The organism is Gluconobacter japonicus, assembly GCF_002723975.1.
Taxonomy (GTDB): domain Bacteria; phylum Pseudomonadota; class Alphaproteobacteria; order Acetobacterales; family Acetobacteraceae; genus Gluconobacter; species Gluconobacter japonicus.
On record NZ_BEWO01000008.1, the window covers coordinates 1 to 57,671 of the forward strand.

48 protein-coding genes and 3 tRNA genes (1 of these 51 running past the window's edge) are annotated in these 57,671 nt (G+C 57.1%); 18 read left to right on the plus strand and 33 right to left on the minus strand.

Features of this window, described 5'->3' with window-relative positions:
* Window positions 1-27 precede the first annotated feature (27 nt).
* From GJA01_RS07065 to GJA01_RS07095, 7 genes are all read right to left on the minus strand, one after another.
* A complete protein-coding gene (locus GJA01_RS07065) occupies window positions 28-6,027 on the minus strand; it encodes a DUF4011 domain-containing protein (protein WP_062502500.1) in 6,000 nt (1,999 codons plus the stop codon).
* Window positions 6,028-6,151: 124 nt separating this feature from the next.
* Window positions 6,152-6,568 (minus strand): ATP synthase F1 subunit epsilon, encoded by a 417-nt coding sequence (gene atpC, locus GJA01_RS07070; RefSeq protein WP_010503577.1) that lies wholly within the window; start codon window positions 6,566-6,568, stop codon window positions 6,152-6,154.
* Between the two features lie 5 nt (window positions 6,569-6,573).
* Entirely contained in the window at window positions 6,574-8,037 is a 1,464-nt protein-coding gene (gene atpD / locus GJA01_RS07075) for a F0F1 ATP synthase subunit beta (protein WP_062502501.1), read from the minus strand.
* 21 nt (window positions 8,038-8,058) lie between these two features.
* The gene (locus tag GJA01_RS07080; protein ID WP_061930430.1) at window positions 8,059-8,949 is read right to left on the minus strand and encodes a F0F1 ATP synthase subunit gamma; all 891 of its coding nucleotides are present in this window, start codon (window positions 8,947-8,949) and stop codon (window positions 8,059-8,061) included.
* Window positions 8,950-8,958: 9 nt separating this feature from the next.
* The gene (gene atpA, locus GJA01_RS07085) at window positions 8,959-10,494 is read right to left on the minus strand and encodes a F0F1 ATP synthase subunit alpha (RefSeq protein WP_010503583.1); all 1,536 of its coding nucleotides are present in this window, start codon (window positions 10,492-10,494) and stop codon (window positions 8,959-8,961) included.
* Window positions 10,494-11,066 carry an ATP synthase F1 subunit delta gene (gene atpH, locus GJA01_RS07090; protein WP_034880916.1) on the minus strand — a complete coding sequence of 191 codons (573 nt, stop codon included), beginning with the start codon at window positions 11,064-11,066 and terminating at the stop codon, window positions 10,494-10,496. The genes atpA and atpH overlap by 1 nt, the downstream gene beginning before the upstream one ends.
* A gap of 684 nt (window positions 11,067-11,750) precedes the next feature.
* A tRNA-Gly gene (locus GJA01_RS07095) sits at window positions 11,751-11,824 on the minus strand.
* Window positions 11,825-11,994: 170 nt separating this feature from the next.
* On the opposite strand from GJA01_RS07095, the gene GJA01_RS07100 reads away from it, so the two are divergent.
* From GJA01_RS07100 to nusG, 3 genes are all read left to right on the plus strand, one after another.
* Window positions 11,995-12,071 (plus strand) — tRNA-Trp (locus tag GJA01_RS07100).
* A gap of 62 nt (window positions 12,072-12,133) precedes the next feature.
* Window positions 12,134-12,388: a preprotein translocase subunit SecE gene (gene secE / locus GJA01_RS07105; RefSeq protein WP_253783306.1), complete on the plus strand. Its 255-nt coding sequence runs from the start codon at window positions 12,134-12,136 to the stop codon at window positions 12,386-12,388.
* Between the two features lie 9 nt (window positions 12,389-12,397).
* Entirely contained in the window at window positions 12,398-12,928 is a 531-nt protein-coding gene (gene nusG / locus GJA01_RS07110) for a transcription termination/antitermination protein NusG (protein WP_010503588.1), read from the plus strand.
* Between the two features lie 80 nt (window positions 12,929-13,008).
* On the opposite strand, the gene GJA01_RS07115 is transcribed toward nusG, so the two are convergent.
* From GJA01_RS07115 to GJA01_RS07130, 4 genes are all read right to left on the minus strand, one after another.
* Complete coding sequence (locus GJA01_RS07115) at window positions 13,009-13,623, minus strand: PqiC family protein (RefSeq protein ID WP_062504126.1); 615 nt, start codon at window positions 13,621-13,623, stop codon at window positions 13,009-13,011.
* A gap of 3 nt (window positions 13,624-13,626) precedes the next feature.
* Window positions 13,627-15,297, minus strand: coding sequence for a PqiB family protein (locus tag GJA01_RS07120; protein ID WP_062504124.1), 1,671 nt, complete (start codon window positions 15,295-15,297; stop codon window positions 13,627-13,629).
* The gene (locus GJA01_RS07125; protein ID WP_062017747.1) at window positions 15,294-16,772 is read right to left on the minus strand and encodes a paraquat-inducible protein A; all 1,479 of its coding nucleotides are present in this window, start codon (window positions 16,770-16,772) and stop codon (window positions 15,294-15,296) included. The genes GJA01_RS07120 and GJA01_RS07125 overlap by 4 nt, the downstream gene beginning before the upstream one ends.
* Window positions 16,773-16,981: 209 nt before the next feature.
* A tRNA-Thr gene (locus GJA01_RS07130) sits at window positions 16,982-17,057 on the minus strand.
* Window positions 17,058-17,232: 175 nt separating this feature from the next.
* Between GJA01_RS07130 and GJA01_RS07135 the strand changes: the two genes are divergently transcribed.
* Window positions 17,233-17,421 carry a hypothetical protein gene (locus GJA01_RS07135; RefSeq protein WP_010503592.1) on the plus strand — a complete coding sequence of 63 codons (189 nt, stop codon included), beginning with the start codon at window positions 17,233-17,235 and terminating at the stop codon, window positions 17,419-17,421.
* 6 nt (window positions 17,422-17,427) lie between these two features.
* Here GJA01_RS07135 and GJA01_RS07140 read toward each other — a convergent pair whose 3' ends face one another.
* Both GJA01_RS07140 and GJA01_RS07145 read right to left on the minus strand, forming a co-directional pair.
* Entirely contained in the window at window positions 17,428-18,654 is a 1,227-nt protein-coding gene (locus GJA01_RS07140) for a pyridoxal-phosphate-dependent aminotransferase family protein (protein WP_062504122.1), read from the minus strand.
* Window positions 18,651-19,886 (minus strand): allantoate amidohydrolase, encoded by a 1,236-nt coding sequence (locus GJA01_RS07145; RefSeq protein WP_062504121.1) that lies wholly within the window; start codon window positions 19,884-19,886, stop codon window positions 18,651-18,653. Before GJA01_RS07145 ends, GJA01_RS07140 begins: the two co-directional genes overlap by 4 nt.
* Before the next feature lie 101 nt (window positions 19,887-19,987).
* On the opposite strand from GJA01_RS07145, the gene GJA01_RS07150 reads away from it, so the two are divergent.
* Window positions 19,988-20,869, plus strand: a complete 882-nt coding sequence (locus GJA01_RS07150; RefSeq protein WP_062504149.1) for a LysR family transcriptional regulator — start codon at window positions 19,988-19,990, stop codon at window positions 20,867-20,869.
* A gap of 38 nt (window positions 20,870-20,907) precedes the next feature.
* Window positions 20,908-22,473, plus strand: a complete 1,566-nt coding sequence (locus GJA01_RS07155; RefSeq protein WP_062504148.1) for a gamma-glutamyltransferase family protein — start codon at window positions 20,908-20,910, stop codon at window positions 22,471-22,473.
* Between the two features lie 44 nt (window positions 22,474-22,517).
* Here GJA01_RS07155 and GJA01_RS07160 read toward each other — a convergent pair whose 3' ends face one another.
* The 4 genes from GJA01_RS07160 to GJA01_RS07175 are packed head-to-tail and all read right to left on the minus strand — an operon-like array spanning window position 22,518 to window position 25,223.
* The gene (locus GJA01_RS07160; protein ID WP_062504119.1) at window positions 22,518-23,852 is read right to left on the minus strand and encodes an AtzE family amidohydrolase; all 1,335 of its coding nucleotides are present in this window, start codon (window positions 23,850-23,852) and stop codon (window positions 22,518-22,520) included.
* Complete coding sequence (locus tag GJA01_RS07165; protein ID WP_061930451.1) at window positions 23,849-24,028, minus strand: AtzG-like protein; 180 nt, start codon at window positions 24,026-24,028, stop codon at window positions 23,849-23,851. Before GJA01_RS07165 ends, GJA01_RS07160 begins: the two co-directional genes overlap by 4 nt.
* 30 nt (window positions 24,029-24,058) lie before the next feature.
* Window positions 24,059-24,442 carry an oxalurate catabolism protein HpxZ gene (gene hpxZ, locus GJA01_RS07170; protein WP_062504117.1) on the minus strand — a complete coding sequence of 128 codons (384 nt, stop codon included), beginning with the start codon at window positions 24,440-24,442 and terminating at the stop codon, window positions 24,059-24,061.
* On the minus strand, window positions 24,429-25,223 hold the full coding sequence (locus GJA01_RS07175) for a DeoR/GlpR family DNA-binding transcription regulator (protein WP_023944576.1): 795 nt from the start codon (window positions 25,221-25,223) through the stop codon (window positions 24,429-24,431). The genes hpxZ and GJA01_RS07175 overlap by 14 nt, the downstream gene beginning before the upstream one ends.
* 153 nt (window positions 25,224-25,376) lie before the next feature.
* On the opposite strand from GJA01_RS07175, the gene GJA01_RS07180 reads away from it, so the two are divergent.
* From GJA01_RS07180 to GJA01_RS07205, 6 genes are all read left to right on the plus strand, one after another.
* A complete protein-coding gene (locus tag GJA01_RS07180; RefSeq protein ID WP_062504115.1) occupies window positions 25,377-26,357 on the plus strand; it encodes an N-acetylglucosamine kinase in 981 nt (326 codons plus the stop codon).
* A gap of 11 nt (window positions 26,358-26,368) precedes the next feature.
* Complete coding sequence (locus GJA01_RS07185) at window positions 26,369-27,322, plus strand: SIS domain-containing protein (RefSeq protein ID WP_062504114.1); 954 nt, start codon at window positions 26,369-26,371, stop codon at window positions 27,320-27,322.
* 2 nt (window positions 27,323-27,324) lie between these two features.
* Complete coding sequence (locus tag GJA01_RS07190) at window positions 27,325-28,611, plus strand: D-tagatose-bisphosphate aldolase, class II, non-catalytic subunit (protein WP_062504112.1); 1,287 nt, start codon at window positions 27,325-27,327, stop codon at window positions 28,609-28,611.
* Window positions 28,608-29,888, plus strand: a complete 1,281-nt coding sequence (gene gluP, locus GJA01_RS07195) for a glucose/galactose MFS transporter (RefSeq protein ID WP_062504110.1) — start codon at window positions 28,608-28,610, stop codon at window positions 29,886-29,888. The genes GJA01_RS07190 and gluP overlap by 4 nt, the downstream gene beginning before the upstream one ends.
* Window positions 29,885-30,994: an N-acetylglucosamine-6-phosphate deacetylase gene (gene nagA, locus GJA01_RS07200; RefSeq protein ID WP_062504108.1), complete on the plus strand. Its 1,110-nt coding sequence runs from the start codon at window positions 29,885-29,887 to the stop codon at window positions 30,992-30,994. The genes gluP and nagA overlap by 4 nt, the downstream gene beginning before the upstream one ends.
* Before the next feature lie 173 nt (window positions 30,995-31,167).
* Window positions 31,168-33,588: a TonB-dependent receptor gene (locus GJA01_RS07205; protein WP_062504106.1), complete on the plus strand. Its 2,421-nt coding sequence runs from the start codon at window positions 31,168-31,170 to the stop codon at window positions 33,586-33,588.
* 70 nt (window positions 33,589-33,658) lie between these two features.
* On the opposite strand, the gene GJA01_RS07210 is transcribed toward GJA01_RS07205, so the two are convergent.
* A complete protein-coding gene (locus tag GJA01_RS07210) occupies window positions 33,659-35,404 on the minus strand; it encodes a glycoside hydrolase family 13 protein (RefSeq protein WP_062504104.1) in 1,746 nt (581 codons plus the stop codon).
* Between the two features lie 203 nt (window positions 35,405-35,607).
* Between GJA01_RS07210 and GJA01_RS07215 the strand changes: the two genes are divergently transcribed.
* Entirely contained in the window at window positions 35,608-36,243 is a 636-nt protein-coding gene (locus GJA01_RS07215) for a D-sedoheptulose 7-phosphate isomerase (RefSeq protein WP_062504102.1), read from the plus strand.
* Window positions 36,240-37,274, plus strand: a complete 1,035-nt coding sequence (locus GJA01_RS07220) for an HAD family hydrolase (protein WP_062504100.1) — start codon at window positions 36,240-36,242, stop codon at window positions 37,272-37,274. Before GJA01_RS07215 ends, GJA01_RS07220 begins: the two co-directional genes overlap by 4 nt.
* Window positions 37,275-37,278: 4 nt before the next feature.
* Here the strand turns inward: GJA01_RS07220 and GJA01_RS07225 are convergent, their stop codons facing one another.
* Window positions 37,279-38,184 (minus strand): NAD-dependent epimerase/dehydratase family protein, encoded by a 906-nt coding sequence (locus GJA01_RS07225; protein WP_062504098.1) that lies wholly within the window; start codon window positions 38,182-38,184, stop codon window positions 37,279-37,281.
* A 204-nt stretch (window positions 38,185-38,388) separates the two neighbouring features.
* On the minus strand, window positions 38,389-38,556 hold the full coding sequence (locus tag GJA01_RS15240) for a hypothetical protein (protein ID WP_010503616.1): 168 nt from the start codon (window positions 38,554-38,556) through the stop codon (window positions 38,389-38,391).
* 288 nt (window positions 38,557-38,844) lie between these two features.
* Between GJA01_RS15240 and flgH the strand changes: the two genes are divergently transcribed.
* A complete protein-coding gene (gene flgH / locus GJA01_RS07230) occupies window positions 38,845-39,591 on the plus strand; it encodes a flagellar basal body L-ring protein FlgH (protein WP_023944565.1) in 747 nt (248 codons plus the stop codon).
* 59 nt (window positions 39,592-39,650) lie between these two features.
* Here the strand turns inward: flgH and GJA01_RS07235 are convergent, their stop codons facing one another.
* The 9 genes from GJA01_RS07235 to hrcA form a co-directional block, all read right to left on the minus strand.
* On the minus strand, window positions 39,651-40,898 hold the full coding sequence (locus tag GJA01_RS07235; protein WP_062504097.1) for a hypothetical protein: 1,248 nt from the start codon (window positions 40,896-40,898) through the stop codon (window positions 39,651-39,653).
* A gap of 3 nt (window positions 40,899-40,901) precedes the next feature.
* The gene (locus GJA01_RS07240; protein WP_010503620.1) at window positions 40,902-41,336 is read right to left on the minus strand and encodes an ExbD/TolR family protein; all 435 of its coding nucleotides are present in this window, start codon (window positions 41,334-41,336) and stop codon (window positions 40,902-40,904) included.
* Window positions 41,337-41,405: 69 nt separating this feature from the next.
* Complete coding sequence (locus GJA01_RS07245) at window positions 41,406-41,831, minus strand: ExbD/TolR family protein (RefSeq protein WP_010503621.1); 426 nt, start codon at window positions 41,829-41,831, stop codon at window positions 41,406-41,408.
* A 4-nt stretch (window positions 41,832-41,835) separates the two neighbouring features.
* On the minus strand, window positions 41,836-42,921 hold the full coding sequence (locus GJA01_RS07250; protein ID WP_010503622.1) for a MotA/TolQ/ExbB proton channel family protein: 1,086 nt from the start codon (window positions 42,919-42,921) through the stop codon (window positions 41,836-41,838).
* A gap of 140 nt (window positions 42,922-43,061) precedes the next feature.
* Window positions 43,062-43,730, minus strand: a complete 669-nt coding sequence (locus GJA01_RS07255) for an energy transducer TonB (protein ID WP_023944560.1) — start codon at window positions 43,728-43,730, stop codon at window positions 43,062-43,064.
* 397 nt (window positions 43,731-44,127) lie between these two features.
* Window positions 44,128-45,259, minus strand: a protein-coding gene (gene prfB / locus GJA01_RS07260; RefSeq protein WP_099282324.1) for a peptide chain release factor 2 whose coding sequence is annotated in 2 segments (ribosomal slippage) — window positions 44,128-45,189 and window positions 45,191-45,259 — 1,131 coding nt in all. Because the reading frame shifts where the segments join, the coding sequence is not laid out codon by codon here.
* Between the two features lie 38 nt (window positions 45,260-45,297).
* Window positions 45,298-47,928, minus strand: coding sequence for a penicillin-binding protein 1A (locus GJA01_RS07265; protein WP_062504094.1), 2,631 nt, complete (start codon window positions 47,926-47,928; stop codon window positions 45,298-45,300).
* Between the two features lie 91 nt (window positions 47,929-48,019).
* The gene (locus GJA01_RS07270; protein ID WP_062504092.1) at window positions 48,020-48,904 is read right to left on the minus strand and encodes an aldo/keto reductase; all 885 of its coding nucleotides are present in this window, start codon (window positions 48,902-48,904) and stop codon (window positions 48,020-48,022) included.
* A gap of 63 nt (window positions 48,905-48,967) precedes the next feature.
* A complete protein-coding gene (gene hrcA, locus GJA01_RS07275; RefSeq protein WP_059431473.1) occupies window positions 48,968-50,038 on the minus strand; it encodes a heat-inducible transcriptional repressor HrcA in 1,071 nt (356 codons plus the stop codon).
* An 83-nt stretch (window positions 50,039-50,121) separates the two neighbouring features.
* On the opposite strand from hrcA, the gene rph reads away from it, so the two are divergent.
* Together rph and rdgB are read left to right on the plus strand one after the other, a co-directional pair.
* Window positions 50,122-50,832 carry a ribonuclease PH gene (gene rph, locus GJA01_RS07280; protein WP_010503633.1) on the plus strand — a complete coding sequence of 237 codons (711 nt, stop codon included), beginning with the start codon at window positions 50,122-50,124 and terminating at the stop codon, window positions 50,830-50,832.
* Window positions 50,832-51,431: an RdgB/HAM1 family non-canonical purine NTP pyrophosphatase gene (rdgB, locus tag GJA01_RS07285; protein ID WP_062504090.1), complete on the plus strand. Its 600-nt coding sequence runs from the start codon at window positions 50,832-50,834 to the stop codon at window positions 51,429-51,431. The genes rph and rdgB overlap by 1 nt, the downstream gene beginning before the upstream one ends.
* An 8-nt stretch (window positions 51,432-51,439) precedes the next feature.
* Here rdgB and GJA01_RS07290 read toward each other — a convergent pair whose 3' ends face one another.
* From GJA01_RS07290 to GJA01_RS07300, 3 genes are all read right to left on the minus strand, one after another.
* Window positions 51,440-51,898: a hypothetical protein gene (locus GJA01_RS07290; RefSeq protein ID WP_253783302.1), complete on the minus strand. Its 459-nt coding sequence runs from the start codon at window positions 51,896-51,898 to the stop codon at window positions 51,440-51,442.
* Between the two features lie 308 nt (window positions 51,899-52,206).
* Window positions 52,207-53,577, minus strand: coding sequence for an amidohydrolase family protein (locus GJA01_RS07295; RefSeq protein ID WP_062504088.1), 1,371 nt, complete (start codon window positions 53,575-53,577; stop codon window positions 52,207-52,209).
* A gap of 104 nt (window positions 53,578-53,681) precedes the next feature.
* On the minus strand, window positions 53,682-55,520 hold the full coding sequence (locus tag GJA01_RS07300; protein ID WP_062504145.1) for an ABC transporter ATP-binding protein: 1,839 nt from the start codon (window positions 55,518-55,520) through the stop codon (window positions 53,682-53,684).
* Window positions 55,521-55,641: 121 nt separating this feature from the next.
* Between GJA01_RS07300 and nth the strand changes: the two genes are divergently transcribed.
* Entirely contained in the window at window positions 55,642-56,322 is a 681-nt protein-coding gene (gene nth / locus GJA01_RS07305) for an endonuclease III (RefSeq protein WP_172794475.1), read from the plus strand.
* 7 nt (window positions 56,323-56,329) lie between these two features.
* Here the strand turns inward: nth and GJA01_RS07310 are convergent, their stop codons facing one another.
* Window positions 56,330-57,671, minus strand: the 3' portion of a protein-coding gene (locus tag GJA01_RS07310; protein WP_062504141.1) for a ComEC/Rec2 family competence protein. 740 nt of this gene lie beyond the right edge of the window; the window shows 1,342 of its 2,082 coding nt (coding positions 741-2,082); the start codon falls outside the window, past its right edge — the gene reads right to left on this strand; its stop codon occupies window positions 56,330-56,332.

Here is a 57,671-nt window from a genome sequence, read left to right on the forward strand (position 1 = left end):
AAAATGCATTCTGACGTCTCTTTTTTCTCAAAGTTCCTTGTTCGCCCCAGAAAGCTGCCACGCTTCCTGAAAGCGCAGTTTCGTTGCAGGGCCCATACGCCCCAGACCGCAGGCTTTTCTCATTTCCCCTAGGGCGTTCTCTTCATCCAATCCCTTGGCACGGAACTCATCAGCCAGTGCCTTCAACATTTGAAGCGGCAGTTGAGCTGGATCGATGTTTTCTCCCGCAGCCGGACGACGGAATATAGCAAGGCCATAAGGCGCTTCCTTCGTTTCCCAGAAGAACGTCCCAACTTCTTCTTCTGTACGCCCCAATGTGGCCGGAACGGCCGTAAGCACTCGCTCTCGAATCTGGCGACCGGCCCGAGCAAACCCATGAAGTCTGGCAATCTGCTGGATCAGAGCTATTTCATGAACAACGACTGACCGTTGGACCGTCTGACGAATCAGATTTTGGAGCGTTGGCAGATAATCCTCATCTCCAAAGCGGCTTCCATCAGCGCCCGCACGAATCTCCGCTTCCGTCTCACTCTCAGCCTTAACAACGTCGGCCGCCTGTGGAGCATCCACCGTAAAGCCCGCATAAAGGACCGGTTCTTCAGGCACGCCCTCTGCCAACTGCGGCTCCATAGCTTCGGGTAACTGACATTCTTCAATTATGGGCGCACGTTCTGCCCTGATGGCTTCAAGCCTCTGCTTCAAAGCCTGGTCCAGTCTTTCAACTTCCCTGGAGGCATTCAACCACCAGTCCGTGGACCAGACTCTCAGGATCATCCACCCCAAAGTTTCCAGAACGGTCTGTCGCAATCTGTCGCGATCTCTCGCAGTGGCGCTCCGATGGTAGGTCGCGCCATCGCATTCAACGCCGGCCAGGAAACATCCCGGCATGTCTGGGTCCACAACACCCAGATCAATCCGGAATCTGGAAACACCAATCTGCGGACGGACGTCCCACCCGCGCTGCCTCAACAAAGCTGCGACTTCCAGTTCGAAACGACTATCCGCCTCCCCTACTGATCCCTGATGAAGACCTGTCAAAGCGCCTGCACCATGCTCGGCAAATGTCAGGAACTTGCGGAGATGCAGCACGCCCTCGGCAGAACTTCTGGAGGGATCGATCTGCTCGGCCCTAAGCGACCCGAACACGACCAGCTTTTCCCGAGCTCTCGTGACAGCCACATTCAGACGTCGTTCACCTCCTGCTCGGTTCAGCGGCCCGAAAGACACATAAGACACGCCTTTCAATTCGGGAGCATATGTCAGGGAGAAGAACATGATGTCCCGTTCTTCTCCCTGCACGTTCTCCAGATTCCGGATCAGGACAGGTTCGGCACAATCGTCGCTGAAAAATGGAACAAGAGACGGATCTTCTCTCTGGGCCTTCTCAAGAAGATCCGTGATGAGGGTCTGCTGCTCTCCATTGAACGTCACAACACCAATGGATTTTGCACCGTCACTCTTCAGATGCGCCACGACAGCATTCGCCACCGCACGCGCTTCAGCCGGGTTAGTTCGGCTTCCACCACGCTGATAGTTGCCGTCCTCCACAAACCGGAACGAGACAGCCTGATCCTTCGTCACGATTGACGGAAAGGTAATCAGATCCCCGCCGTAATACTGACTGTTCGAGAATGCGATCAGGCTCTCATGTCGGCTGCGGTAATGCCATTTCAGGCTGATCTCCGGCACACCAGCCGCACGACATTCATCGAGAATCGACTCCATGTCGCAAAGCTCGCCATCTTCTTCCTCGTTCTCACTTCGAGCGAAAAAGCTGGTCGGTGGAAGTTGCTTTGGATCCCCGACGACAATGACCTGTCGCCCACGACCGATGGCACCGATGGCATCCCATGTCGGGATCTGGGAAGCCTCATCGAAGATGACGAGATCAAAAGGTTCACTGTCTGGCGGCAGATACTGCGCCACAGAAAGAGGACTCATCATGAAACAGGGTGTCAGCGCGCGAACCGCCCGCGGCGCCACGGAAGCCAACTGACGAATGGGCATATGACGCGCTTTTTTCTGCGCTTCACGATGGATCATCACATATTGTGCATCCTGCCGCCGTGTCTCTTCGCCGGGAAGACTGCCACACAAACGCGCACGAATCAGACGTTTGGCCAGCCCCGCAGCATCTTTATCCCACGCCCGGAATTGCCCGATCTGCTCCTCGTGAGCAGCAGCGACAAAACCGCGCAGTCTCGGTTGCTCATCAACGGCCGCCGCCAGCCACCATCGGGCGTATGCTGCTTCCAGAACAGCCTGAAGACTTTTCGCAGCCACGCGCTCTGCAAGCAACGCATCCACCAGCGGAGCTAGGCCCAAATGCTCGGCTTCATGGCAGGCCTTACGCCAGGCACACCAGTCTCGTAGACCGCGCCCCTGTTCAATCCAGCCGGAAAGGCGCTGCCCCAGACGGCTCAACCAATCCGCACCATCAGGTTCAATGGCCAGAACATCACTGCCCGCCAACTCGTTCAGTGTTTGCATGTCCGCGCCAGCTTCCGAGAAAGCCTGCTGGAACGCCGATATTTTTTGCCCGACTGGGCCGCTCTCGGCCAGCAGGTCTCGCCCTTCTGTCAGAAGTTCGCGGAGATGACGCCGTACGGACAAAAGCCCTGAGACATCCGGAACACAACTGGCCAAGGCCACCCGCATTTCCGTCCCCCAGGCCAGCGTCGCTTCGATCCTGGCGAAATCTGTAGAAAGCCCCTGCCACAATGGACCCACATGTTCGCGATGCAATGCCGCTGTCAGCGACTGTTCCAACGCGGAAAGCTCAATCAGGCGGATTAGTTCATCACCCAGATCTTCCGGCAATGCCCCTTTTGCACAGCCCTCCAACTGGCGCCGAACCGCTTTCTGAGCACTACGGCGGGACAAAAGCCATTTTTCTTCGGAGTCTTTCCAAGCGCGCTGGAGTTCAGCCAGTGGGAGCGTTTTGGCTTGTTCCCAATGGACGGAAAGCTCCTGCACCAGACTGCGATGTCGAGCGACACGGCTCTGTTCGGCAAGAACAACTTTTACATTTTCCGCTGCATCGTCCGAGAGTGCCCAAGCGCCCACGGTAGCTTCAGGGCGGCGGATCAGCTGACACAAACCTTCAAGCCGCTGCAGAAACGCCCATGGAAGAGCGTCCCCCGCGAGCCCCAGCGCCTGACAAACCTCGCCTGCGGCCTTGGAAAGACTTTCCGCCTGCAATTTCAGTTTCTGGGCCTGCTGAAGCAGTTGGTCCTGCCAACGGGACGTCCAGCCTTCCTGCTCGATCCCTGAAAGGCGTGGTGACAGCGCCTCTCTTCCAAACCGAAGATACAGACTCGAAAGAAGGCTCGTAACGCTCTTCAGGCGTTCCCAGTCTTCCTCAGCGTGAACCTCCGGACCCGCCCATTTGAGAGCCAGAAAATAGGTTCCATTTCTGTCCGCCTCCAGCACAACACCGATCGCACGATAAGGCGTCCAGCCATTTTTCCATCTGCGATGAAGATCATGCACATAAGCATTCAGATCGCGCCGCACTGCCATGAGGCGACTTTGAGCAGACGTCCATTCAGCCGTCGAAAACTCCTCCCGCACGGACTGCACCTGCTGGAATTGCTCCAGGACAGCTCCGCGGCCTGCTTGAGGCGAAAAAAGGTCCAGACAGAACTCCCCCAGTCCCACAGAGCGCAAACGATTGCGTACAACCTCAAGCGCGGTCCGTTTTTCCGCAACGAAGAGAACCGTTTTCCCGCGTCCCAGCGTGTCCGCGATAATGTTGGCAATCGTCTGGCTTTTGCCCGTTCCCGGCGGCCCGATCAGCACAAAATTCTCACCTGCAGCCGCCCGGACCACAGCCATCAGCTGAGAAGAATCAGCTTCTAGCGGGCACAACAGGGATGCCTCATCCAGCACATCGTCCAGCGGCGATGCATCATCAAACATCGCTTTCGGAAAAGCAGACCCAGTGTCATCTGTTTCCGACACGCCATCCAGAAGTCGGCTGGCCACCGGATTGATCCGCAATGCTTCCTGACGTTCCTGCAGATCCTTCCACATCAGGAATTTTGCGAACGACAGCGTCGTCAGGCAAACACGCTCCTCAACTTCCCACTGCGGAAGCTGGCGGATCTTGGCCCGGAAAATATCGAAGATCCGCCCCACATCCAGACCGGCTTCATCGTGAGGCAGATCGCCTTCAAGCTCTGGAAACCGCATGGCAAAATCCTGCCGCAGAACTTCCAGAAGGCTGCCGTTGACCCGACTTTCATCCGTATGCGCCCGCAAGCGGAAAGGCGCGTTTACGCTGCTGCGCTCCAGAATGACCGGTACAAGAATCAGTGGCGCCCGAGCCTTGCGGTCTTTCCCGCGTGGCTCCCACACCAATTCACCCAAGGTTAGGAAGAGCGTATTCGCGCCTCCCTCCTGCTCGGCAGCTTTCGCCTTGCGATAAATCTCGGTTAAGGCGAGTTGTAATCCAGCTTCCTCACGCGCCACCAGAAGTTCGCCATGCTCCAGCGCTTCTGCCGCTATCGTGCGGTGCTGATCATCATGATGACGTTGCTGATGGATGTTCGCGCTTCTGGGGTCTGCCCCATCCATCAGTTCTGGCCGTGCACGCAGCCTGAGAGCAGGCTTGCGCTCACCTCCCCGCATTTCTGCAAGGCGATCTTCGAGTTTCCCCGGGTCCGCACAGCAAATTTCGATAATCTGTTTCTCAGAGCGCGGAAGGTTCAGAAGCCGACTACGGCCTGAAATATCCAGAAGCCGCTTACACCAGCGTTCCAGCCGACTCTGGGGCGTATCTTCCTCGTCATGATCTCCCAGTTCTTCTCGAAGAGCCGGGGCTGCCTGCAACAGCGGGGCAACAGTCTCTTCGGCCTGGTCTGCTTCAGGTATCTCTGCTGCCGCCACAATCTGTGAAAGCGGACGAATACGACGCAAACGGGCGCGATGGATATCAATGACGTCTTCGAATTTTGAGGGCTCTTCCCCATCCTGAAGCTGGGCCAACCCATTCTCACAGGCTCTGGAAAACGTCGGACAAGAGGCAGCCGTTACCAGCGTCGTCTCGAAAACACAGACGTCATCGAGAGCCACACGATTCCGCAGGCCAGGTAAATCCTGCAGAACAGACGTGCCGGACTGCTCACGAGACAGCCAGAAGCCCGTAAAGGCATGCCCCTTGAGCATGACAAGCAATGGCCTCAGCCCGATAGCCTCCAGACAAGCCGCAAAAAGAAGCGCCGTATCCAGACAGGTGGCCAGACGCTCCTCGGCAATCTGGGTCGGAAGGCGAACCCGTTGCCCATTTTCTACAAAAGATGCCGGGGGGCTGACATAAGTGATCTTCAGCGCGGCAATTGCGCACCAGATGGCCTGTGCCTGTTCCCAGGCGCGTTTGCGACCGCCCTGATACCCCTCAAGTGACGGCGACTGACCTGCTTCCTGCAAAAGAGCAGAGGCCGAACGAAGAATTTTTGCCACGGCCGGATCATTAGGAAGAACAAAAGCCGCCAGAAGGTCCGGTAGCCCCTGCAAGCCACCCCATTCGCTCCGGCAACGCACCGTCAGGGGAAAAACACGGTCCAGAAGTTCTTCCCGAGATCCATCTGGCTGGATTTCAGAAACGCTCAACCTGACTTCTGCCCGTGCCGCCTCACTGAGAGACGCAAGAAACGCGCCATCAAGTTCAACATCCAGACGATCTATCGTCTGAAACTGTCCGGCCCCTAGAGACTGTACCCGCCAGCATGTGGGACGCAGCACACTCGGCTGACAATCCAAGGTAATTTCGAGATCCCTGAACTCACGATCTGAGAGATTACGAAGAGAAAGCTCCAGCAAAACCGGAACACTGTTTTCCCAAAGGGCACTACTGACGCTCTCTCGAAGAACCGCATTCAGTTCAAGACAGGGGTCGGCAGGCAGCTTCGGTGTTTCTTCTGTCTCTGGCGCAGAGGCCTCTTCCGTCACGCTTTCAATCGACTGCGGAGAGGCAGGAGCCAGATCTTCAGTCAGGATTGCAGTCTCAGGAGAGGAGTCCGTCATTACGCGCCACCATCACTCGGTAAAGTTGGGAGGAGCATACAGGAAGGTGCCAAACAAAGAAAAACCCGCCCAGTCAAACTGACCGGGCGGGTTTTTCTGTTATTCAAAGATGATGAGTTCGGCCTTAGACCGAAGCATCCCCTCCAGCTGCTTCCAGTTCTGCGCGAACGCTCTGGATTTCACGGCTGAGGCGGTCATGCGTATCAACATCGTTCGGCTCAATCTGGGCCCATGTGGTCTCCAGATCGCGCAGACGGTCACGCGCTTCATCAGCCGACAGTTCGCTCATGAGCTGAGCGGAATCAGCCAGAATGGTGCAGTGCTCTGCGCCCATATCTGCGAAACCGCCGCCCACGAAATAACGGTCGACGATCTTGTCGCCTTCGTACAGGGCCACAACGCCACCACGCAGCTGAAGCATCAGCGGTGCACGGTCCGGCATGGCTGCAATATCGCCCTCCATGCCCGGGACCACCGCCATGTCGACCTGACGGTCAACAAGGCGCTTTTCCGGGCTGACGATCTCGATGCGTAGGGGCATCAGGATCAGGCCTCCTGCTTCATCTTTTCGGCCTTGGCGATGGCCTCGTCGATGTCGCCAACCATGTAGAACGCGCCTTCTGGCAGGTGATCATACTCACCGTTCACAACAGCCTTGAAGGAACGGATCGTGTCTTCCAGTGCCACCAGCTTGCCAGGTGCACCCGTGAAGACTTCTGCCACATGGAACGGCTGGGACAGGAAGCGCTGGATGCGACGGGCACGGCCAACGATCTTCTTGTCTTCTTCAGACAGCTCATCCATGCCCAGGATCGCGATGATGTCCTGCAGACCCTTGTAGGTCTGGAGCGTCTGCTGAACCTTACGAGCGATGTCGTAGTGTTCCTGACCGACGATCTTCGGGTCGAGCGAGCGGGACGTGGAGTCCAGCGGGTCAACAGCCGGATAAATGCCCATTTCTGCGATCGAACGGTTCAGAACCGTCGTGGCATCAAGGTGAGCAAAGGTCGCAGCAGGTGCCGGATCGGTCAGATCGTCAGCAGGGACATACACGGCCTGAACGGACGTGATGGAGCCCTTCTTTGTGGACGTGATGCGCTCCTGAAGGGCACCCATTTCCGTTGCCAGCGTCGGCTGATAGCCCACGGCGGAAGGAATACGGCCCAGCAGGGCGGACACTTCAGAGCCAGCCTGCGTGAAGCGGAAGATGTTGTCCACGAAGAACAGAACGTCCTGACCTTCTTCGTCACGGAAGTATTCCGCAAGCGACAGACCCGTCAGGGCAACGCGGGCACGGGCTCCCGGCGGCTCGTTCATCTGGCCATAGACCAGCGCAACCTTGGAGCCTTCCGTGGAACCGTCTTCACCGATCTTGATAACGCCGGCATCCTGCATTTCGAAATACAGGTCGTTACCTTCACGGGTACGCTCACCCACACCTGCGAACACGGACACGCCACCGTGTGCCTTCGCGATGTTGTTGATGAGTTCCTGGATGATAACCGTCTTGCCAACGCCAGCGCCGCCGAACAGACCGATCTTACCACCCTTCAGGTACGGGCAGAGAAGGTCAACGACCTTGATGCCGGTAACAAGAATTTCGGAAGCAGCCGCCTGATCTTCGAAAGCTGGGGCCTTACGATGGATCGGGAAATGCTTGTCGCTGACAATCGGGCCACGCTCGTCAATGGCTTCACCAATGACGTTCAGGATACGGCCGAGGGTAGCCGGGCCAACCGGAACCATGATCTGCGTGCCCGTGTCACGGACTTCGGCGCCACGGCTCAGGCCGTCCGTCGTGTCCATGGCAATGCAGCGAACCTGGCGCTCACCGATTTCCTGCGCGACTTCCAGAACAAGCGTTTGATCGCCGTTCTGAACATGAAGAGCGTTCAGGATATGCGGGAGGGTGCCTTCGAACTGCACATCGACAACCGGGCCACGCACCTGCGTGACACGACCGACGACATTGTTTGCAGCCGAGGCAGAAGGGTTAAGAGTCTCAGACATCGGTTCGTCTCCTGCGTGATCTCAAACGGCTTCTGCGCCGGAGATGATCTCGATCAGTTCGTTGGTAATGTTGGCCTGGCGTGTACGGTTGTACTTCTGGGACAGACGGTCGATCGCCTTGCTGGCGTTCCGGCTCGCATTGTCCATGGCAGTCATCCGTGCACCCTGCTCACCTGCTGCGCTTTCCAGAAGGGCAGAGAAAATCTGCACCTGAAGATTGCGTGGCAGGAGGTTGGCCAGCAGCGTAGCCTCATCGGGCTCGAATTCGTATTGGGCTGCATCCGCAGACGTGTCCACGTTGTCATTTTCCGCAACAGACAGCGGCACCAGCGGAAGCTGAATGGCAATCTGCGACATCGCATTGACAAAGCGGTTGTAGATCAACGTGCAGCGATCGATTTCGCCAGCCTCAAGCATGGAGACAATTTTCTTGCCCACATACTCAGCCTTGTCGAAGCCGACATCACGCCCTTCCGTACCAGCCACACGCTCGACAACCAGATCCGGATATTCCTTCGCAAGAATATCCGCACCTTTGCGACCAACCGGCAGGAGACGAACAGTCCGACCTTCGTCCTGCAACGTGCGGATCAGCTGACGCGCACTCCGGACGATATTGGCGTTGAAGCCACCGGCCAGACCACGATCAGACGTCAGGATCACCACAAGATGAACCTGATCCTTACCGGTTCCGCCCAGAAGCTTAGGCAGGCTGGACACATCTGACCCACGACTTGCCGCTGCCAGTTCCGCCATCATGCGGCCCATGGCCTCAGCATAGGGACGAGCCGCCTCAGCCTGGGACTGGGCGCGTCGCAGCTTTGAAGCTGCGACCATTTTCATGGCGTTCGTGATCTTTCGCGTCGATTTGACGCCTGTGATCCGACCGCGCAGTTCCTTCAGCGAGGGCATGGACTATCCTCAGGCTGCAAAGCGCTTACCGAAAGCTTCCAGCAGCTCCTTGAGCTTGCCTTCCGTCTCCGGCTTGATCTGGCGATCGTTGCGGATAGCCGTCAGGATGGAGGCGCCAGCGCCACGCATTTCTGTCAGCAGGGCAGCTTCGTAAGCCACAACCTTATCCACAGCAACCGGATCGACATATCCGCGTGTTCCGGCGAACAGAACCACAACCTGCTCTTCAACTGGCAGCGGAGACGTCTCAGGCTGCTTCAGGAGCTCAACCAGACGTGCACCACGCTCAAGCTGCTTGCGGGTTGCTGCATCGAGATCGGAAGCAAACTGCGAGAACGCAGCCATTTCACGATACTGAGCCAGCTCCAGCTTGATCTTGCCAGCGACCTGCTTCATCGCCTTAATCTGGGCGGCAGAACCAACACGGGACACGGAACCACCGACGTTCACGGCCGGGCGGATACCCTTGTAGAACAGATCCGTCTCAAGGAAGATCTGACCGTCCGTGATGGAAATCACGTTCGTCGGAATGTAGGCAGCCGTATCGCCAGCCTGCGTCTCGATGACCGGCAGAGCTGTCAGAGAGCCACCGCCATTGGCGTCGGACATCTTGGCAGCACGCTCGAGCAGACGGGAGTGCAGATAGAACACGTCACCCGGGAACGCTTCACGTGCCGGCGGACGACGCAGAAGCAGGGACATCTGGCGATAGGCGACAGCCTGCTTGGACAGGTCATCGTAGCAGGCCAGAGCATGCATGCCGTTGTCGCGGAAGTACTCGCCCATGGTGCAGGCGGTGTACGGTGCCAGATACTGCATCGGGGCAGCGTCAGAGGCCGTAGCAGCCACAACGATGGAGTATTCCATTGCACCCTGTTCCGTCAGCGTACGAACCAGGTTTGCAACCGTGGAACGCTTCTGACCGACTGCAACATAGATGCAGTACAGGGACTTCTTCGGGTCACCTTCAGCATTGACCGGCTTCTGGGCGACAATCGTGTCCACCAGAATTGCGGTCTTGCCGGTCTGACGGTCACCAATGATCAGCTCACGCTGGCCACGCCCGATCGGAACCAGGGCGTCAATAGCCTTGATACCCGTCTGCATCGGCTCGCTGACCGACTGACGCGGCATGATGCCCGGAGCCTTGACCTCGGCGCGACGGTATTCCACGTCCACCAGGGGGCCACGACCATCGATCGGGTTACCGAGACCATCAACAACGCGACCAAGAAGGCCCTTGCCAACCGGAACTTCGACCACAGCCTTCGTACGAAGAACCGTGTCACCTTCACGGATTTCGTCGCCGTCACCGAAAATCACGACGCCAACATTGTCAGCTTCGAGGTTCAGAGCCATGCCCTTGAGGCCGGTTCCTTCGAACTCGACCATTTCGCCAGCCATGACATTTGTCAGGCCGTACACACGAGCAATGCCGTCACCGATCGACAGGACCGTGCCCGTCTCGGAAACGGTCTCGACCTTGTCGAAAGACGCGATCTGCTGCTTGAGGATGTCCGAAATCTCAGCGGGACGGATATCCATCACGCGGCTCCCTTCATGGCGTTCTGCAGGCGGGTCAGGCGCCCGGCGATCGAAGTATCAAACAGTGTAGAACCGACACGTACCGTCATGCCACCGATCAAGGAAGCATCCGTACGTTCGATCATGGACACGCGGCTGTAGCCAGCTTCGGCCAGACGGGCCTGAAGCTGGCTACGCTGCATGTCTGTAAGAGGTTGTGCGGAACGGATTTCTGCAACGGTCTCGCCACGAAGGCTGGCATCAAGAGCCAGCACGCCATCCAGGATGGCAGCGAGATCAGCAAGGCGACGGTTTGCGGCAATGACGCCTACAAAACGACGGACAGCATCCCCAAACCCGAGCTTCTCAGTCAGGGCGCCAGCGACTTCGCTGGAGCGGTGCGCATCAAGGCGGGAATCTGCAAGGAATGTCCGCAGATCAGCACTCTGGGAAATCGCATCGCGAAGCCCCTGAACCTGAGCCAGGACGTCAGAGAGTGCTCCCTGTTCCGAGGCATAGTCGTAAAGCGCCCGGGCATAGCGTTGAGCCAAGCCCCCTGTGGGTCCCATCTGCGGCACCTGTGTCACCGTCACACGCGTGTTCCGTCTCACTTTTCCGCCGCAGGATGCGGCCGGAACCGGCTTATCCGGTCCCTTGCTTCCAAATCCGTAATAGGATCAGGCACACACGACCCTGCACAGGATTCGTCTGAAACCCGGTCCTCCACTTGGCGCCGCCTCTAGCACGCGATCACGATCAAGCGCAACCGAGAGGAGCCCGCAAACCGATCCCTGAACTACACATGTTTGCATTTTTCGGGTTCTGCCTGCCGTTTTGGGTCGTACAAGCACCATTGGCCATATCAATTTTCCATATGACATTTACCACAGCCACGCATCGACCCCGCCAAGATCTCTAACCAATACTGATGGCGCGATGTATTTTATGCACTGCAATTTTCCCGCCTCCGTGAGGAGACCTCGCCCCTTCAGCGGACAAAATATTGCCCACACGGACACTTCGGTTCCACGAGTGTGACGACGCGGGTGAAACCGTCCAGGTCAAAGGCTGGCATCGCCACATCGAGCTTTACTTGACCCAAGAATTGTTCGGAAATGCGTGCAAGACACAACCTGGGCGTCACCGGCTTTCTCAAAGCCTCATGGCCACACAGCCGGAAATAAGAATTAGTCCTACTTGTCAGGCAACTTACACAGCCACGCACCGCCTTGGCTACGCGGCAGGAATCAAACAAATTGTCAGGAGATGGACCTTAATGGAGCGGGCGAAGGGAATCGAACCCTCCTCAGAAGCTTGGAAGGCTACTGCATTACCACTATGCTACGCCCGCCCTTAGGTCGCCGGTGTCATACTCCAGTTTTCGATGTGTCCGCAAGAGGGGAATGTCGGAAATGAAAATATGATACCATTTTCACTTCAGGCACTTGACTTTCATCTCCGAACATTATCTTTTCCGCCCACTGTCGTTGGCGTATCATGTAAATGATCACGCACGATGATAGGGGCGTAGCTCAATTGGCTAGAGCGTCGGTCTCCAAAACCGAAGGTTGTGGGTTCGAGACCCTCCGCCCCTGCCACCCCGTTTTCCCGGATGGCTTTTCCGGCACCGGGATGCGGATTTTCATTTGATTCGAGGACGATGGTGTCGGTCACTACCCCGAAAGACGAGTCGCGGAAGACGGCGCCTCACAAAAACGGATCCGGCTTCAATCTGGGCACGTACTTCAAAGACGTGCGCAATGAAGCAAAACGGGTTACCTGGCCTACACGTCGCAACACCCTCATCACGACGGGTGCGGTGCTGGCCATGGTCACTGTGACCTGCATCTTCTTCTTCATCGTGGATCAGGTTATTGGCCTGGGTGTCCGCGAACTTTTTGGCGTTGGAGGCTAGGTCCGCACCATGGCAAAGCGTTGGTACGTTGTGCATGTCTATTCCGGCTTCGAGAAAAAGATCGCGAGCCACATTCAGGAACAGGCTGCACAGAAAGGCCTGTCTGACCATTTCGAACAGATTCTTGTTCCTTCTGAAGACGTGACCGAGATGCGCCGTGGCCGTAAGGTCAATGCCGAGCGCAAGTTCTTTCCGGGCTACGTTCTCGTAAAGATGGAACTGACGGACGATGCCTGGCATCTCGTCAAGGACACTCCAAAGGTCACAGGCTTCCTCGGAACCCGCAACCGTCCGACGCCTATTACTTCTGCAGAAGCAGACCGGATCATGAAGCAGGCTCAGGAAGGTGTGGAGCGTCCGCGTTCTGCTCTGACCTTCGAGATCGGCGAACAGATCCGTGTGGCCGATGGCCCTTTCACGTCCTTCACCGGCATGATCGAAGAAGTCGACGAAGAGCGCCAGCGTCTCAAGGTCAGCGTTTCCATCTTCGGTCGTTCGACCCCGGTGGATCTGGACTACAATCAGGTCGAAAAGCTCTAGGCTTCCACCATTGTAGTTTGCACTGCACAAAAAAAGGCTCCCACCCGGGAGCCTTTTTTATTGGATTATATACGAAAGTCTCACTTCACAGGCGCTGGCAGCGCTCTTACTTGAGCCGCAATCTGGTCCGCCAACACGGACAGCCCCTGACTCAAAGCGGCAGTCAGTTTCCCCGTGTCTTTGTCCACCGCCGCAGAAGACTTCCAGACGAAGGGCTGCGTGAGAACCGGGCCAATCATCTTTCCAGCAGGATGCACTGACAGCATCCCCATGATCAGAGCATGCCCTGCCGCATCCGCTTCAAAATTACGAACCGTCACTTCGACATAAGCTGACGGCGTTGTTGTCACCGCATCGTCCTGAGCAAACACGGTCGTCCCCGGCAGACGCTGAGCCAGATCGGTCGTCAAAGTGTGAGCGATCATATTCGGCAGAGCTTCGCTCCAGCTATCTCCCGATGCCAGCTTGGTCTGATAATTCTGGTTTGCCCGCACAATCGTGTCTCGATCCAGACGCATCGCAACCACGGGCGTCCGAACCTCAACAACTGCCGGGCCACCCATCTGGGAGGCTCCCGGTAGAGGGGCCAGAGTATAAAGTTTTGGGTCACTGCTACAGGCAGACAAGCCACCCATTAGACCCAGCATGCACCCCGTAAGCAGCAAACGAGTAGAAGAAAACGAAAACAGTGCCATGGGTCAGTTCCTGCGGCCGGTAATAAGTGCGGAAGGATGGTGGTCCAGATAATCTGTCAGAAGACGCAGGGACCGAGCCATCTGTGTCATCTGGGTGATCATCCCCTGAAGGCTGCGATGAAAGTCCGTATCGCCACCATAGGCTCCAAGAAGAGACTGGGCGTTGTTCATTGTTCCCTGAAGAGATACCAGAAGTTCCGGCAGATGCTGGTTGGCATTCTTGGTCAGCGTATCCAGATGCTGAAGCGAATTGCGGAGCGCTACGAGAGACTGCGTCACTTCACGGCTGTTCAGCCGCCCGTCAGCATGAGCAATCAGGTCATTGACATGCTCCCCGATCTGGGTGAGCGGCATGGCAGCAATCTTGTCCGTAATCGTCGAGACGGAATCCATAATGCCATCAACCCCGCCTGGCTGGCTCGGCATGATTGCAACATCGCCTTCGTAGGTCAGTGCCAGAGGAGGGGCATTCTTGACGAACTGGAGCCCAATCATGGACTCTCCCGTCAGGAAGCTGGCACTCTGCACCGATGCTCGCATGCCATTAGCCACAAAAGCCGCAAGATATTCTTTGGCCTGTGCGAGTTGGCTCTCTTTCCATTCCGGCATCATACGCTCGGGTTCGATCTGCATTTCCACCCGAACGCGCGGCTTATCCTGCGGCGAAGGAATCTGCAGCTTGACGGCCGTCACCGTCCCCACCTGCAACCCGAACATGCTGACTTGGCTACCGGCTGCAAGCCCCTTTACAGACGTATCGATGTAAGTGGCGACACGCAGGCGCTGATGATAACGCGCGCTGTCTGCGTCTTCCTGACTCGTATACAGCTTGAAAACGGAATTGGCTGGCGCAACAGGCGCGGCAAGCTCCCGACGACGATCAGGCAACCCGAAGGCAACACCACCAGAAAACAACGCCTGAATGGACTGCATCTGCACCTTCAGACCACCGGCACCGAGCCCAACCTGAATACCCGACACATTCCAGAACCGACTGTCTGTCCGCAGATAATGGTCATAAGGCGCCTTGACGAAAACCTGTATGACGATGGGCCCCTCTCCGCCGGGAGGCATCGTGTAGCCAAGAACTTCGCCAACAGGCACATCACGGAAGAAGACTGGAGCCCCCTGCCCCAGCGAACCGAGAGCAGGTGACACCAGCCAGAATGTCGTTCCCGGCTGATCCGAACGTACTCCAGGAACCGACTCAAGCCCCCGGAATTCAGTTTGGTAATGCCCATTGGGCGTTCCAGGATCAATGGCGATGTAGGCACCGGAAATCAACGTATCCAGACCTGTGATGCTCGCTCCGTTGATCCGGGGACGAACAACCCAGAACCGCGTGTTGTCTGTCAGGATATGAGCACTGTTAGCATTCATCTGAACTTTGACGTTCACATGCCGCATGTCTTTGCTCAGGGTAATTTCCTGAACTGTCCCCAAAGTCACAGCTTTATTCTTCACCTGCGTCTGACCTGGCGTCAGCCCATCAGCCGTATCGAAGGTGATTGTGATTTCCGGACCGCGCGTCGCAAAATGCTTCCAGGCAAGCCATCCGGAGATGAGAATTGCCAGCACGGGAATCAGCAGGATCAGAGAAAAGCGGGTACGACGCACCGGAGCTTCCTCCGGCAATGCCGGCTGCTGCCCGCGATCATTTCGGGAATCGCTCACGCGCGTTCAGACTCCATATGAAGGGTATCGGAAGACGGGACAGGCCCATCAGGAATCGGTGCATCCGGACGAACCTGCCCAGCAGCATCCTCAGGCACAGACTGGTTCAGCCCGGCCGCATCCCACATGCTCCGCGGATCAAACAGTTCAACCGCAAAAATTGTAAGAATGACCACGAGTGCAAAACAGATCATGCCGGGATCGGCTGTGACATTAGCCAGAAAAGCGAAATGCACCACAGCGCAGAGAATGGAAATCATGAACACGTCGATCATCGACCACCGGCCAATGATATCCACCAGACGATACAGTTTCCCAAGCAGCGGAAGCTGCCAACGAGATCTGAGCTTGGTACTGATAATCATGAAACTCAGCGCCAGAATCTTCAAAACCGGTACGGTAATGCTGGCAAACAGCACCAGCAGCGAAAGCGGGATCATTCCCGCCTGCCAGAGTTCAATCACACCACTGATGATCGTACTCGGCGCGCCATGCCCCACTTTCGTATAAGTCATGACGGGCAGCATGTTTGCCGGAATATAAAAGATAATGCCCGCAACCAGAAAGCAACTCGCAGAGGCCAAACTCTGGCGCTTTCTGCGACGAAGGATCTGGTCACAGCGAGGGCAGTCCCCCATATCCGCTTCCTGCGGAACCGCATGATCGAAGGCTACGACCAACCCACAGGCATGACAGGAGAGCATGTGTTCGACCGGAGGCAACGGGTCTTTATGCGCATCGAGTTGCGCAACGTTCAGCACCTTGCCGCGGTGACCATCTACCCTTTTGCGCAAATCCCGATTGTTCCAGATCAGCTCATCATCAAAAGTGGAATCCATCGCCGCCATGGTCAGCATCAGGCCACCAAGAAGATAAACGCCCGGCTGTAAATCTACGAGAGCAAGGTCAACCAGCTTGGTATAAGCGACGAGCACACCCAGAACATACACTTCCACCATCGACCAGCCTCGCAGACGGTCGTACCAAGTCAGAAGTCTAGGGGTCCAATCCGGCATATGAGGCCGCGAAGCGCCGTAAAGAACAGCCGCCATTAGAACAATCACAACGCCGGGCATAGCCAGTGTTGTAAGCCCCACGAGGAGGCTCATGGTATTATACCCTTGGTAGCTCAGCTCTATCGGGCCGGACATCAGGGCGACGGTGTTTTCCCGCCCATAAACATTCAGGGTCATGAGCGGACTGATCAACAAAGCCACATATAAGGCAGCAGAGGCCACACAGAACGCCGCAGGGGCCCCGATGACTGATGTTTTTCGCCGACGGACAATCTGTGATCCACACCGCTGACATTCAGCCAAAAACCCGGGTTTTAGCTTCGGAACACGCTGGAACAGGCCGCAGACAGAACATTCATGCAGTCCCTCTACAACGTGAAGAGAGTCGTGAGGCTTCTGGGACGTCCGGGAGAGATTGACGGCATTTTGCCAGAGGCGCTTGTGAAAACGGTCAGTCATGACGCTCCTACCCTAGCGCATGGAGCCATCAGAGGACAGTGCAGCACGCAACATCATGGCTTACGCATCAGGATGCGAAGATCAAGCTAGAACCATTTCGTGCAATTTGCACGCTGCGGGAGGATTATTTTTGAAATAATATGACAGAATTCAGCTATTGCAGAGCTAGGCACTACTAAGTTGAGGCTGTTTTTTGAGGAAGACCTCGATGGTGCCGGAGAAGAGATTCGAACTCCCGACCCCATCATTACGAATGACGTGCTCTACCAGCTGAGCTACACCGGCGCTACCATCGAGGTAGGCGCGTTCTAGCGGACGATTTTTTTCTTGGCAAGCCCTGAAAAGGGAAAAATTACTCACATTTCGTGAAAACGGCGCTGCTTTGACGCAGAGTTGGGAAACTGGCCTGGGCAATCTGCGTACACCTGAAACGGTAACGCGCTTTTCAGGAGGCATCATCATGCCACGCGGAGATAAGTCGGCCTATACGGACAAGCAGAAACGACAGGCCCAGCATATCGAAGAAAGCTATGAAGAACGCGGCGTTTCGGAGAAAGAAGCCGAACGCCGCGCCTGGGCCACCGTCAACAAGGAAAGCGGTGGCGGCAAGAAAAGTGGTTCAGGTCGGAAGAACCACCCTAAAACATAATGCCCTTCAGACTGCGTCCCACGCCGCACGCGCGGCATCAACACCAGCACCACGCGGCAGGCTGACGCCCTCACCCGCAAGCACCGCCTCGAAGGCAGCGAGCGTGAGCAGTACCTTATGCTTCTGCGCATTCACGCCCATGGCACCGATCCGCCAGATTTTGCCTGTCAGCGGACCAAAGGAGGATACGATCTCGATCTCGAAATCCTTGCGCATCAGTTCCCGGACACGCGCATTGTCCACACCCTCTGGCACCCACACACCTGTCACATTTGCCATGCGCGTTGCATCATCACCATAAACACGCAGACCCATCGCCCGCAGACCAGCCACCACGGCACGCCCGGCACGGGTATGACGCTCAACCCGCGCCTGCACACCTTCCTCGACCACAATCCGGGCTGCCTCACGGGAGGCATAGAGCATGGAGGTCGCTTCGGTGTGGTGGTTCATCCGGGCTGGAGACCAGTAGTTCATCAGCATCGCCAGATCGAAATAGTTCGACTGGATGACCGGCCCATCGCCCTGTGGCTGACCTGTCGCAATTCCGGCTTCATCATGGCGACGACGCAAAATGGCCTCTACGGCACGGTCAGAGAGCGTGATGGGCGCGGAGCCCGGCGGCCCACCAAGGCACTTTTGCAGCCCTGCCGTGGCAACGTCGATATTCCACGCGTCCGTCTTGAACTCCATGCCGCCCAGTGTTGCCGTCGCATCCACATAGAACAATACGTTATGGCGACGACAGATGGCGCCAATTTCCTCGAGCGGCTGGGCTGTCGTTGTGGATGTATCGCCATGAACGGCAGCGACCAGCCCCGGCTTGTGTTCAATGATCGCTGCTTCAACTGCGGCCGGATCGACAACCTGCCCCCATTCAACATCAATCGTGCAGGGAATACCGCCACACCGATTCACGATTTCCGTCAGCAACAGACCGAACCGGCCAATCCGCGGAATCACAACTTTCATTCCCGGCGAAACCAGCGACACCAGAGCTGCCTCAATGGCGGAACGGGCCGAACCATTCACCAACAACGTCCAGTGGTTCTTCGTCTGAAACACTTCCCGATACAGCGCCATGGTTTCGTCCATGTATGCCGTCATTTCCGGGTCCATCTGCCCGATCACATCCGTCGCCATGGCCCGCAGGATACGAGGATGAACGTTGGCTGGGCCGGCACCCATCAGCAGGCGGGAGGGAGGATCAATCTGGGAGTAGGTCAGGCTCATGACTGGAATTCCTTGACGAAAGCAAGCAGGGCGCGGTGGGCGAGTTCGACATCCTCCACAAGCACCGTTTCATCCGGATGATGGCTCAATCCACCCGGACTGCGAATGAACAGCATACCCATCGGACAAAAACCCGCCATGGCCATGCTGTCATGACCCGCACCACTCAGGAGTTGGGGGGCAGGCTCACCCGTCACCTTCTCAATGGCATGAGCAAAACGACTGACAATTTCAGGAGAGCACGCGGATGCTGCAAGATGTTGTGGTGTCGTGAATGACACCTCCAGCCCACGACGTTCTGCAATCCGCCGGATATCGGACCGGATTTCTTCGGCCAGACGATCCCGAATCTCGTTAGATCCCGCCCGCATATCCAGCGAGAACCACACGTCGCCCGGAATGACGTTGGACGTATTGGGAGTAACATCCATCTGTCCGACCGTCGCGACCTGATTGCCAGAGCCAGAAGCGCCTCGCTTTTCAACGGCCAGAATCATCTCAGCTGTGCCCGCCAGTGCATCGCGACGCAGCAGCATCGGTGTCGTGCCGGCATGATCGGCCTGCCCTTTGACGATCACCCGCTGTCGGGTCTGGGCCGCAATAGCCGTAACAACGCCGAGAGGTTTATCCGCTGCTTCAAGACATGGACCCTGCTCGATATGTGGCTCGATGAAGGCCAGAATATCCTCTGGCCGACGCGCAGCATCCTTAAGCCGAGCGGGATCAAGACCATAGGACACCATGGCCTCTGCAACGGTCATGCCCTGAGCATCCGTCACACCTTGCGGCACGGCGTCAATCAGACCCGTCATGGCCCGCGAACAGATCATAGGAATGGGAAAGCGCGATCCCTCCTCATCCCCGAACCCGATGACTTCAATCGGAAATGGCAGACGCACATCGTTTTCACGCAATGCGGACACCAGTTCAATTCCGAGCATAACACCCAGATTGCCGTCAAAAGCGCCTCCGTTCCGGACAGTATCCAGATGGGAGCCGATAACGAGCACTGGAGAGGCCGGGTCCGTTCCTTCATAACGGCCGATCAGATTGCCGACCGCATCCTGCCGCACAGCCATTCCCGCCTCTTCCATCCAGATCTGGACCTGGGCGAGCGTATGCCGATAGGATGTTCCGAGCCAGTAACGGAAAAGTTGACCAGCGTCCTCGCTGAAAGGGGGTTCAACAAGGGTGCGGCACCGCTGAACAGCGCGGGCTCCATGGACTGTCATTCTGTCTCCGCCAGAAGGAAATCATGTTTTGTGCGAACTGTGCGCTCATAACGGCATCAGATCAAGTTGACCGCGTGATAAAACTGCCCTCACATATTCGCATGAAAGATCAAACGTATCTTGATCCCATGCATCTGCGTTCATTTCTGGCTGTCGCAGAAACCCTGCATTTCACGTCTGCGGCCCAGACGCTCGGTTTCAGCCAGTCCACCATCAGCCAGCATGTCAGCCGGCTTGAGGAACAGCTTGGAACGCGCCTACTTGCTCGCAGTACGAAGGCTGTAAGGCTCACGGACGACGGGATGGCCCTTGTCTCGCTGGGCCAGAGACTGTTGCAGGTTGAAAGCAACCTGTTTGCCTATTTTCGGAAGGGAATCCCACGCGGCACGATTCGTCTGGGCGTCACGGAAGACCTGCTCCTGACGCGATTTCCCGAAATCCTGGGAACGTTCCGTGCCGCTCATCCATCCCTTCAGATCACCATGACCGTTGGCCTCAGCGCGTCGTTGACGCGCCTGTTGGAAAACGACGAAATCGATCTGCTCTGTGGAATGCGTCGGTCGTCCGAAACGCATGGTCAGAAGCTTTGGACGGAAGAATTGAGATGGTTTGGACCGGAAGAGACCCTGCCGGAAAAAGGCGCATCCCTCCCCCTCGTGACCTTTCCTGAAGGCAGCGTCACGAGGCGTCTTGCCATTGAGGCTCTCAATCGTGCTGGGCAATCTTGGCATATTGCTTTCACCAGCAGCAATCTCAGCGCCATTCTTGCTGCGGTGCGCGCTGGCTATGGCATCACAGCCCAACCCAGCTTCCTTAGCGGAACCGAGGGCCTCTCCGTCTACCAGCCTGACAGTCTACCCCCTATTCCAGACGTCGATTTTATCGCCGCGACGCGTCATCAAACAGCACAAGGGCCGGAAGACCTCCTGATTCGAACGCTGTGTGACCACATTTCACGCCTTCGTCCCATCCCTCTCTCGTGACGGTATTTCCCATGCAGACACCCAATTCTCTACGCGGGATGGTGACATCTCCTCACCATCTGGCCAGTCAGGCAGGCCTTGATGTTCTGAAAGATGGCGGTACGGCCATTGAGGCTGTGGTCGCAACTGCCGCGGCTTTGGCCGCTGTCTATCCGCACATGACTGGTCTCGGCGGGGATGGGTTCTGGGTAATTTCATATCCCAATGGAAAAACGATCGCGATTGATGCGTGTGGTCGCCTCGCGCGCAACGCAACGCTTGATCTTTATGCACAGGCTGGACACAGCATCATTCCCTGGCGTGGTGGTCTGGCAGCGAATACGGTTGCGGGAACGGTCTCTGGCTGGGAAGCCGCACTGAAGGAGAGCGCAGGACATCAGCCCAATCTGCCTCTTGAGCGGCTTCTGCGCGATGCCATTCATTATGCCAGCACAGGGCGCGTGGTTTCCGAGAGTGAAGCGGGTCTTCTCAAGTCAAAACAGGCTGAACTGTCTGGTGATCCAACCTTCCGCGCTACCTGCCTTCCGGGAGATGCCCCATGGGTAGAAGGAAGCATTCAGACGTCTCCTTTCCTTGCCGCAACGCTTCGCAGCCTTGTGCAGCATGGCCTAAGGAGCTTCTATGAAGGCGATCTGGCAAAGGGGATGGCCGCCGATCTTGAAGTCGCAGGCAGCCCTCTCCGTCTGGACGACTTTCTGACTCATCAAGCCGAAGTCAAAGCCCCTCTGGAAGTCCAGACTTCTTTGGGCACGCTTTATAATATGGCGCCTCCCACACAGGGCGCAGCGTCGCTGTTAATTCTGGCCCTGGAAGACCGCCTCCCCCATCATGACGGACCGGAAACCTTTGAACATCTGCATGGGTTGATCGAGGCCACCAAGCAGGCCTTCCGGTATCGCAATCGCGAGATTGACGGACGCTCTACCGCTGAAGCCGACATTCGCGCTCTTCTGGCAGATCAGAACGCCTTGGATGGCATGGCTGCCCGTATTTCGATGACCGAAGCCTTCCCCTGGACCGAAGAAACCCAGTGGGGCGATACGACGTGGATGGGCGCGATTGACAGCAACGGCGTCGCAGTCAGCATGATCCAAAGTCTGTATTTTGAGTTCGGTTCTGGTGTGATGCTGCCGCAAAGTGGTCTGTTCTGGCAGAACCGCGGCTCATCTTTCCGTCTCAAACCCTCAGGCTGGAACTGCCTGCTTCCGGGTTCCAAACCATTCCATACCCTGAATCCTGCCGCTGCTCGCCTGAACGACGGACGCACAATGGTTTACGGAACAATGGGTGGGGAAGGACAGCCACAGACACAGGCTGCCATTTTCAGCCGATATACACGCTATGGGGTGCCATTGCAGGAGGCCATTTGCCGTCCGCGTTGGCTGCTGGGCCGGACATGGGGCGAAGAAAGCACGTCCCTGAAACTGGAGCCGGGTTTTGCACCGGAGGTCGTACAGGCGCTGCACAAAGCTGGCCACGTCATTGAAGAACTTCCGTCTCTGTCCTCTGTGATGGGACATGCGGGCGCGATCGTTCGCCACAGCAATGGACGTTTTGAAGGAGCGACAGACCCGAGAAGTGATGGGGCTGTCGCAGCCTGGTAAAATTGGCAGGAGAGCCGCCTCAATGACGGCTCTCTTTTTAATCCTCAGACCAGACGAGCAACGGCGCTGCCGTCCCGTTCCAGGGACTCGCCCAGAGCCAGCAGCAGATCTTCCCGGCCAGGGCGCGCAATAAGCTGTGCCCCCAATGGAAGGCCCACCGTCTTCATAGGGACCGTCAGAACCGGGAAACCCGCCAGTGTAAGCGGTTGGGTATAAAGCCCAAGGTTCGCGCGTGCCGAGACCATCTTGCCACCCACCTCAATCAAGGGCTGATCGAAACGCGGCGCTTCACCCACAACGGCTGGAGCCAGCAGGATATCCGCATCCGCAAAGGCCTCATGCATCCGGGCACGGAACCAGTTCCGCAGGCGATGGGTCTGAAAAATCAGGGATGCGGGCAAAAGCGCGCCTGCCAGAAGGCGATCGCGAACGGCGGGATCGTAATCCTGCGCCTGGGTGCGCAACCGATGCAGATGAAGAGCCGCACCTTCCGATGCACTGATGACGAATGCCGACGCCCGCGCACGGGCCACGTCCGGCAGTTCGACTGTTTGTGTTGCACCCAGACGCTCGCCCAATGCGTCCACAGCATCTGCCATCGGAGCCGACATGTTCTCCGCGAACCATCCGCCCAGACGAGCCACTTTCAGCGCCCCGACATCGACAGGAGCGTTTTCGGTCTGAACCAGCGCTTCAAAACAGGCGCGCAGACCGCTCGCACTGTCGGCAAACGGGCCAACAGTGTCGAGGCTGGCAACAAACGGATAACTCCCTTCGACAGGAAGCCGCCCCTGTGTCGCACGGAGTCCCCAGATTCCGCACAGAGAAGCCGGAACACGGATAGACCCGTTTGTGTCGGATCCCAGCCCCAGCGAGAACAAACGTGCCGCCACGCCTGCGGCGGACCCACCCGAAGATCCCCCCGCCAGATGATCCGGCGCGTGCGGATTCCGCGTAACACCATGATGGGCGTTGTCTGTTGCAAAGCCGTAGGCGAACTCATCCATGTTCGTCAGCGCGACAGGAATGGCCCCCGCATCAATCAGGCGCGTGACAAGGGCAGCATCCCGCGTAGCAGGCGGATCATTGGCCAGAACTTTCGATCCAGCCGTTGTCACCTGACCGGCCACATCGAACAAATCCTTGATCCCGAATGGCACACCTGCCAGCGCTCCCGGATCACGACCTTCCGCAACAGCAGCGTCCACCGCAGCAGCCGCTGCCATGGCACGATCCGTCAACGGCCGGGTGACGCAATTCAGGCGCTCATCGCGCTGGGCAATATCCGCGAAGACAGCTTTGGTAACTTCAGTCGCAGAAATGTCGCCACCCCGAACCTTTGCGGCGATATCCAGCGTCCGGAACTGCAGACCGCTCATGGCTCGTACTCAAACGCTGGCTCAAGCCGGTCGGACAGGTCCATGCCCTCAATCAGCGTCGCGTACGACCGTAGAAGGTCAAGGTTTGTACGCACCCCTTCATGAAATTCGGTAGGAATCTCAAGCCTGTTAGCGGCGGCAAGGACCTTGATTTCGGTATCTTCTGACAGGCTCATGGCGCCACTTTCGCTCCTTCAGGGGCAATTTCAGGATATGTCTGCCATCAGGGAAACATGGGCAGCGAGAATTTTCCAGCCGTTCTGTGTACGAAACCATGTCTGACTCTGACGGCCAATTTTCGTGCCACCCTTTCGCTGGAACTCCAGATCCACGACAGCAGCATCCTGACCGATCGTTGTAATCACACGTCGCAGAACATACCGTGGAGGCGAACCGCCGGGCCGCTTCTTTCGGAACTCACGAATTTCCTCAATGCCGTACAGATTTTCGCCAACGCCATAACGAACTGTCTCTGGTCCAGCGTAAAAGAGATCATCCAGCGTCTGAAGATCGTTTTCTCCGAGCGCCTTTTCATAAAGATCAGCCAGAGGCTCAACTTCCGCTACAATCCGCGGATCATTCAGTGTCATCGCTGTTTCCTTCTGCATGCCCTGCAAGAACAAGCTTGTGCCCGCGTTCCCGCAAAGCCTGAACCTGTCCCGGGTCCAGTTCCGTATCCGTAAAGACGCAGGACACCTGATCCAGATGCCCGACCTTATAAGTGGACCGACGCCCGAACTTCATGCTGTCTACGAGAAGGAAGCACTCTTCCGTACGCCGCATCATGGCAGCGTTCAGGCTTGCTTCCTCGCCATCCGGAGTCGAAATCGTATCGTCAGGCTGCACGGCACTGGCACCCAGAAAAACCTGATCGAACCAGAGATTTTCGATGGCCTGCTCCGCCAAAATCCCCACAAGACTACGGTTGGCATGACGCAGACGACCACCCAGAAGGATCATCTCAACGCCTTCAACCCCGCTCAGGGCTTCTGATACCGTGATGTTATTGGAGAAAACCGTCAGGGGCATCGGGTCAATGCGCAGACGTCGGGCGAGCTGCAATACAGTCGTTCCAGCATCGAAAAAGACAGCAGAGCCGCGTTTCAGACAGGAGAAGGCCTCATCCGCAATGGCGCGCTTATGATCCAGAGCCTGATTTTCGCGGGTTTCAAACGCCACTTCACGATCAACGGACTCGGCGAGGGACGCCCCACCATGTGTCCGGATGACAATACCCTGCTCTTCCAGTCGCTGGAGATCACGCCTGATCGTTGCAAGCGATGCATCGACCTGCTCAGCCAGTTCGTGAACGCCAGTCATGCCGTTCAGATAAAGATAGTGACGAATCTGCGTCAGACGGTCGGAAGCCAAGGTCGCTCTCCCCTGTGGGCCATGACGCAACCACTCTAGTCACGCTCAGGCTTTTTGGGAAGCACGCATGAAATGATCGAAATTGGAACATTTCGATCACAAAGATGACTTGACATGACCGCGTTGCGACCGGTCATATCGGAAAAGGATCAAATGGCCCCGGAAAGTTTTGCCGTGACTGAACCCTGTATCGCAGCGATTGACGGTGGCGGCAGCAAGACCCTTCTTGTGGTGCTCAACTCTGACGGCGCAATCGCCAATGTTGAGCAGACCGGTGGCACAAATCCGTTCGATCAGCCGCTTTGGCGGGAACGTTTGACGGGGCTGCTCAAGTTACTTCCCACCTCGACACAGGCCGTTGGTCTGGGACTTGCGGGTTACGGTGAAAGCGCAACACTTTGCGCACGGCAAGAAGCTGCTGTGTCGGAGAATCTTGGCAAAATCCCCTATTCCCTGACAAACGATGTGGACATGGCCTGTTACGCCGCTTTTAGTGGCGAACCGGGGGTGCTTGTTCTGTCTGGCACTGGTTCCATGGCCTGGGCCTCGGACGGGCGAGGTCAACATTGTCGCGTTGGCGGATGGGGAAGCCTGTTTGGCGATGAAGGAAGCGCCTATCAGATTGGCCGCAATGCCCTGACGCTTCTGACCCATATTCTGGATGGCCGGAACACGCGGGATTTCGCTTTTCTGGAACCATTCTGTATGGCCATGGGTCTGCCCTCGGAGCCAAAGCTCTGCACCCCTGCCCTTCTTGAGTGGTACGGCAATCTGGAGCATCCGCGTTCCGCCGTTGCTGCCTTGGCACGCCATGTTTCGACATTGGCTGAAAACGGCTGCACACCCGCCGCGGCCCTTCTGAATACTGCCGCAACCGAACTGGCCGTACATATTCGGGCGGCACGAACCAAAATGCCGGACGTAGAACTGCCCTGGAGCTACGCGGGGGGCACGCTTCAAAGTCCGTTCCTGCGCAACGCCATCGCGGCGCAGTGCGGTACGCCTGTCTCTCCGCTTTTACCTCCTATCGGCGGCGGTCTCCTGACTGCGGCCCGTCAAGCTGGATGGACGCCTGATGCGTCCTGGATCACATCTCTTGCCCGTACGCTTGGCGCTGCGGGACTTGGCTCCTGAAAGGCTCTCTCATGAACGCTACCGAACGCGGTATTCGCGAACAGTTTCCCCTCTGGAACAAGGTGGACATGCGGGATGTCCACCCGGACCCTGAAACCGTAACGGTCGTTGTTGGCTGTGGCACATCAGTCCATATTGCAGACTCTATTGCCGCCAGCCTGAACGCACACGGAGTGTTCTCCCGCGCTGTCGCGGGCAATGAATGGACCCGTCGCCCGCAGGACTACGTGCCCTCAAACATTCGCCCGAACATTCTGGCGCTTTCCCGCAGTGGTGAATCCACCGAAACCGTTGCCGCTGCCATCGAAAGCCGCAAGAACGGACTGCACGTCACGGCGTTCACCTGTGCGGAAGACACGAGCCTGGAAAAAAACGCGGACGAGACTGTTCTGGCTGAAACGCACGCTGAAGAAGGGATCGTCATGACGGCATCAGCCAGTCTGATGCTGCTGATGGGCCTGCGTTATGCGGGTATTGCCGTTACGCCGGAGACGACGAAGGCTGCCGAAGAGCTCCTTAACGAGGCCGACCCACAGCTCAAGGCGCTGATCGAAGGTCGGTCCCATTTCGTGTTCCTGGGCGCTGGTGCGCTTTATGGTGTTGCACGCGAAGGCTCCCTGAAGCTTCAGGAAATGAGCCTGAGCCAGACGGAAGCGCATCACCCGCTGGAATACCGTCACGGCCCGATCAGCCTGATTGATAACAGCTCTCTCGTCGTCTTCCTGTACCACCCGGACACGTTGGAAGAAGAGAGCATTCTCGCCAAGGATCTGATGGCCAAGGGCGCACGCGTTCTGGGCCTCGGTGGCCCTGGCACAGTCTCTCTCTGCGTCAAGGAAGGCGCGGATGTGCGCCCATTGATCGTTCTGCCCGTGCTGCAGCTTTTCGGTGAATATGTCGCCCGCTCCAAGGGCCTTGATACCCTGGCACCGCGTCACCTCACCAAAGTCGTGACGATCGCCTGATCATGAGCATTTCTCCCTTTCTGAACCTCGTCAAACAGGCCCATGACCCAGCCGTTCCCGCAGCACAGCGCAAGGGTCTGGCCTCCGTCTGCTCCGCGCGTCCGCTGGTGCTGGAAGCCGCATTGCAGCGCGCGGCCAGAACCGGTCGGCCTGTCCTGATCGAGGCGACCTGCAATCAGGTCAATCAGGAGGGGGGTTATACTGGCATGACCCCGGAAGATTTCCGGGATCTTGTGCTGGGCATTGCTGCGAAGGTCGGCTGCCCGGCACATCTTGTTCTCCTTGGTGGTGACCATCTTGGGCCCAATCCATGGAAATCCCTGCCCCCGCAGGAGGCCATGGAGAAGGCCCTGACCATGATTGAAGCCTTTGCGAAAGCGGGCTTCGTCAAACTGCATCTCGATGCCAGCATGGGCTGTGCGGGCGAACCGGTTGCGCTGTCCGATGAAACTGTTGCCGAACGCGCCTGCGCCCTTGCACAGCGCGCCGAAAGCGCGGCTCCCGGTCAGGCCGTCTATATTATCGGAACGGAAGTACCTGTTCCGGGTGGTGCGGCTGAGGCTCTGGACCATTTGGAGCCGACCTCTCCGGACGCTGCCACTGCCACACTTCAGATTCACGAAACGCTGTTCCGCCGCGTTCTGGGCGATGACGTCTGGGACCGTGTGATCGGGCTTGTTGTTCAGCCGGGGGTGGAATTCGGTGTGGAAGATGTCGTGGTTTACGACCGGCCACGCGCGCAGTCTCTTTCGGCCACGCTGAACAGGATGCCGGGCCAAATCTTCGAAGCTCATTCGACCGATTATCAGCCCCTCTCCGCCCTGCGCGCGCTTGTAGAAGACGGCTTCCTGCTCCTGAAGGTCGGACCAGGTCTGACCTTTGCCCTGCGTGAAGCCCTGTATGGGCTGGACAGCATCCGCTCTGTCCTTTTGCCGCAGCAGGAAAGCCTGCGGGAGGTCATGGAACGGATCATGACGCAGCAGCCTGCGCAGTGGCGTGGCCATTACGAAGGCACGGACAGCAAACTCGCCACTCTCCGTCACTATGCTTACAGCGACCGCATCCGCTATTACTGGCCTCAACCGGATGCGGAAGCCGCTGTTGAAATGCTTCTGCGCCAGCTTGAGGAAACAGGGCTGCCAGATCCCCTTCTGAGCCAGTTCCTGCCTGTGCAGTATGAAAAAATCCGCAACGGGCTGCTTCCACGGCATCCGCGCGCACTCATTCTTTCCGCAATCGACACAGTTCTTGGCCTGTACGATCAGGCCTGTGGAGCAGAAGTGACATGAACCGTTCCCCGGACAGCCTGACTGGCTCATACGGCCCTGGTCCACTTGGTGTTGCCGCCGCCATCTTCTTCATGATGGGTTTTGTGACCTGGCTGAACGGGCCGCTGATCTCGTTTGTCCGGGTTGCGTTCTCACTGGGAGACGTCAGCGCCTTTCTAGTGCCTCTGGTTTTCTATCTGTCATATTTCCTATTCTCCATTCCCGCGTCGTTTGTTGCCCGTTCACTGGGTTTACGCCGTGGTTTGTCCGGGGCGCTGGTTTTGTGCGCAGCAGGCGTGGCTCTGTTCGGGCAATTCGTCTCCATGCGCATTTATGGCGGCGCACTGGCCGGGCTTCTGGTGCTGGGTTCAGGCCTTGCGCTGATGCAGGTCGTGATCAACCCGCTGGTCAGCCTGCTGGGCCCTTCCGAACGGGCCGCCCAGCGTATCGCCATCATGGGTGTTTGCAATAAATTCGCCGGTATTCTGGCACCTATCGTACTGGCCACAGTCGTCATGGGCGATATCGGAAACGTTGCTGAGAAGGCTCAGCTTGCTGCAACGCCAGAAGCACGAGACGCCATTCTGAACAGCTTTGTTCATGCCATTTATGCGCCGTATATGAGCATGGCTGTCGTTCTAATGGTGGCTGCGGCGGGCGTGGTTTTCTTCCCCCTACCAGAACTTCAGGCCCCGTCCCTTCCCAGCGTGAGCGGAAGCAGTGAGAAGATCTTCCGGCCGCATCTCGTCTGCGGCATCGCGGCCATGTTCATCTATGTCGGCATCGAAGTCATGGCCGGTGACGCCATCGGAACATACGGGCAGGGTTTTGGTCTTCCCCTAAGCCAGACCAAGTTCTTCACGTCCCTGACCCTCGCCGGAATGCTAGCGGGCTATGTGGCCGGGTTCGTTGTTGTTCCACGCATCATCACGCAGGAGCGCTTTCTTGAGTTCTCCTGCATTGGCGGCTGCATCCTGACCATTGCGGCCTTCCTGACGCATGGTTACGCTTCGGTGCTCTGCGTTGCTCTGCTGGGTGCCACAAACGCCATGATCATGCCGACGATCTTCCCGATTGCCATCCGGGGTGCTGGCCCATGGACACCATTAGCCTCGGCCCTGCTCGTCATGGCGTATAGTGGTGGCGCGATCATTCCGCAGATCTATGTTCTGCTGAAGCCCTATGTCGGCTTTCAGGCGATGTTTGCACTCCTCGTCCTGCCCTCCTATCTCGCAGTTCTTTTCTACGCCCGTCGCTACGGACAGACGGGCCTCTTGCCGTTGGACCAGAAAAAATGACCTCTCATCTCGATGGTAACCTCGTTCTCCGTGATCGCATTGTTCCGGGACGTGTCACCTTCGACAGCCATATCCGTGATCTGGAGCCTCTGAAAAACGCTGGGAAGCGCTATATTCTTCCCGGCTTCATTGATGGGCATGTCCATGGCGGTGGCGGCGCTGACACCATGGATGGTGTTGAAGCCATTGAGACTCTGGCCCGCTTTCATATGGCGCACGGCACAACCACCATTCTGCCGACAACCATCACCGCACCCTGGAACGACGTCATGAACGCTCTGCGGGCTGTGGCAGAAGTCTGTAAACGCGGCGTCGAGAATGGTCCGCGCATTCATGGTGCACATCTGGAAGGACCATTCGTCAGCCCGCACAAACTTGGTGCACAGCCTCCATTTGCAATTCCTCCGTCTCCCGACAAAGTTCAGGACGCGATTGCAACGGGATGTGTTCGTGTCGTCACGCTAGCGCCAGAACTTGAGCATGCCGAAACCGCAATGCGCAGTTTCGCTCAGGCTGATGTGCGTGTCAGTCTCGGCCATACCACGACGGATCATGATGGGGCCGAGCGCGCCATCTGCCTGGTGTGCGGCGCTGGCGGCACGATTGGCGCGACGCATCTCTTCAACGCCATGTCTCCCATTGAAGGGCGCAAGCCTGGTCCCGTTACGGCGCTGATGTGCAGTGACACGGCTTATGCCGAGATGATTTTCGACACGCATCATGTTCATCCCGCCAGTTTCCGTCTGGCATCACGCGTGATGGGAGATCGCCTTCTGTTCGTAACAGACGCTATGCGGGGCACGGGGGAACCGGAAGGACCAAGCAGCCTTGGAGGGCAGGATGTCCTGATTGAGGACGGTGTTGTCCGTCTGCCCGGCGGCTCTTTGGCGGGTAGTGTGCTCACACTCGATCAGGCCTTGCGCAATGCCGTCCAGGCCGGAAAGTCCCTGCCGGAAGCAGCAAAACTCGTCAGCACCAATGCGGCAACCTATCTGGGACTGCATGATCGAGGCATGATTTCTCCCGAGCTTTTGGCAGATTTCACGATTCTGGATGAAAATCTACGCGTTACGGAAGTCTGGGTTGACGGGAAAAGGGCCCACTGAGGACTTTACCGTCATTGTTCAATCAGCAATCTGACTGGATGATCAAAACAAAATCAAAAAAAAGAATAAATCTGATCGTTTTTGATTGACAACAATTTTACACAATTCATACGCTGCTGATGTTCCGCAACCGTTACGGGATCGCGGTCGCCCTCAGATTTCATGAGCAGCCGATGAACAAAACCAGCTTCCGCATCGCCCTCCTGTGTTCAACTGTCGTGATTGGGGCCGCCAGCGAATACGCAGAAGCCCGTACGTCTCATACGCAGCGGGCTCACGCTGTTTCCAAAAGTTCAGCACCTCAGACGGGCACCAAAGCCAAACCTGCGCTCCGCCACAGTCCTTCCACCCTTGAAGCCCGTAGCGACGAAAGCGTACACGTCACTGGCGCAGCCTATGGAGACGGTGTCAGCAATACGACGCCCGGCGGTGGCCTGATGCCGGTGCAGACTGCGCCCCGTTCACAAAGCGGCATCACCCGCGACTTCATTGCGAAGATGAGCCCGACATCGAATGTTCAGGCCCTGATTGGGAATCTGCCTGGTGTTGTAACCTACAGTCAGGACCCTCTGGGCGTTTCCGGTGACTCCCTGAATATCCGCGGCATGAATGAAGAGCAGATCGGTTATCTTTTTGAAGGCATTCCGATTGCCGATCCCATCAGATATGCCCCTTATACGGGCACGATTGTTGATACCGAAAATCTGGGCTCCGTGACGGTTTCGCAGGGCTCTCCAGATGTTGATGCTCCGCTCTACAATGCGGTGGGCGGCCAGATCACGATGTCGGAAATCAACCCCAGCCATAAAGCTGGCGGTTATCTATCCCTCACTGGCGGAACGCACAGCACAAACAAGGAATTTCTGCGCCTTGAAACCGGCGAGATCGGTCATAGCGGTATTCGCGGCTTCGTTTCCTATTCTCATATGTCCTGGAATAACTGGCGCGGTCCGGGTGGTGGTACCCGCCATCATACCGATGCAAAATTCATCAAGGAGTGGGGCGACGGGAACTCCGTTTCCGCCGTGTTTGGCTATAACGCGACCAAATATACGTCCTATATGAACCCCACGATGGCAGCCTGGAACAAATATGGCCGCAGCTATAATTATGATGGGCACTATACATTGGGCGATGCCAATTATTATGGCCTGAACCAGAGTATCAATAATGCCATGACGGTCATGGCGCCCTCCCACTTCACCCTGAGCAATCATCTTAAGCTCAATGTGGCACCTTATTACGTTCACATGTTTGGACCTGCTGTATGGGGGCAGAATATCAGCAGTGCCAACAGCTATTTCGGGACGGGAGCAGCAGGTAACCTCAACCTTTCCAATCTCACGTCCGATGGAATGGCGACGACACAGGCTGTTGATCCCTGGAACCAGAAGTCTTCAGGTCTGAACACGTCTCTGGTCTGGTCCACGAAGTACAATACGCTGACATTCGGCTACTGGTACGCGTACACCCAGCATGAAGAACTGGCGAATTACATTCAGACCGACGCTCAGGGCAATTCTGTATCCGGGTTCAACAATGACCCTATCCGCGTGGCGGATGGCCGGATTCTGACGCCGTGGGATCTGAACTTCAAGCAGCAGTCCAACACGCTGTATCTGGCAGATACCGTTCATCTTCTAAATGACAGGCTGCAAATTACCGGCGGTTTCAAAGCAACCATGCTCTCCCGTCAAGGAACAAACCTTGTTCCGGGGGCAGACCCTTACAAAAACGCCAAGAACTACTTCGAACCGATGCCAGAGTTCTATGCATCCTACAAACTGACGGACCACGACCAGATCTATATCAACGGAACGACCGCTTTCCGTGCGCCGGGTTCCGTGGAAGTGTACTCCCAGCTATTCGATCCATCCTCTAGTACAGCTGTTGAGCAGCCGGGCAACCTGAAGCCTGAATATTCAATTGGGGAAGAAATCGGCTATCGCCATCATGGCTTCTATAATGCTGCAATTTCGTTCTTCAATTACAACATCACCAATCATCAGGTTACGTCCTACGGCTATCTCCCAGGGACCAACAGTCTTGTTTCAGAGCCTCTGAACGTGGGGGGTGAAACAGCGCGTGGCGTACAGGCGGAACTGGCACTCGGTAACTGGCATCATTTTAGCCCGTATCTGTCCGGCCAGTATCTGCATGCCACGATCGACAATAATTATAATGCCGGATCGGATTATCTGCCGACTGCAGGAAAAAAAGCGCCGAGCTCTCCGAAATTCACAGGCTCAATCGGATTGCGTTACGATGACGGCACGTTCTTCGGGAATTTTGCGCTCCGTTATGTGGATACGCAATACACAACATTCATGAACGATCAGTCCCTTCACTCCTACGTCACATCCAACATGACGTTAGGGTATCGGATGCAGAAGCTTGGTCCAGCAAAACACCCAACCATTCAGCTCAATCTGGTGAATCTGGGTGACAATAATTATCTTTCCGGCGCATCCAGTGCGACCGGAAACGCCAAGGCGACCAAAGGCGTCTATGGCAGCACGATCAAAGGTGCCAGCCCGGTTTATGTTGTTGGTGGTGGCTTTGCAGCTCTGGTGTCCGTGTCCACGGGCTTCTGATTCTGCTCCTGCGCCTGCTCTCTGGTATTTTCTGTATCAGAGAGCAGTTTGTAGTGGGTCTGATATCTGTTCAGATTTCTGCTGGCGGTGCCAGCCGATAAATGCCGGCCTGCCAGGGCTTGAGATCTGGCAGGCCGTTCCCGACTGATGCGGACATATTATCCAACAGCACTTCTGCAATCTTCAGCCCGTGAGGCAGAATATAGTGCTCGGTTTCACCGCACATATTGATCAAAACCAGAAACTGCTCGCTCCCTAGCGTCCTCGTAAAAGCGATGACGGAAGGATGATCCGGATCAATATCTTCAAAATCTCCGTAAATCAGAGCTTTCTGGCTGGCACGAAGCTGAATAAGGGCCCGGTAGTAGTTCAGAATGGAGTCAGGACTAGCATCCTGCTGCGCGACGTTGATATCGGTATAATTGGGGTTCACGCGGAACCACGGTAAGCCTGTCGTGAACCCGGCATGATCCGAGGCGTCCCACTGCATAGGGGTGCGGGCATTGTCACGACTAATTCTCCGCAGGCTATGAAGAACCTCTTCAGCAGGCATTTTCCCGATGCCAACCGTGTTGTTCCAGATCCCTTTTGCGTTGATGTCCTGAAAATCCTCTATTCCATCGAAATGAATATTGGTCATGCCAATTTCTTCACCCTGATAGATATAGGGCGTCCCGCGACGCATAATCAGGAGAGTGGCCAGCGCCTTGGCGGACGGGCCATGACCTTCTGGAGACGGATCGCCAAACCATGACACGGAACGTGGGTTATCATGATTTTCCAGAAAAGACGTTAACCAGCCATCCGGCCCTGACGAGGTATCTTCTCCTCGCAAAACCGCTTTCAGATCTTTGATCGTCCAATCCTGTACCTGCCAGTCATGCCGGCCAAGGCGAACAATTTCGAAGTGGAACACCATCGTCAGTTCGTTGCGGGCTTCCGAAACGAACGCAGGTGTGTTCTCAAAAGACACGCCAAATGCTTCCCCAACCGTCAACAGATCACGACCGGCAAGAACTTCACGGTGCATGTCCTGAAGGTAATCATGGATTTTGGGACCTGTAACATACACATGCTCCAGGCTTTCCATTTCGGCTAATGTCAGATCCCGCAGTCCTGGGAGTTTTGATATGAAACAGATGGAATCCATCCGGAACCCAGACACTCCCTTGTCGAGCCAGAAGCGCATGATGTCATACACTTCCTGACGGACCTTGGGATTTTCCCAGTTCAGATCAGGCTGTTCCTTGGCAAAATAGTGCAGATAATACTGCCCGCTCGCCTCGTCTTTTTCCCAGGCAGAGCCTCCGAATATCGATAGGTAGTTATTGGGCGGCCCATCATCACGCCCATCGCGCCAGATATAGAAGTCACGGTAAGGATTATCCGGCCCCGATCGGCTCTGGCGAAACCATTCATGCTGATCGCTGGTATGATTGATGACCAGATCCACAATCAACTTCATTCCCCGCTCATGCAGGCCCGCAACAAGCCGGTCGAAATCTTCCATAGTGCCCTGGAGAGGATCAATCGCTCTGTAATTACGGATATCATAGCCGTTATCGACATTGGGCGTATCATAATGCGGGGCCAGCCAGATGACCTGCACCCCAAGGGATTTCAGGTAATCCAGCCTGTCTATCAAACCGGGGAGATCGCCTATGCCATCACCGTTACTGTCGCTGAAAGACCTTGTGTACACCTGATAGACAACAGCTTCTTTCCACCATTTTTCCTTCTGCGGGGTGTTAGTTTCACTCGCTTTCAAAGCCGTCACGGAACTGTTGGAAGAATTTTCGGCAAGATGTTGCGACATCGGGGTCGTCTCCTGGCGGATAGACCCGTTTAACGCCCTGCCTCAGGCAACTGTTCCGATCTTGAGCGCGAAAGAAACGGGTAGTTTCATAAAAGGCCTTGCTTGACAGATGCTCTTCAAAACCCTCTGTCTCTCATCATGAGGTGACCTGAAAAAGGTCTCCACACATTTTTTTGACCTGACCTGCGGAGTTTCCATTCCTGATGTCCAAGTTCCCGACATCCGACCTGCTGAACAGTCTCCCAGCCTCCGAGCGGGACTATCTTCAGGATTACCTCCGCCAGTCTGCTGAAACCATGGTCGCCTTTTCCAAGCATGAAGCCTGCGCGGACATGATGGCGGGCATTGCTTTAACCATCACCTCCGCACTGGAAAAAGATGGAAAACTTCTGGTAGCCGGTAACGGTGGCAGCGCAGCAGATGCCCAGCATATTGCTGGCGAATTCACGGCCCGTCTGATGTATGACCGTCGCCCGCTTGCTGCCATTGCTTTGACGACGGATACGTCCGGTCTGACGGCCATTGGAAACGATTACGGTTTTGATCATGTCTTTTCCCGGCAGGTTCTGGCGCTAGGGCGGAAAGGCGACGTCTTTCTGGGCATCACGACCTCTGGCCGCTCCCCAAATATCGTACAGGCGCTCAAAGCCGCGCGTTCACAGAACATCACAACCGTCGTCTTCACCGGCGAAAACTGTGTCGAGCTTCCGGATGCCGATTTCGTCCTGCGTGTTCCGTCTGGATGGACACCTCTGATTCAGCAGATGCATATCGCAGCAGCCCATATTGTCTGTGCTCTTGTAGAACGCGCTCTATGCCCTCAAACGCCTGACGTATGATTTCGAGAGTTCCGCAATGCGTCCTGCTTCTTCCCAACATTGGAGAAGCCCTGCGCTCTTATGCTGGACAGTCGTTTTTCTTTCGCGTTCTCCGGGATTATCAGCGCTTCGGCATAACTGATGTTACACTGCTCACAACGGCGGGAACGTCAGACTTTCTCCCATGCCTCCATGAGAAACTTCCTCTACAGGGGACTCTGACAACATACACCCTTCCAACATTCACGGTTGAAGCCTTGCAGCAGGTTGCCCCTCTGCTGTCGGAGACGTTTTTTCTGGCACGAGGGGACCGTCTTTGCGATGGCGCTGTCTTCCCGCTGCTCCCATTGATGACCGCACATCTGGAGACGCCACGAAGTGTCGTGGACCCGAATGGGACACCAGCGTTGACGCTTCTGAGCAAACAGGCATTGAAAACTATGCCTGCCTCGACCTCCCTTATGAGCCTGTTCCACACACACAGTGAAAAAATTACCGTAGACTCTCCGGTTCTGTCACCGGACACCCTTCCCTTCTCCGCCTATCCCCTGCACCGCCCTGCAGTGTTTCTGGATCGGGATGGGGTGCTGAACTACGATCACGGTTATATCGGCACGCGGGAACGCTTTGAATGGATTACCGGCACGTTTTCCGCTCTCCGCCGAATTGCCCGCAGTGGGCACCATATTTTCATCGTTACCAACCAGTCTGGCGTGGCACGGGGATATTACAGCGAAGATGACGTCAAAAGCCTGATGAGTTGGGCTATTGCCTCTATCCGATCAGAAGGGGCCACCATTGATGACTGGCGATACTGCCCCTTCCATCCCACCGCAGCGATTGAACACTATCGACAGGACAGTGAGTGGAGAAAACCTGCCCCAGGAATGATTCAGGATTTGCTGATGAAATGGGAAGTCCAACCTGCCGACTGTTTCCTGATCGGCGATCAGGAAACCGATCTTCAGGCCGCTGCAGCCGCAGGCATGCCGGCCTATCAGGTCACGTCGGAAAAAACTCTTCTCGACTGGACGATGGAATTGTTGCCCTGAGACTTCAGGACCGAATGCGCCACCGCCAGTCGTTCAGGACTTCCTCAAGCGTATTTTTCCACGAAATCTGAGGCGTCCATCCTAAAAGCTGTTCCGCTTCCTGCGGATTACCCTGCATGTTTTCCAGACCTGAAGGCGCAGGATGCGTCGGGTCAATCCGAATCTCTGCTTTTATATCCGCCAGTTCCATCAGGTCACTCAGGATAGAACTGGCAGTTCTTGTCTGACCACTACAGATATTCAGCACCGTACCATCAAGCGGCGGTTCCGGGAGTGCCAGAGCGTCAATATAAGCATCGCAGGCATCGCGGACATTCAGGATGTCGTAACCAACATCTGGATGGCCAAGAACGATTTCAGACTGTTGATGCGCTTCAATACGCGCGACCTGAGCCGCCAGAAATGGAAGAATAGCATGCGCATCCTGTCCACTTCCTGCCTGGGTGAATGGACGCATCCGGACAACATGCAAACCTTCCTTCGCAAGCATTCCCACGGCCATATCGGCCGCTGCCTTGCTTGCGGCATAGGTGTTCAGCGGTGCGACTGTCGCTGTCTCATCCAAGGGTTTATCCTCTGCAAAAGACGCTCCGTAAATTTCGGCGGACGACACAAAAACAAAGCGGATATGCCGTGCATGCTGCTGAAATGTTTCAGCAAGATTCATGGTGCCATCAAGATTCACCTGCCAGGCATGACGTGTATCCTGACTGGCTTCCAGAACGGATGACACTGCCGCCAAGTGGATGCAGGCGTCCGGCCGGGTATCCTGAACAACGCGCTCTACAGCCTCACGGTCCAGAATATCCATTTGCCCCTCGATCAGCACATGATCTGGAAGGCGCTCTTTCAGACGTATTTTCAGGTGCGTCCCGACGAACCCATGACCACCGGTGAGAAGAATACGCATAACCGCTTTCACCGTTGCCCAGGAGAAAAACGGAACGCTCTACAGGTTACCAAAATGAGTTTTTTCGGAACGGACGACATGGATCATTCTCCTTTGCGGGCGACCAGACGACAGCAAAAAGGGGCACGGCCGTTCCGCCATACCCCTTCTTTCGACCACATTCCGCAAATGGGCAAGAGACAAGCTCCAGCCCATTAGAAGAGCTTAGTTTCCAAGCGTCCGGTCAACTGAACGCCCTGCTTTCTCGATCGGCCCCTTTGGCGGGTCCACAGTGTCACGAACTTTTTCGCCAAATGTCCGGTGATGTTCACAAGCCGTCAGCGTGACACAGGACACAGACAGAGCAAGAAGAAGCAGAATTGATTTACGCACGTAGGTCATCCTCCGCAGAGCGAATTGAAGCCTTAGAAACGGTCTGTCATGCTCCCGGTTCCCGATTGGAATTTTTGCCCCCCCCCCCAACAGCCTGTCTTCAGCTGCTCAGAAGCGAATCTTGTTCCGGAAATATCGTTTTCGATACGGATATTGAATGTGGATATTTACATCTTCACAAATACCCAAAAACGCGACTTAGAGGCTGAAATCCTCTCGAGTTAACCTGTTTTTTACAAAGCTTATGGTTGGATACTTCTGTTCGGAACAGGCGGAATTATCCCACACATGTTGCTTCCATCTCGTAGTGTTATGCGCTGTCTGGGCCTAGTGAGCCTGCTCCCGGCACTGTCTGCCTGCAATTCTCTGGCTCAATTGTCGGAAGTAGGCCGACCACCCAGAATGACGTCCATCAGCGATCCCACATTGGCAGCCAGTTATCGCCCTGTGACGATGCCCATGCCTCCGTTGAGAGCGCCCCCACCGGAAGCATCAAGTCTGTGGCGTAGCGGAAGCCGCGCCTTCTTCAAGGATCAACGGGCTTCCCAGGTTGGAGACCTGGTCACCATCATCGTAGACATTACTGACAATGCTGCCTTCAATAATGGCACGACAGCAAATAGAGCGGCTGATGAGAAATTTGGAATCCCGAATCTGTTTGGGATCAAGGGAAAAATTATCAGCGCTGTAACGGGTGCCGACAGTCTCAATACAGCCAGCAGTAGCGACAGCAGTGCGACAGGCAAGATCATCCGCAACGAGACGGTCACATTGCGTCTGGCAGGAACCATTACGCAGGTTCTGCCAAACGGAAACTTCGTGGTAATGGGCAAGCAGGAAGTCCGGGTAAACAGCGAACTGCGGGAACTCGGCGTGAGCGGCATTGTCAGACCACAGGATATTACGGCCGACAATACCGTAACCCATGACCGCATGGCAGAAGCACGGATTTCCTACGGCGGCCGGGGCACCATCACCCAGATCCAGACTCCGCGTTACGGACAGCAGGTCATGGATTCAATCTTGCCATTCTGAACAAAAAAAGCGCCGGGATTCCTCCCGACGCTTTCCATGACCCAAGATCGCAACTGCCGTCAGTGAGCAGCAGGACGAGACAACAGAAGGGCCCAAAGCTCTGCAACGTCCTTTGCAGGACCATTACTCGAGACACTTTCAAACGTCTTAATGGCTTCGGCTTTCTGCCCAGCATCCATCTGCGCCATACCGTATTCGACTTGTGCAAGATCCGGATAGCGCGGGTTCTTGCCAAGACCAGTCTTCATCAGAGCAAGGCCCTGATCCGCCTGACCATTCAGCACAAGATTGTACCCCGTCGTCAGGGCTGGACCTGCAGTTGGAGCTGTAGGCGCCGCAGCGGCAGCCTGCGCCAACTGCGCGCGATCAGCTGCAGCGCGCTGAGCAACGAAAGCGTGGAATTTGGCATCAGCGGCAGCTGATGGGCCGTTCCCCAGAGACTTGTTGGCGTACCCCTGATTGAGCAGGTTGAGTGCCAGTTGGGAAAGACCCATCTGTACAGCGCGCTCGCCCATATCCTGATAATCGGACGGATCTTTCAGGACGCCAGTCGCTAGACGCAGGCGCTCAACATAGAACACGAGCGGGGGTGCCAGATTTGGGTTCGCCACCAGATCATGGATCAGAACAGCCCAATAATCAGGCTTGGAATAGTATTTGGCCAGAAGAACATAGGCATGCGTCTTTGCGTCCGCATCCTTCAGATTCGTGTAGGCCGTAGCAAGCATCTGAAGCTGGTTCTCAGCGGGCGTCTTGCCAGCTTTGATCGTGGCATCCACCTGCTCCTGAGCCGCCTTGGCCGTACCCTTCCAGTCGCCCTGCAAGTAATAGCACTGGATCAGCATGGTTTGCATGCGGGGATCCGGACCATGTTCTTTCAGGTAACGCTCTGTCGGCGGGATGGCAGCGGCGTATTTCTTGGCGCTGTAGGCCATCGTCGCCTGAGCCATCAGCATCTGGCCCTTGGCCGCCTTCGGCGTGCGGGCGCTGTTGATGAGAACATCATACGCTTTCGTCGCAGCGTCCACATTACCGGACTGAGCTGCAACTGCCGCACGCATCTGGGCAATCGTGTAAGACTCGTAATCCGTCTTGCCCTTGACCGCATCTGCAGCATCTACCGCAGCCATGGCCTTATCGTAGCTCTTCGAGGCAAGAGCACTCTGCGCCTGCTGAAGATCCTTGCCGACAGCTTGACCCAGCACATCGTCTGCATGAGCAACAGGCCCAGCAATGAGAGCGGTACCAATAGCGCCAGCCAGCAGAAGGGAGCGGGCGCCCAGACGGCGGTTAAGGGACAAAAACACGAATTACTGTCCTTCCATGAACTGATCCAGACCAACGATACCCAGTTTGGTCACGCCGAGACGCTGTGCATCAGCCATGACGTGGGCAACTGTTTTGTAGTCTGCAAGACGGTCAGGGTGAATATGGACTTCAGGCTGGTCACCTTCTGCAGCTGCGGCTTCAAAATGGGCCTGCAGTGCTGCTTCGGATGTAACCGGCTCACTGTTCCAGGAAATGCTGTTGTCGTAGCCAATGCTGACTGTAACCAGCTTGGGCTGCTCGGTGGATGGCGGAGGATTGCCCTGGGGCAGATCAATAGCCACCGAGTGAGTCTGCAGCGGGATGGTGATGATCAGCATGATCAGCAGCACCAGCATCACGTCGATCAGCGGCGTGGTGTTGATATCGACGATACCTTCGTCTTCGTGCGTGCTGTCCGATCCGACGCTCATGCCCATGACGGCGGTTCTCCAAAAGGGTGACGTAAAAGAGGGTGCCGGCCCGTTTTCAGACGGACCGGCAAAACCTCAGTTCGAGTGAGGCTGCTCGGTGATAAAGTCCACATGGGCGATACCGGCTTCCTGAGCGGTAGCGACCACCTGGCCTACTGCCAGATACTTGGCAGCGCCGTCACCGCGGATCTGAACCTGCGGCTGCGGCTTCTGCTTGGCCACCTCAACGAGGCGGTTCAGCAGATCATCGTGTGTCTTGACCGGGGTGGTGTTCCAGTAAACCTGACCTGTTGAGGTCACAGCTAGAACAACGTTCCCCGGCTTGGTCTGTGTCGGTTGATTCGCATCAACCGGCAGCTTGACCTTCACTGAGTGTGTGGCAACCGGGATGGTGATCAAGAAGATGATCAGCAGCACCAGCATGACGTCGACGAGGGGAGTGGTGTTGATTGCCGACACCACTTCGTCGTCACCGCCGCCTCCTCCGACGTTCATTCCCATAGTATCAGACCCGCTGGCTGGTGGTGATGGTGGTCGGCGTGTGATCTTCCGGAGCAACACCGTGACGGAAGCCACCGATCAGAACGGACTGGACGTCAGCAGCGAAGTTGCGAACGCGGTCCATGGCGCCCTTGTTGCGGCGAACCAGAAGGTTGTAGCCGAGAACAGCAGGAACAGCCGTTGCAAGACCGATAGCCGTCATGATGAGGGACTCACCAACCGGGCCAGCAACCTTGTCGATGGAAGCCTGACCGGCAATGCCGATAGCTGTCAGAGCGTGGTAAATACCCCAAACCGTACCGAACAGACCAACGAACGGAGACGTGGAACCAACCGTACCGAGGAAGGCGAGGCCGCCCTGCAGACGGGTGTTGATCGTATCAACCGCACGACCGATGGACATTTCGGTCCAGGAATGCAGGTCGATGGCATCACGCATGGAGCCTTCGTGATGTTCAGCAGCAACAATGCCGGTCTCGGCAATGTAGCGGAACGGAGAAGACGCCTTCAAGGAAGCTGCACCCTGCTGGACGGAAGGCTTGGTCCAGAATTCACGGGATGCTTCCTTGGAAGCCGCAAACAGACGGCCCTGTTCCAGGAACTTCATGACCATGATGATCCAGGTACCAGCGGACATGATCACCATGATGATCAGAACGCCACGAGCGATCACGTCACCATTGGCCCACAGGGCGCCGAGGCCATAAGGGTTGCCCTGAGGAGCCGGAGCTTCCGGAGCAGCGGAGGCGCTTTCACCCGGGGTCGCAGCAGCAGCAGGCGTCTGGTCAGCAGGAGCCGTTGCCGGAGCCGACGAATCAGCAGCCGGAGCGTCGCCTGGCGTTGCAGCAGGGGCGCCAGCATCGGTCGGTGCGGAAGCAGCCGGAGCAGCAGACGGGTCTGAAGGAGCAGCCGGCGGCGTGGCGGACGGGTCAGCCGGTGCGCTCTGATCAGCAGGAGCTGGCTGGGCGTAAGCAATAGCCGGAGCGATCGCACCCGAGGCCAGGGCCAGCGTCAGGGCCATGGCGCTGGCCCGGACGGCGCGCGCCTTCGTCGGAACGGCAAGAGCAGGAAGGCGGAACAGTCTGGTCATGAACTCCATATCCTCGTTAGAGATGCCCGTTTTCGGAGCTGTCTGGGGTGCCGGCCATATGGGGACCGGCCCTTTCCTGAGCCCCTCCGGATCCTGGGAAACCGGAAGGACAATCTTATTTTAGACTACTGGCTGACGGATCAGTCGTCGCCCATCGTAAAGTCGACGTGCAGAATGTGGTGATGCTCGGTGACCGGAGCGCCGTTGACGACGGCAGGCTGGTACCGGGCCCGACGAAGGAAGTCGAGCGCACTTTCCACAAACTCGTGACCACCCGTTGAGCTGACGATCGAGCAGTTCGCCGTGTGACCGTTCGGAAGAATATCGCAGGAAGCCGTGACTTTACCTTCGCGGTTCTCTTCCTGTGCTTCTTCCGGATATTCCGGCTTTGCACCGTTGATCGGCGACGCACCAGCCGTGTGATCTGGAACTGCCGGAGCTGGCGGACCCTGCGGAGGAGCCGGAACGGGCTCAGGTGCAGGAGTCGGGCTCGGCGGAACCGGATGCGGCGGCTTGGCATGCGTGACCCGCTGGATCGCCTTCGGCGGCGGCGGAACACTGATCTTCGGCGGCGGAATATACGGCGGCGGTGGCTGCTCCATCTGCGGCGGTGGCGGCGGCGGAGGTGGCGGAGGCGGCTTGGGCTGCTCCTTGATCACTTCCGTCTTGATGGGCGGCTTTTCGTGGACGAGTTTGCCCACAGCACCGCTCATGAGCGCATAGATTACCGCGCCCATAGCCAGCACGGCCACGACGATCGCGACAATGTAGTCCGTCGGCTTGCGCTGCTGTGCGGCGTAGCTCTTCATGTCGTAACCTTCTTACCCCTCACTGACACCGACAATCGATCCACACCTTGAGAGTGTGGAATCTCGATCTTGTGTTTGCATCGAGTTCCCTCACCTCACGGACGTGTGATTCGTCGCATGTCGTGAGAACATACCCGATATGCTGATTGGGCAGCCTTAGGGCCATGGTGTCAAGCTGATTATTGCCTTTCCCGAAACGAAAAACTCTCATCTTTCGATCGTTTGGCACTAATAAATGCGCGTGAAGGTGCGAAAAAGTACACTTTTCCGCTTCTTTTCTGCCCTGAAAAAATCAAAATCCTCAATGCATGTAACAGAATTATAACAAAAAGGCTGGAGCAGCGTATTCGTTACGCCACACCAGCCTTTTGGTTTCATTTTAATGCGCGACGGACCGTTACTGGGCTGATGCGCTTGCTTCCGATCGTGTTGCACCCACTCTCTGGGCCAGAGAAGCAGACATGAAGTCATCCAGCGCGCCATCCAGCACAGCGTCCGGGTTACCCTTCTCCACGTTCGTACGCAGATCCTTGACCAACTGATACGGCGCCAGGACATAGGAGCGGATCTGGTGGCCCCAGCCGATATCCGTCTTGGCCGCTTCTGTCTGGGCAGCCGCGGCTTCACGCTTTTGCAGTTCGGCCTCGTACATCCGGGCTCTCAGCATTTCCATTGCCTTGGCACGGTTACGATGCTGGGAGCGGTCCGTCTGACAGGCCACCACAATCCCGGTGGGAATATGGGTAATACGGATAGCCGAGTCGGTCTTGTTCACGTGCTGACCGCCCGCGCCAGAGGCACGGAAGGTATCGACACGAAGGTCCGAATCGTTGATCTCCACTTCAATGGAATCATCGACCACCGGATAGACCCAGACAGAGGCGAAGGACGTCTGACGACGGGCAGCAGCATCAAACGGTGAGATCCGCACGAGGCGATGCACACCAGCTTCCGTCTTCATCCAACCATAGGCGTTGTGGCCACTGATCTGGATGGTCGCAGACTTGATTCCTGCCTGTTCGCCTTCACTGCTTTCAATGAAGGTGACCTTGTAGCCGTGCTGTTCCGCCCAGCGCGTGTACATGCGCAGGATCATTTCCGCCCAGTCCTGGGCTTCCGTTCCACCTGCGCCGGCGTTCACTTCAACGTAGCAGTCGTTGGAATCTGCCTCGCCAGAGAGAAGGCTTTCGATTTCGCGCTTCTGAACCTCTGCGGCCAGTCCGCGCAGGGTTGTGATGGCTTCCTGCACCAGATCCGTGTCGTTCTCCATTTCAGCGAGTTCGACAAGTTCCAGAGTGCCTTCGACATCCTGTTCGATTTGCTGGACACCCTCGATCTGATTGGCAAGCGTTGTCCGCTCGCGCATCAGCTTCTGGGCAGCATCCGCATCATTCCAAAGGTCTGGGTCTTCCGCGCGGTGGTTGAGTTCCGCGAGGCGTGTTGTAGCGACATCCCAGTTAAAGATGCCTCCTCAGCAGTGCCACCGACTGCTTGATCTGTTCGGAGAGCGCTTCGGTCTCGGCCGACATAATAATTCCTCCATTCCATCGAGGTGATGTGGCTGCACTCAGTACAGACCACCTACACCAATGTCACCATCAGAGGGAGCAGGTTTCTGAGCCTGCGCCTTGGGATTGGACGTCGGACCGGCACTCTGCGGACCAGCATCCCCCATATCGCTCTCGGAATCGGAAATAACGGTATCGGCTCCCGTATCCGCTGCTGTCAGCGCTTCCGTACCGGCGCCGAAGCCATGCAGAGCCACAGAGGCACCCGGAACCTGATCCGCCTTGAATCCGTCCGTTGCCGTGATGCGGCCCGTATTATAGGACGCCAGCGTAATATCTGCCGGGACCCGGAAATCGAGCCTTGGACGATTAGCCAGCGCGACCTTCATGATCTTGTTCCAGATCGGGCCTGCGATACGGCCGCCATCTGCATTTTTGCCAAGCGTCTGCGGCGTATCGAACCCAACCCAGACGACTGTCACGATATCCGGCGAGAAGCCTGCGAACCATGCATCATGGAAGTCCTGGCTGGTGCCCGTCTTGCCTGCGATGGGTCGATCAATCCCGACGCCCGCCATGCGGCCCGTACCACGGGCAATCACGTCCTGGAGCATGGCCGTGATCTGATAGGTGCTGGCTTCGCTTGCGAGAACAGGGCGCGTATCGGTGAGCGACGGTACGGACACGCTACCGGGAACAGGCTGCGCAGGCTGGACCGGGGTTGGCGGGACTGTCGCAGGCTGGCCATCCGGCGCTGTTGGCGTGATCGTGGGAGATGCAGGATCCACCGGCGGCGCAGGCGGGGCCTGCAATGTTGTGCCCAGTGTCAGACCGGGTGCGCGCCAGACGATATTGCCGAGACGGTCCTGAATATCGTCCACCAGCGTAGGGGTAACGACATGGCCGCCATTGGCAATGCTGGCATAGGCTGCCGCTTCCTTGAGCACCGTCGTTTCGACCGCGCCCAGAGCAGCGGGGAGCACATGCGGCATCTGATCCACGAGACCCGCCTTGATGGCCGTATCCGCCACAGCCTTCATACCCAGATGGGCAGCGACACGGATGGTCACGAGATTCCGGCTCTCACGTAGCGCGTCATGAAGGGTTGTTGGACCCCAGTTGTCGTGTTCGTAGTTCTTTGGGTGCCAGTCTCCATAAGACACCGGCGAATCATCGAACTTCTCGGAAGGGGAAATCCCCTGCTCCATGGCCGTCAGATAGACGAAGGGCTTGAAAGACGAACCCGGCTGACGCAGCGCCTGTGTGGCACGGTTGAACTGGCTTTCGTGGAAGGACCAGCCACCGACAAGGGCCAGCACGCGCCCGGTGCGGACGTCCATCGTCACGACAGCGCCTTCAACCTGCGGAATCTGACGCAGGGCAGCGGAACCGCTTTCCTGCGGTTCGATCATGATGACATCGCCAGCGCGCAGCGGGTGTATCCGTCTGGCCCAGGAGAGATCCGTGCCCAAAAGTGGACCGGTCTTTGAGACGCCCTCTTCGATCCAGCCGACTTTGGAGCCGCCTGGCAAAACAATGCCCAGACGCCACTCACGCAGCATTCCGGCTGGGGGCGAAACCCTGTTCAGGCTGTCTTCCCACCCTTCCGCGTCAATTCCGTCCAGATGACGAACAGGGCCGCGCCAGCCGCTACGGCTGCGGTCATAGTTCATCAGCCCTTCATGTAGCAGCTTCGTGGCTGAAGCCTGAAGGGGCTGATCCAGACTTGTATGGACCTCAAGGCCACCCTGAAGGGCCTTGTCTTCGCCATACCGGCTAATCAACTGACGACGAACTTCCGCGCCGAACCATTCGGAATCCGGAAGAGGCCCGAACCGCTGCTTCTGCTGCGGAACCAGAGGCTCTTTCTTGTCCTGCTCTGCCTGCTCGCGGCTGATGACGCCGTTATCGGCCATCAGATCCAGCACGATGTTCCGCCGCATCAGAGCCGTTTGCGGGTGCAGGAACGGGTTGTAATTCGTCGGGGATTTGGGAAGAGCAGCCAGAGAGGCAGCTTCCGCATCATCCAGCTGATCGAGCGGCTTATTGAAATAGGTCTGGGCGGCGGCGGCGACACCGAAGGCACCGTTCCCCAGATAAATGCCGTTCAGATAGATTTCGAGAATCTTGTCCTTGGACAGGACCTGCTCCATCTTCATCGCCAGCAGGGCTTCCTTGATCTTGCGATCAATGGTCAGGACGTTGCTGTTAAGCAGCATGACCTTGGCGACCTGCTGCGTAATGGTGGACGCACCAAGCGGGCGACGTCCGTGACGGGCGAACACGTCCGTCATGCCGGCACGGGCAATCGCCATCACGTCCACACCGCCATGGGTGTAGAAGTTATGGTCTTCCGTGGACAAGAAGGCGCGCTTGACTTTGTCCGGAATAGCGTCAATTGGGACGAAAATCCGCCGCTCATTGGCAAGCTGGGCCATCAGCCGTTCGTCAGACGCGTAGATCCGGCTGACTGTTGGCGGTTGGTAAGCCCGCAGGCTATCCACGCTTGGCAGATCAGCCACAAGTTTGGCGTATGTGGTCCAGCCGAGCACACCCACGCCCGCAATGCCAACCAGCCCAACGCCGGCAACAATCGCAAGAGACTGGCGGAAACGACGGAAACGTGGCCCACGGGGCATACTGGCCCTGGGGTCCTGCGGATTACGGGAGCGAATGGAACGGCGCGTCATGAAATCTGCATAGCACTGAAACGAGCCGTTCGTCGCCCCCGCTGAAAAGGGTCATTTTGTGACGGTTTTCAGCGGCTCGTGATCATTATGGTCACGCGGCGGTTTTCTGCCAGACGTCCTGACCTTGCCGATCCAGCGTAGCGAACTCTTCATCATTAAGTTTCAGGGACGCTGCCCGGACATTGGATTCCAGATGTGCTCTGCTGCCTGTCCCCGGAATAGGCAGAATGACCGGTGAGCGTTTGAGCAGCCAGGCAAGGGCAATCTGGCCCGCATCCGCACGATGCCGATGGGCGATCTTGTCCATGTCGGTGCCCGGTTTGGCGAGTTCTCCGGCAGCCAGAGGTGCCCATGGGATGAACCCTATGTTTTCCTTGGCGCAGAAATCCAGCACGTCTTCAGACTTGCGGTCCACAAGGTTGAAGCGGTTCTGCACGGTGGAGACCGGGAAGTATTTTTGCGCGAGCTTGATGTCCTTCACGCTCACTTCAGACAAGCCAACGTGCCGGATCAGGCCTTCTTCGCGGAACTTGGCGATCGCCTCGAACTGCTTTTCAGCCGGACAATCCGGCCCAATGCGATGAAGCTGCCAGAGATCTATGCGCTCCACGCCCAGTCGTCGCATGGACATGAGGACACACTGTCTCAGATAGTCGGGATTTCCGACCGGCTTCCAGATGTCCGGGCCGTGCCGGGTCAGGCCGCCTTTCGTGGCGACAACCATCTTTTTATAGGGATACAGCACTTCGCGGATCAGGTTTTCCGAAACGAATGGACCGTATGAATCCGCCGTATCGATGAAATCCACGCCGAATTTTGGAAGACTTTCGAGGGTCTGAACCACTTCCTCGTGGTCTGGCGGTTCATCCCAGATACCCTTGCCGGTGATGCGCATGGCACCAAATCCGAGGCGATGGACCTTAAGGTCACCACCAATGAGGAACGTACCGGACTTCTTTGCGTCAATCGTAGCCATGGACTCTTTCCTTTCCGATGGACGCGGGATTCAACAACGCAAAGGCGGAAGGGTTGCAGTCAACTATCCCAGCAGGCGCCCGACCATCCGGGCCGTGTAATCCACGACTGGAACAATCCGTCCGTAATTCAGACGTGTCGGCCCGATGACCCCGATGGCACCCACGATTTTCTGGGCTTCGTTCCGCGCGGGGGCCACAATCATGGAGACGCCGGACATGCCGAACATGCCGCTTTCGCTACCGATATAGATCCGCACCCCTTCCGACGCGTCTGCGAGTTGCAGAAGCTGGAGCATGGTTTCCTGTGTTTCCAGATGATCGAACAACATCCGGATGGTTGTCAGACGCTCGATTTCGGTGATGTCTGCCAGCAACTTGCCCTGACCACGCACGAACAGGGTGCCGCCATCCGCGTCCCATGTGGCGAGGCCACTCTCGATCACGCTGGCCGTCAGAGCATCAAGTTCATGACGGTTGGCATCCATTTCCTTGCTGACCCGCTCCCTGAGCGTGCCGAGCGTCAGATCTCCGAGATGGGCGTTCAGGTAGTTTCCCGCTTCAACCAAGGCGGAATGTGGAAGGCCGGGCGGTGTTTCGATAATCCGGTTTTCCACCTGCCCGTCAGAACTCACGAGCACAACCAGAACACGGCCCGGACCGAGGGCAACGAACTCAATATGCTTGAGGGTGGCATCCGATTTTGGGGCCAATACCAGCCCTGCGGCAGATGACAGCCCGGACAGCATGGAAGATGCTTCCGCCAGTGTGTCCTGATAAGAACGCCCGTGAATTTCCAGACGGCTGTCGATACTGGCGCGGTCTTCTTCTGTCAGAGCACCAAACTGGAGCAGTCCCTCCACGAAGAGTTTGACGCCCTTTTCCGTTGGTAGACGCCCTGCGGAAACGTGAGGGCTGAACAGCAGGCCAGCCCGTGCGAGATCAGCCATGACGTTGCGGATCGTCGCAGGGGACAAGGCTGGATTGAGGCGCTGTGCCAGCGTTCGGCTGCCGATCGGCGCACCTGTTTCGACATATTCCTCGACGATTTCCCGCAGGATCGCAGCTTCCCTGTCCCCAAGCCCGGACGGAAAGGAGTTCGACATGCGGAAGAAGGAGGGGTCAGGTCTGATCATGGTAAAACTGTATGTCGGGGCTGGAAGCGTTCTCGTCAAACGCGCTAGAGGCAGGGCTCGCTTCTGAGAGAGGATTTTTTCGCATGACAAAGCGCCCGTCCGGCCGCGCCAGCGACGAAGGTCGCCCCGTATCCATTGAGCCAGGCTTCGCCCGCCATGCGGAAGGGTCTGCGCTGATCCGGGTTGGTGGAACGGAAGTGCTTTGCACGGCGTCAATTGAGAACAAGGTGCCCCCCTTCCTGCGCAACAAGGGACAGGGCTGGATCAATGCCGAGTATGGCATGCTGCCCCGCGCCACGCATCAACGTGGGCATCGAGAGGCCTCCAAGGGCAAGCAGTCAGGCCGCACACAGGAAATCCAGCGGCTGATCGCCCGTTCCCTGCGCCCGTGCGTCAATCTCAAGAAGCTGGGCGAACGAACGATTACTCTGGATTGCGACGTCCTGAATGCGGATGGCGGCACACGCTGTGCGTCCATTACCGGCGCGTGGGTAGCGCTTTCCCTGGCGTTGCGAAAAGCTAAGCTCACTTCCGTTATCACATCACAGGTCGCCGCTGTTTCCTGCGGGCTAACAGAGGCAGGAGCCGTGCTGGATCTGGATTACATTGAAGACAGCGCAGCACAGGCCGATACGAATTTTGTTCTGACGGCCGAGGGGGGCATCGTGGAAATTCAGGGTACGGCGGAAACGTCTCCCTTTCAGGACCATGATTTTTTTGAACTGCTACGCCTCGCACGTCTTGGCACAGCCAAACTGTTCGAAGCCCAGAATGCTGCACTGGAGACCCTGTGATGCGTCGTCTGTCCCGTGGATCAAAAATCGTTCTTGCCAGCCACAATGCCGGGAAGCTGCGTGAATTTTCTACTCTTCTGGCAGAAAGCGGCATTACGGTCGTGTCTGCTGGGGAACTGAACCTGCCGGAACCGGAAGAAACAGCGGATACGTTCGTCGGCAACTCCGAGATCAAGGCTCTTGCTGCGGCGCGAGCTTCTGGCATGCCCGCATTGGCTGATGATTCCGGTTTCTGTGTTTCCGCATTGGGTGGCCAGCCTGGGGTCTATTCAGCGCGCTGGGGTGGACCGACCAAGGATATGAGCATCGCCATGGAACGGGTGCATCGGGAAATGGGCGATACGACCGATCATGATGCGTCTTTCGTCGCGGCCCTCTGTCTTGCATGGCCGGATGGAGAAACGCAGTCGGTTGTCGGTGAGTGTCATGGCCAGACGGTTTGGCCTCCGCGCGGGGAACAGGGGCATGGCTACGATCCCATGTTCGTACCAGAAGGCGAAACGCGGACTTTTGCCGAGATGGCTGAGAACGAAAAGAACGCCCTCAGCCATCGTGGCCGTGCTTTTGAGTTGTTTCTGAAAAAGTGCGTAGAAGGCTGAACCGCCTCCTATGTAAGAGGAGACTGGGGTTCTTCGTGAGGCCACAGACGATAGGGGCCTTCCGAACAGATCTCCATGGACATCATGACGGCTGTGCTGCTGGGGGGACAGTCGAACTCCAGCAGGGCTTTGCCATTGGTCCAGCGTGTCAGAGGGCTGTGTTGCGGGCCCCACCCCTCTGCGGGGCAGGAGGTCAGGTGCGTGGTGAGACGATGAGCACCGAATTCATCATAAAAAGTAAGATCCCCTATCAACACCCCACGGTCTTCAAACCGGCTGAAACCACTTTTTAATCGGGAAAGGATCCAGAGACGCGGTGGAACTTTGGGAAGCATGAACAGAGCATGATGTCCCTGCCAGCGGGCAGGACGAATAAGGGCTCCATCCTCCAGAAGAAGATGGAGGTCAGGGTCAGGCGTTAAGTGCTCGATAGCAGGCATGCGCTCTTTCCAAGCCATATGAGACATGGCTTTTTCTTGCGGTCGAGTGCGCAAATCTCAGACCGGTGACAGTTCTGTTGCAGATCATGGGTAAGGTCGTCCGGTGGAAGGCTGTCATTCTCAGCCAGCATCCGGGTCTTACTCCCTCCGCAGAAACGAGGCCGCTTCCGGAGTGGAAGCGGCAACGAGGAATATAAAACAGAACAATGCTGTCGTAAAAGATGCCCCTGTAACGATTCTTACTGAATATTAATGCCGTTTCTACGCAATCGTTATTCCTAATAGCCCGTATGCAAATGGCTTCTGGTGCATTCAGGCTTGGGCAGAATGCACCCTCAATGCACAGGACCATGACTGACCAGAACGCCGCGCTGCCAGACCTGATCCACCTGATCGATATCGGCAATGGTTTTGTCTGGTGTGCCTCTCACGATGAGCAGATCGGCCCGACGCCCTGGTTGGATCACGCCACGGTCGTCCAGTTCCAGAAGTTCTGCGGCATTTCCAGTTGCCAGATGAATGGCTTCCAGCGGGGTCAGACCCGCTTCGACGGTCAGAGCCAGTTCACGATGTTCGGCAAAGCCCGGCAGCCGCGTGGGAGCAGCGCCTGAATCCGTGCCGAAACCGATTTTCACTCCGGCACGATAAAGGGTGAGCAGGTTCTTCTGGTTTATGGCAACAGCCTGATGGGAGGCTGCCGTCAGGGGATTGGCCAGTGTTTTCTGACGCCATTCGGCATTAGAGAGCTGAGCCATGAGAACCGGGTCAATCGCGGCGGCGACGAAGGGAATATTAAGCAGGTCCGGATGCTCAGCGAAAAGATAGTTCGCTTCATCCAGATCCAGCGTCGCGATGTACCAGACACCTTTTGCCTTCATGGCACTGATGAGCGCCTGATCGACTGGTTGGTCCCGGACGCCATGGGCTAGGATATTGGCCCCGGCATCAACCACTGCCTTGGCAATATCGAGATCGTGGATATGCACGGCCACCCGGGTGTTGTGTTCATGGGCCTCGTCAATGACGGCGCGATAGATCTCTGGCGACATTTTGGGAAGCGTCTTGCCGTTCGGGACGCCATTCCGGAAATCATCCACCCACAGCTTCACCAGATCCGTATGTTCCGCAACCATGCGGTCCACGTCCTGACGAGCCTCCTGCGGGGTTGAAGGACGGTAAACCTGATCAGGACCAAGACCTTTCACCATCGCCGCCGGAGGTGCGCCATTTGGCACGCCAATTCCCTGATCCACGCCGAACAGATCGGCTCCCGGATTTTTACCCGCATGCTGCTCTTTGCGCAGATCGTCGAAAAGCGGAGAGCGGTTCAGACCGAGGGACGTCACGGTCAGAACACCGTAGTCGCTGTATTTTTTCAGGGCTGCGAGAATATTCTCACGGGTATAGTTGTCGCTCCCGCCGGATGTTCCCTTGATGATGCCGACATGACTGTGATCGCTGATGAGGGCGGGCAAAAGCGTTTTGCCACTCAGATCGACATGCTGTGCTTCCGCCGGAGCAGGGCTTCCAACGGACACGATGCGCCCGTCGTTAATGACAACCGTGACGTTCTCGCGAACCGGGTCGCCCGTTCCGTCAATAAGGCGGGCATGATCGAACGCCACGGGTTCGGCCTGTGCGGGGAGTGCCAGAAATGTGGCGGGCGTGGCGAGAAGCAGTCCAGCAAAGGCGGAACGAAGTGTCATGATGTGTTTCCCTCAGCAGCAGTCAGGCTGAGGGGAAACGTTCTGTCATGCAAGAAAGACGCTCACACTCTCGCAGATGTGAGGGCGTAGACGGGAGCGGAACTTCAACCTTCGAGAGACTGAAGCTCGAACAGGCGGCGATAAATGCCCCCGTCTTTTGCCACGAGTTCGGCGTGGGTGCCGTCTTCTTTCAGTTCGCCACGGCTGAACACCAGGATCCGGTCCAGTTCCATGACGGTTGAAAGACGATGTGCCACGACGATGACGGTGCGGTTCTTCATGAGGCGACGCATGGCCTCCTGCACAAGAGATTCCGATTCCGAATCAAGACTGGAGGTCGCTTCATCGAAGATCAGGATTGGCGCATCCGCAAGGAACGCACGGGCGATAGCGACGCGCTGACGCTCGCCGCCAGACAGCTTCACACCGCGCTCACCGACCATCGTGTTGTAGCCTTCCGGCAGACGCTCAATGAAAGCCGCCGCATTGGCCTGACGGGCTGCTTCCTTGATCTCCTCCAGAGAGGCGCCGGGCCGGGCATAGGCAATGTTTTCCGCGAGTGTCCGGTGAAACAGGACCGGCTCCTGCGGCACGATGGCGATGTGAGACCGCAGGGAAGACTGCGTGACCTGCGCAATATCCTGACCATCCACCGTGATGCGTCCGCTGTTCACGTCGTACAGGCGCTGAAGGAGTTTGGTCAGAGTGGTTTTGCCTGATCCGCTGGGTCCAACGAGAGCCACCCGTGAGCCGGGTGCAATATCAATGTTGAGATCCTGATAGAGCGGTTTATCCTGTCCCGGATACTGGAACATGACGTGCTCAAAGTGGATTTCGCCCTGCGTGAAGCGGACCTCTTCCGCATTGGGCGCGTCCTGAATGGCAGAATCACGGCGGAAAATAGCGATGAGTTCTTCCATCTCGTTGACGGAACGCTGCACCTGACTGACCTGCTGTCCCAGATCGCGCAGATAGCCCTGCACGAGGAACATCATGGTCAGCACATAGGCTACATCCCCCGGGCCAGCCTTGCCCTGCCACCAGAGCATGACGGCCAGACCAATCATGAGCATCCGCATCACGAGAGAGGCCAGCGCCTGAATGTTGGCACTGTTGGTTCCCCGTAGCCATGTGCGGAGCGTGCGCTCCCGCCAGCCCTGCACAATCGTATCCAGCCGTTTCTCTTCGCGCAGTTCCGCCCCGAACGCTTTGACGACCGGATTACAGGTCACGGAATCTGCGATGGCGGCACCCATCTTGGTGTCCCATTCATTCGAGGCACGGGCACTGGGTGCAACGTAGCGGAGCGTGAGGGTAATCGAGAGCCATGCGAACAGAACGACGGACACCGCCAGAACGGAGCCCATGAGCGGTGAGCGGAACATGAGAACGGCCGTTGTGCCGCCGAGAACCATGACTTCCGGGCCGATCATCAGCAGAAGTGTGTCGTCCAGCGTATCAATCGCCCACATACCACGGGTCAGCCGACGAACGGTTGAGCCAGCAAAGGTGTTGGCGTGCCAGTCCGTCGAGAATCGTTGCACACGCTCGAAGGCCTGATTGAGGACCTTGTGCATGATCGCAAGCGTGAGATGGGAAATACCAACGAAAGATGAGCGACGCCCGTACAGGCCGATCAGGCCCAGCGCGATCAGCCCACCAACCATCAGGAACGCATCGTTGCGCAGGCTCAGAAGCTCATCGGTTTTTGGAATCGTCGGCCCGGCGGCATGTTTGGAAATATCCGAGACGAGGCGGCCCGCCAGAATCGGTGTGACGACATCTGCCAGTGTGGCGAGGGCCACACCGGCCAGTGTCCAGGCAAGCAGGACCGGATGTGCCAGCCAACGGCGGCAGACAAAGGACAGGACTTCTGTAAAGGAAACGTCAATTTTCCGGCCTTCCTGTTTCTGGCCGGTAAGATGCGTAGAAGTATCGGACACGAAGAGCTCCGCCGTCTTGTCCCTCAAGGGTGACGGCCTGATGGCATGAAATTTTCAGATGTTTGGCGTATCTTGCCGGACAGTCCGGATCAGACGCAACAGCCCGCGCGGAGTTTCAGCCATGACAGACGCCCCCAGACCCATGAGCAAGGCCGCGGCCAAGGCTTTTATTACTGCTCTGGCCGAAGCCAACCCAGATGCGGAAAGTGAGCTGATCTTCCGCAATACGTTCGAGCTTCTGGTGAGTGTGGTTCTCTCGGCTCAGGCGACGGACAAGTCCGTCAACAAGGCGACCAAGGGGCTGTTTGAACACGCGCCCGATCCGAAAAGCATGGCGGAGCTCGGGGAAGCCGGGATCGCGCAATACATCAAGACGATCGGCTTATGGCGCGCCAAGGCTCATAACGTGGCTCTGCTGTGTGAGCAGCTTCTGGAACGACATGGCGGAGACGTTCCAGAAGATCGCAAGTCTCTTGAGGCGCTGGCCGGTGTGGGGCGGAAGACGGCCAATGTGGTGATGAATGTTGCGTTCGGGGCCGATACCATGGCGGTCGATACGCATATCTTCCGGATTGGAAACCGAACTGGCCTGGCTCCGGGGAAAACGACCCGGCAGGTGGAGGACGGTCTGGTCGCGCGTATTCCCAAGGATATGCTGCGGCCAGCCCATCACTGGCTGATCCTGCATGGGCGTTATGTCTGCAAAGCCCGCGCACCTGAATGCTGGCGCTGCCCGGCAACGCAATGGTGTCTGTATCCGGACAAACGCCTGACACCACCACGGACCAAAGAAGCTGCCTGATCTGTCTTTATTCTGCCTGAGCCAGCGGCAGGTTGGGCATTCCATGCGAGCCGATGGCTGGCACCCATGGCCGGTCTCCCCGCCAGCTTCGATCTGAGATCAGGACAAGCGCGCCGTGACGGAGAGACACGGCATAGGCGCCATTCTTCCAGACCGAGAAACGGTCAATGAACGGGACGCCGGGGCAGGCGGTCCGGGCGGGCGATGCACTGATGAACAGCCTCACGCCCTGACAATCCTGCGCAGAGGGCGGAATTGCTCCGTCTGACGTATCTTTGGTCCGCAGAAGAACTGTCTGTCCTTTGACAGTCATGCGGCAAAGGCCCTTCAGACAGTCTGGCGGCAAGCTTCCCGCTGGAAGCGCCAAAGCCTGCTGCCAATCCTGAAGGGTCAGGCGTTCCAGACTGCTATGAGGGCCAGCTTGCAGGACGCCGTCTGCGCGAACAGCGATCAGGCCAGCATCAGACGAGACCAGAAGATCCGGTCGAGGCACCAGCCAGATTGAGAGCAATCCTATTGTGATGGGCGCAAATCCAGCGAGGCGCGCGCGTCCTTTCCACAGGCAGAGCGAGCACAGACCTAGAAGAACGATGAGGAGTCCCCAGCCCGGCATGTGAGGCACGGGCTCATGAGCCAGCGGAAACGCAGCGACAGTTCTAGCGATGGTTTGAACGATTTGGATGCCCCATCCCATGATGGTCAATGGGAGCGCGGAGGCATGGATCGGCATGAGCAGCAGGGAGATCAGTCCGGCAGGCATGATCCAAACGGCTGCCAACGGGACCGCAAGAAGATTTGCCAGAACGAACCACGGCTGGAAGGCCCCGAAATGCGCCATGCTGACAGGGAGCGTTGCCAACCCTGCGAGCAGACTTGTCAGGGACAGAGCCGTCAGGTGTGACAGGATGACACGCCCCGCTCCTCCCTCGCCTCTTAGCCTCGTGAGGGGTTCGCGAAGAGCTTCGTACCCCGCAATCAGACCCATCACGGCAGCGAAGGACATCTGGAAGGACACATCCAGCACCGATACCGGCGAGACCAGCAGAATGGCGAGCGCGATAATGGCCAGAGACCGCATGGACAGAACGCGCCGCCCCGTCAGCAGAGCCAGCGTGACCAGAACCGCCATGCCTAGCGCCCGGACGCTTGGAAGGTGCGCGCCAGTCAGCAGGACATACCCAACGCCCACGGTCAGCCCCGCCAAAGCCGCGATTTCACGGCAGGGCCAGTAGAGGGCAAGGCGTTCGGATGCCGTCAAAAGGGCGCGGACAGACACTGCAACGACCGCCATGACCAGCCCCAGATGTAGACCTGCAACGGCAAGAAGATGGGCCAGACCTGAAGCGGAA

Coding starts and splice junctions, on each gene's coding strand:
- atpC (WP_010503577.1), bottom strand. CDS start 6,568: ATGCCCCTACGCATCGAGATCGTCAGCCCGGAAAAGCGCCTTGTTGAC.
- atpD (WP_062502501.1), bottom strand. CDS start 8,037: ATGTCTGAGACTCTTAACCCTTCTGCCTCGGCTGCAAACAATGTCGTC.
- GJA01_RS07115 (WP_062504126.1), bottom strand. CDS start 13,623: ATGGCACTGTTTTCGTTTTCTTCTACTCGTTTGCTGCTTACGGGGTGC.
- secE (WP_253783306.1), top strand. CDS start 12,134: ATGGTGTCGGTCACTACCCCGAAAGACGAGTCGCGGAAGACGGCGCCT.
- GJA01_RS07290 (WP_253783302.1), bottom strand. CDS start 51,898: ATGTCTCATATGGCTTGGAAAGAGCGCATGCCTGCTATCGAGCACTTA.
- GJA01_RS07160 (WP_062504119.1), bottom strand. CDS start 23,852: ATGAGCGGTCTGCAGTTCCGGACGCTGGATATCGCCGCAAAGGTTCGG.
- GJA01_RS07225 (WP_062504098.1), bottom strand. CDS start 38,184: ATGCGTATTCTTCTCACCGGTGGTCATGGGTTCGTCGGGACGCACCTG.
- GJA01_RS07250 (WP_010503622.1), bottom strand. CDS start 42,921: ATGACCAGACTGTTCCGCCTTCCTGCTCTTGCCGTTCCGACGAAGGCG.
- GJA01_RS07155 (WP_062504148.1), top strand. CDS start 20,908: ATGGTGACATCTCCTCACCATCTGGCCAGTCAGGCAGGCCTTGATGTT.
- GJA01_RS07240 (WP_010503620.1), bottom strand. CDS start 41,336: ATGGGCATGAGCGTCGGATCGGACAGCACGCACGAAGACGAAGGTATC.
- GJA01_RS07190 (WP_062504112.1), top strand. CDS start 27,325: ATGAGCATTTCTCCCTTTCTGAACCTCGTCAAACAGGCCCATGACCCA.
- nusG (WP_010503588.1), top strand. CDS start 12,398: ATGGCAAAGCGTTGGTACGTTGTGCATGTCTATTCCGGCTTCGAGAAA.
- GJA01_RS07255 (WP_023944560.1), bottom strand. CDS start 43,730: ATGAAGAGCTACGCCGCACAGCAGCGCAAGCCGACGGACTACATTGTC.
- GJA01_RS07145 (WP_062504121.1), bottom strand. CDS start 19,886: ATGACAGTCCATGGAGCCCGCGCTGTTCAGCGGTGCCGCACCCTTGTT.
- gluP (WP_062504110.1), top strand. CDS start 28,608: ATGAACCGTTCCCCGGACAGCCTGACTGGCTCATACGGCCCTGGTCCA.
- GJA01_RS07295 (WP_062504088.1), bottom strand. CDS start 53,577: ATGACACTTCGTTCCGCCTTTGCTGGACTGCTTCTCGCCACGCCCGCC.
- GJA01_RS07270 (WP_062504092.1), bottom strand. CDS start 48,904: ATGGCTACGATTGACGCAAAGAAGTCCGGTACGTTCCTCATTGGTGGT.
- GJA01_RS07210 (WP_062504104.1), bottom strand. CDS start 35,404: ATGTCGCAACATCTTGCCGAAAATTCTTCCAACAGTTCCGTGACGGCT.
- GJA01_RS07265 (WP_062504094.1), bottom strand. CDS start 47,928: ATGACGCGCCGTTCCATTCGCTCCCGTAATCCGCAGGACCCCAGGGCC.
- GJA01_RS07245 (WP_010503621.1), bottom strand. CDS start 41,831: ATGGGAATGAACGTCGGAGGAGGCGGCGGTGACGACGAAGTGGTGTCG.
- GJA01_RS07165 (WP_061930451.1), bottom strand. CDS start 24,028: ATGAGCCTGTCAGAAGATACCGAAATCAAGGTCCTTGCCGCCGCTAAC.
- atpA (WP_010503583.1), bottom strand. CDS start 10,494: ATGGATATCCGTCCCGCTGAGATTTCGGACATCCTCAAGCAGCAGATC.
- nagA (WP_062504108.1), top strand. CDS start 29,885: ATGACCTCTCATCTCGATGGTAACCTCGTTCTCCGTGATCGCATTGTT.
- flgH (WP_023944565.1), top strand. CDS start 38,845: ATGTTGCTTCCATCTCGTAGTGTTATGCGCTGTCTGGGCCTAGTGAGC.
- GJA01_RS07135 (WP_010503592.1), top strand. CDS start 17,233: ATGCCACGCGGAGATAAGTCGGCCTATACGGACAAGCAGAAACGACAG.
- hrcA (WP_059431473.1), bottom strand. CDS start 50,038: ATGATCAGACCTGACCCCTCCTTCTTCCGCATGTCGAACTCCTTTCCG.
- GJA01_RS07215 (WP_062504102.1), top strand. CDS start 35,608: ATGTCCAAGTTCCCGACATCCGACCTGCTGAACAGTCTCCCAGCCTCC.
- GJA01_RS07205 (WP_062504106.1), top strand. CDS start 31,168: ATGAACAAAACCAGCTTCCGCATCGCCCTCCTGTGTTCAACTGTCGTG.
- GJA01_RS07080 (WP_061930430.1), bottom strand. CDS start 8,949: ATGCCCTCGCTGAAGGAACTGCGCGGTCGGATCACAGGCGTCAAATCG.
- nth (WP_172794475.1), top strand. CDS start 55,642: ATGACAGACGCCCCCAGACCCATGAGCAAGGCCGCGGCCAAGGCTTTT.
- rph (WP_010503633.1), top strand. CDS start 50,122: ATGACAAAGCGCCCGTCCGGCCGCGCCAGCGACGAAGGTCGCCCCGTA.
- GJA01_RS07150 (WP_062504149.1), top strand. CDS start 19,988: ATGAAAGATCAAACGTATCTTGATCCCATGCATCTGCGTTCATTTCTG.
- GJA01_RS07125 (WP_062017747.1), bottom strand. CDS start 16,772: ATGACTGACCGTTTTCACAAGCGCCTCTGGCAAAATGCCGTCAATCTC.
- GJA01_RS07140 (WP_062504122.1), bottom strand. CDS start 18,654: ATGAGCCTGACCTACTCCCAGATTGATCCTCCCTCCCGCCTGCTGATG.
- hpxZ (WP_062504117.1), bottom strand. CDS start 24,442: ATGACACTGAATGATCCGCGGATTGTAGCGGAAGTTGAGCCTCTGGCT.
- GJA01_RS07065 (WP_062502500.1), bottom strand. CDS start 6,027: ATGACGGACTCCTCTCCTGAGACTGCAATCCTGACTGAAGATCTGGCT.
- GJA01_RS07180 (WP_062504115.1), top strand. CDS start 25,377: ATGGCCCCGGAAAGTTTTGCCGTGACTGAACCCTGTATCGCAGCGATT.
- rdgB (WP_062504090.1), top strand. CDS start 50,832: ATGCGTCGTCTGTCCCGTGGATCAAAAATCGTTCTTGCCAGCCACAAT.
- GJA01_RS07185 (WP_062504114.1), top strand. CDS start 26,369: ATGAACGCTACCGAACGCGGTATTCGCGAACAGTTTCCCCTCTGGAAC.
- GJA01_RS07220 (WP_062504100.1), top strand. CDS start 36,240: ATGATTTCGAGAGTTCCGCAATGCGTCCTGCTTCTTCCCAACATTGGA.